24 protein-coding genes are annotated in these 40,864 nt (G+C 67.1%); 19 read left to right on the top strand and 5 right to left on the bottom strand.

The window, feature by feature from the left end:
* Positions 1-285: 285 nt before the first annotated feature.
* Complete coding sequence (locus AC1RSI_RS16100) at positions 286-1,386, bottom strand: glycoside hydrolase family 5 protein (protein ID WP_154725650.1); 1,101 nt, start codon at positions 1,384-1,386, stop codon at positions 286-288.
* A gap of 259 nt (positions 1,387-1,645) precedes the next feature.
* Between AC1RSI_RS16100 and AC1RSI_RS16095 the strand changes: the two genes are divergently transcribed.
* Both AC1RSI_RS16095 and AC1RSI_RS16090 read left to right on the top strand, forming a co-directional pair.
* A complete protein-coding gene (locus AC1RSI_RS16095) occupies positions 1,646-2,704 on the top strand; it encodes a LacI family DNA-binding transcriptional regulator (protein WP_154725651.1) in 1,059 nt (352 codons plus the stop codon).
* A gap of 249 nt (positions 2,705-2,953) precedes the next feature.
* Positions 2,954-5,461: a glycoside hydrolase family 3 protein gene (locus AC1RSI_RS16090; RefSeq protein ID WP_154725652.1), complete on the top strand. Its 2,508-nt coding sequence runs from the start codon at positions 2,954-2,956 to the stop codon at positions 5,459-5,461.
* Position 5,462: 1 nt separating this feature from the next.
* Here AC1RSI_RS16090 and AC1RSI_RS16085 read toward each other — a convergent pair whose 3' ends face one another.
* Positions 5,463-6,989, bottom strand: a complete 1,527-nt coding sequence (locus AC1RSI_RS16085) for a tryptophan halogenase family protein (RefSeq protein ID WP_154725653.1) — start codon at positions 6,987-6,989, stop codon at positions 5,463-5,465.
* Positions 6,990-7,118: 129 nt separating this feature from the next.
* On the opposite strand from AC1RSI_RS16085, the gene AC1RSI_RS16080 reads away from it, so the two are divergent.
* Positions 7,119-10,184, top strand: coding sequence for a TonB-dependent receptor (locus tag AC1RSI_RS16080; RefSeq protein ID WP_447941189.1), 3,066 nt, complete (start codon positions 7,119-7,121; stop codon positions 10,182-10,184).
* Positions 10,185-10,251: 67 nt separating this feature from the next.
* On the opposite strand, the gene AC1RSI_RS16075 is transcribed toward AC1RSI_RS16080, so the two are convergent.
* Positions 10,252-12,108 (bottom strand): glycoside hydrolase family 9 protein, encoded by a 1,857-nt coding sequence (locus AC1RSI_RS16075; protein WP_154725654.1) that lies wholly within the window; start codon positions 12,106-12,108, stop codon positions 10,252-10,254.
* A 159-nt stretch (positions 12,109-12,267) separates the two neighbouring features.
* Here AC1RSI_RS16075 and AC1RSI_RS16070 point away from each other — a divergent pair, with 159 nt between their 5' ends.
* From AC1RSI_RS16070 to AC1RSI_RS16055, 4 genes are all read left to right on the top strand, one after another.
* Complete coding sequence (locus tag AC1RSI_RS16070) at positions 12,268-13,794, top strand: tryptophan halogenase family protein (RefSeq protein WP_154725655.1); 1,527 nt, start codon at positions 12,268-12,270, stop codon at positions 13,792-13,794.
* Positions 13,795-13,952: 158 nt separating this feature from the next.
* Positions 13,953-17,183, top strand: coding sequence for a TonB-dependent receptor domain-containing protein (locus tag AC1RSI_RS16065; RefSeq protein WP_230307550.1), 3,231 nt, complete (start codon positions 13,953-13,955; stop codon positions 17,181-17,183).
* A 126-nt stretch (positions 17,184-17,309) separates the two neighbouring features.
* Positions 17,310-17,984: a response regulator transcription factor gene (locus tag AC1RSI_RS16060; protein WP_008262845.1), complete on the top strand. Its 675-nt coding sequence runs from the start codon at positions 17,310-17,312 to the stop codon at positions 17,982-17,984.
* A gap of 86 nt (positions 17,985-18,070) precedes the next feature.
* A complete protein-coding gene (locus AC1RSI_RS16055; protein WP_035306791.1) occupies positions 18,071-19,087 on the top strand; it encodes an AAA family ATPase in 1,017 nt (338 codons plus the stop codon).
* Between the two features lie 89 nt (positions 19,088-19,176).
* On the opposite strand, the gene AC1RSI_RS16050 is transcribed toward AC1RSI_RS16055, so the two are convergent.
* A complete protein-coding gene (locus AC1RSI_RS16050) occupies positions 19,177-21,927 on the bottom strand; it encodes a M16 family metallopeptidase (RefSeq protein WP_154725656.1) in 2,751 nt (916 codons plus the stop codon).
* Between the two features lie 187 nt (positions 21,928-22,114).
* Here AC1RSI_RS16050 and AC1RSI_RS16045 point away from each other — a divergent pair, with 187 nt between their 5' ends.
* The 12 genes from AC1RSI_RS16045 to arsH all read left to right on the top strand — a co-directional run bounded on the left by AC1RSI_RS16045 (position 22,115) and on the right by arsH (position 40,055).
* Positions 22,115-23,581 carry a hypothetical protein gene (locus AC1RSI_RS16045; protein WP_154725657.1) on the top strand — a complete coding sequence of 489 codons (1,467 nt, stop codon included), beginning with the start codon at positions 22,115-22,117 and terminating at the stop codon, positions 23,579-23,581.
* Positions 23,578-24,543, top strand: a complete 966-nt coding sequence (locus AC1RSI_RS16040) for a DUF58 domain-containing protein (protein WP_154725658.1) — start codon at positions 23,578-23,580, stop codon at positions 24,541-24,543. Before AC1RSI_RS16045 ends, AC1RSI_RS16040 begins: the two co-directional genes overlap by 4 nt.
* Complete coding sequence (locus tag AC1RSI_RS16035) at positions 24,540-26,249, top strand: hypothetical protein (protein ID WP_154725659.1); 1,710 nt, start codon at positions 24,540-24,542, stop codon at positions 26,247-26,249. The genes AC1RSI_RS16040 and AC1RSI_RS16035 overlap by 4 nt, the downstream gene beginning before the upstream one ends.
* 10 nt (positions 26,250-26,259) lie before the next feature.
* Positions 26,260-28,734: a VWA domain-containing protein gene (locus AC1RSI_RS16030; RefSeq protein WP_154725660.1), complete on the top strand. Its 2,475-nt coding sequence runs from the start codon at positions 26,260-26,262 to the stop codon at positions 28,732-28,734.
* Between the two features lie 10 nt (positions 28,735-28,744).
* Positions 28,745-34,261, top strand: coding sequence for a hypothetical protein (locus AC1RSI_RS16025; RefSeq protein ID WP_291756104.1), 5,517 nt, complete (start codon positions 28,745-28,747; stop codon positions 34,259-34,261).
* Positions 34,262-34,384: 123 nt separating this feature from the next.
* A complete protein-coding gene (locus tag AC1RSI_RS16020; RefSeq protein WP_008262230.1) occupies positions 34,385-35,773 on the top strand; it encodes a sensor histidine kinase in 1,389 nt (462 codons plus the stop codon).
* Positions 35,774-35,881: 108 nt separating this feature from the next.
* The gene (locus tag AC1RSI_RS16015; protein ID WP_154726926.1) at positions 35,882-36,814 is read left to right on the top strand and encodes an aspartyl protease family protein; all 933 of its coding nucleotides are present in this window, start codon (positions 35,882-35,884) and stop codon (positions 36,812-36,814) included.
* 216 nt (positions 36,815-37,030) lie between these two features.
* Positions 37,031-37,366 carry an ArsR/SmtB family transcription factor gene (locus tag AC1RSI_RS16010; RefSeq protein ID WP_008263976.1) on the top strand — a complete coding sequence of 112 codons (336 nt, stop codon included), beginning with the start codon at positions 37,031-37,033 and terminating at the stop codon, positions 37,364-37,366.
* 7 nt (positions 37,367-37,373) lie between these two features.
* Positions 37,374-37,796: an arsenate reductase (glutaredoxin) gene (gene arsC, locus AC1RSI_RS16005; RefSeq protein ID WP_154726925.1), complete on the top strand. Its 423-nt coding sequence runs from the start codon at positions 37,374-37,376 to the stop codon at positions 37,794-37,796.
* Entirely contained in the window at positions 37,796-38,887 is a 1,092-nt protein-coding gene (gene arsB / locus AC1RSI_RS16000) for an ACR3 family arsenite efflux transporter (RefSeq protein ID WP_154726924.1), read from the top strand. Before arsC ends, arsB begins: the two co-directional genes overlap by 1 nt.
* Positions 38,887-39,306, top strand: a complete 420-nt coding sequence (gene arsN2 / locus AC1RSI_RS15995; protein WP_154726923.1) for an arsenic resistance N-acetyltransferase ArsN2 — start codon at positions 38,887-38,889, stop codon at positions 39,304-39,306. The genes arsB and arsN2 overlap by 1 nt, the downstream gene beginning before the upstream one ends.
* On the top strand, positions 39,303-40,055 hold the full coding sequence (gene arsH, locus AC1RSI_RS15990; protein WP_008262206.1) for an arsenical resistance protein ArsH: 753 nt from the start codon (positions 39,303-39,305) through the stop codon (positions 40,053-40,055). The genes arsN2 and arsH overlap by 4 nt, the downstream gene beginning before the upstream one ends.
* Positions 40,056-40,221: 166 nt before the next feature.
* Here arsH and AC1RSI_RS15985 read toward each other — a convergent pair whose 3' ends face one another.
* On the bottom strand, positions 40,222-40,629 hold the full coding sequence (locus tag AC1RSI_RS15985; RefSeq protein ID WP_154726922.1) for a response regulator: 408 nt from the start codon (positions 40,627-40,629) through the stop codon (positions 40,222-40,224).
* Positions 40,630-40,864 lie beyond the last annotated feature (235 nt).

The following is a 40,864-nucleotide window of genomic DNA, read 5'->3' as shown; positions in this document are numbered from 1 at the left end:
GACGTCCATCCCGAACCTCAAAAGGGGGTCCCTATTGCACGCCGATAGGGGGTCCCTTTTAGACGCCGATTGACAGTTTTTCGACGGTTTGGCCTCTTAACGACCTCTCACTGCACTCTATTTGCACCCGAAAAATGGCTTCGATCCGCAAATAGAAGTCCTTCGGCGGCGCGTTCACGTCGGTGCAAAGGTGAGTTCATCGCCCTTCACATCGACGATGAATCCGTTGGGAAGGCGCCGCGCCGCTCAACGGTCGCGCCGCTGGACGCTCTAGGCGCCTAGGGATCATGCGCAATCCGCGTTGAAACGGTCGGATCCCGTCCAGCGACACTGGCCGTCGATGCAGTCGATGAGATTGCTGCTGAAGGCCTCCTTCTCGTGGTCGTAGAGCTGGAACCAGCCTCCATCGTCCCACACCGCGGTAGGCATGCCGAGCGGGGCCGCGTGGTGCGCGTTGAACCGGGCGTACCACAGCCGGATGTTGTTGCAGTCCATGGCGGCCAATCGGCTGTGCCAGCCGACGCCCCATTCGCCGATGAACACGGGCATGCCTTGTCCGGTCGAACCTGCCCATTCGGCCATGACCTGCATCGGTCCGTGAATGTCGGCTTCGGTCCAGGGATCGGCGTAGTCGCCCTGATTGTCACCGTTGAAGGTCCAGGGATTATAGTGATGGAAGGTCGCCATCAGGTAGGGGTCTCGCCCTCCGCCGACCTCCTCGAGATCGGGCCAGGTCTTGGCCATTTCGTCGGCGCCGAACCACTGATTTCCACCGATGAGGATCACACGTTCGGGGTCGTTCGCCCGGATTCGCCTGTAGGCGCGCCCGGTCATTTCCCTCAGACGGTCCGCAGGCATCGCGTCGTGATTGCTGAAGTGGGGCTCGTTGAGGATTTCGAAGACCAGCCTGTGGTCCCGGTCGCGGTACAGGCTGGCGATATCCGACCAGAGTCGCTCGAGGACGTCGGCGCGCATGCCGTCCTTCAGCCGGGTTTCGTGGTGAGCGTTGATCACGACGTAGAGGCCGGGTTTGGCGAGCGCGTAGTCGATGACCGCTGTCAGCGCCGCAAGTCGTTCGGCGTCCCGATCAATGGCGCCGGTGTCCGGGTCCGCCAGGGTCCCGCCATCGACGACTTCCGTCCAGGTCACGGGGATCCGGACGACGCGGAAGCCGCGGTCATAGTAGGCGTCGATCTTGCCCCGGGCGGCCTCCAGCGTCGGCGGGTGTTGGCCGGCGTCGAACATCTGGCCCAGATTGAATCCCTTGCCCATCTCATCCGCCGCTCGGCGAGCGGTAGGCGCCTGCGACGCGGACGCGAGCGCCGGACCACTGATCGCAAGAATGACGAGGCAGCACGCCATCACGGCCGCGATGAAACAGATCATCTGTAAAGCAGGACTTGGGCGGGACATCGGTATCCATTCGCGAAAGATCGTCGATACGTATCAAACAGCTTTGACAGCGCTGTCGTCAACAATTTGGACTCCGCCCCCTAAATCGTCGGCCACGGGAGCGATCCGGCGATGCGATTGCGGCGGACGCCCGAGAGCGGTTGCGAAAGGGGCCGTCTCGGGATTAGGGATGCGGTGACGCCCGAGCGCAGTGATCTGTCTGGTCAGGGAGGCTCGCGCGATGGGGAGCGGCATGGCGAGAGCCACCATCTATGACGTGGCGGCCGCAGCGGGCGCCTCGATCAAGTCCGTGTCTCGGGTGCTGAACGGCGAGGCCAACGTCACCCCCGGTCTGCGCGATCGTGTGATGGCTGCGGTCGAGAGCCTGGGTTATCGGCGCAGTCTGTCGGCCCGCAGCCTCGCGGGCGCCTCCTCATCGATCATCGCGGCGCTGGTGGACGCCGAGCTGACGATCGAGCATTGGCGGAGCGGCCGGGGCAATGATTACCTCAGCCGGCTCGAAATGGGCGCCCTTATGGAGGTGCGACGCACAGACCATCACCTGATGATCGAACTGGTGGATTATGCGTCCGAAAGCCTGGGCAGGGATCTTTCGGCCCTGCTGACCTCCATCCGACCTCAAGGGGTCATCCTGACGCCGCCGAACTCGGATCACCCCGTTGTGCTGGATGTGCTCGACGAAGCCGGCGTCGCCTATGCGCGCATCGGACCCGAGCGTGACCTCCAGCGGGGGGTCTGCATCGCCATGGATGAACGGCAGGCGGCCTACGACATGACGGCGCACCTTATCGCCTTGGGCCACCGTCGGATCGGTTTCGTCACCGGCCCCGTCGCCTATGTCGCCAGCCGGCGTCGTCTCGACGGCTTTCTGTCCGCGATGGCGGACAACGGCCTGTCCGTCGCGGACGGCGCAGTCGCGTACGGCGATTTCACCTTCCAGTCCGGCGTCTCGGCGATCAACGCCTTCCTGGGCGCCGGCCTCGGGCTGACAGCGATCTTCGCCAGCAACGACGACACCGCGCTCGGCGTGCTGCAAGGCGCTGCGGCGCGTGGCGTTCGGGCGCCTGAGGATATCTCCGTGGCCGGGTTCGACGATACGCCGGCCGCCATGTTCGGTACGACGGCGCTGACCACCATCCGCCAGCCCGTTTCCGAGATGGCCGCAATCGCGGCGCGGCATTTGATGCCGGTGATCTCGGGTGTCCAGGACGAGACGCTGAAGCAGTCCCTGGAGGGATGCCTGATCGTTCCCTACGAACTTATCGTGCGGAGATCGACGGGCGCGGTCTAGGCCGGGAAGATTCCGGCGCGAGCGGAGCGCCACATATCCATCCCGTCTTGACAGCGCTGTCAAATCCATGGACCCTTTCTTCGAGACGGACGAGAGCGCCGGGGAGACCTCTGGATTCAGCCGACCTCCCTCAAGCGGTGGTGCGTATGATCCGCGCCGATCGATGTCTCGACCGAAAACCTTGAAGCCTGTTGCGCGGCAATCCTGTTGGGCTCGCGGCGGGCGCTCTCTTCCTCTGTGGGCCTCACCATGCGCAACGCCGCCTCCCTGATCACGCTTGTCCTTGCGGTTCCTATGCTCGCCTGCAGCCCACTGGCGGCCTTGGCTCAGGAAAAGAATGCAGTCGCCCTTGAGGCGCACGCCGATCCCGCGCTCTGGCCGCACGCGGCGTCGCCCGCCGCCATGACCGACGCGGCGACTGAGGCCTTTGTCGCCGATCTGCTGGGGCGGATGACGGTCGAGGAGAAGGTCGGGCAGATGATTCAGGCCGACATTGCTTCGATCAAGCCGGAGGACCTGCTGATCTATCCGCTGGGGTCGATCCTGGCGGGAGGGAACTCTTCCCCGGGGGGCGACGAGCGCGCCTCGGCCGGGAAATGGGTCGACCTGGCGCAGGCGTTCCGGGCGGCCAACGCCCAACGCAAGGGCACGGTCGTACCCTTGATTTACGGCATCGACGCCGTTCATGGGCATAACAATGTCGTCGGCGCCACCATCTTTCCGCACAATATCGGCCTGGGCGCGGCGCGGGATCCGGACCTGATCCGCCGGATCGGCCAGGCCACGGCGCTGGAAGTCGCCGTGACCGGCGCGGACTGGACCTTCGGGCCGACCCTGGCCGTGCCGCGCGATGATCGCTGGGGGCGGGCCTATGAGGGCTATGCAGAAAATCCGGAAATTCAGCGCGCCTATGCGGCGCCGATGACGCTGGGTCTGCAGGGCGATCTTTCCGCAGACAGCCCCCTGGCTGCGGGCCATATCGCCGGATCGGCCAAGCATTTCCTGGCCGACGGCGGCACCTTCGAGGGCAAGGACCAAGGCGATTTCCAGGGGCATGAGCGGGAGATGATCGACGTCCATCTCGGCGGCTATCCCCAGGCCATCGACGCCGGCGTCCTGTCGATCATGGCCAGCTTCTCCAGCTGGAACGGCGTCAAACACTCCGGCAACGAGACGATCCTGACCGACGTCCTGCGCGGGCCGCTGGGCTTTGACGGCTTCGTCGTGTCCGACTGGAACGCTCATGGGCAACTGCCCGGCTGTTCGAACGAGAGCTGCGCCCTGGCCGTCAACGCCGGCATCGACATGCTTATGGCGCCGGATAGCTGGAAGCCTCTGTATCAGAACACCCTGGCCCAGGTGCGGTCCGGCGAGATTCCGACGGCGCGTCTGGACGAGGCCGTGCGGCGCATTCTTCGGGTCAAGGTCAAGACCGGCCTGTTCAGCGACGAACGCCCTGTGGAAGGCCGTTTGAACGAGCTCGGCTCCCCGGCCCACCGCGCCATCGCCCGCGAGGCGGTGCGCAAGTCGCTGGTGCTGCTGAAGAACGAAGGCGCCGTCCTGCCGATCCGCTCGGGTGCGCGGGTCCTGGTCGCCGGCCATGCCGACGACATCGGCCAGGCTTCGGGCGGCTGGACCCTGACCTGGCAGGGGACCGGGAACACCAACGCCGACTTCCCCAACGGTCAGTCGATCTGGGGCGGTATCCAGGAGGCGGTCGCCGCGGGCGGCGGTCAGGCGACGCTCAGCCCTGACGGCGGCTTCACCCAAAAGCCAGACGTGGCGATCATCGTCTTCGGCGAGACCCCCTATGCCGAGTTCCAGGGCGACGTCGACACGCTGGACTTCCTGCCGACCGAACCGCTGGAGACGCTGAAGCGCCTGCACGCAGCGGGGATTCCCACCGTCTCGGTCTTCCTGTCCGGGCGTCCCATGTGGACCAATCCCGAGATCAACGCCTCGGACGCCTTTGTGGCCGCCTGGCTGCCGGGGACGGAAGGCGGGGGCGTAGCCGACGTCCTGATCGGCGATGCCGCGGGCAAGCCGCGCACCGACTTCAACGGCAAGCTGTCGTTCAGCTGGCCCAAGGACGCGAGGGGCGAACCCCTGAACGTCGGCCAGCCCGGCTATGATCCTCAGTTCGCCTATGGCTACGGCCTGACCTATGCGCAGGGCGGTCGGGTCGGCGTCCTGTCGGAAGAGAGCGGCGTCGTGGGCGAGATCGGCAGTGTCGATCGCTACTTCGTCGACGGCCGCTATGTCGCGCCCTGGGCCTTGATGCTTGCGGACGCCGGCGGTCAGAACAAGCCTGGTTCTGTACAGGCGGCGACCAGCCCGCGAGACGCTGTTTCGGTCCGCCCCGTCGATGACCTGGCGCAGGAGAGCGGCCAGCAGTTCGCCTTTTCCGGCGCCGGCGCGGGCAGCGCCAAGATTTGGGGCACGCCGATCGATGTCAGCCGTCAGGCCAACGGCGAGATGGCCCTGTCCTTCCGCTACCGGGTGGACGCCGCACCTGCTTCTTCGGTCGCGCTGTCTGTCGGCCAGGGGCGCGTGGACATGTCCGCAATCCTCGGCGCTGCGCCCCTGGGCGAATGGCGCAGCCTCAAGGTTCGCCTGAGTTGCTTCCGTGACGCCGGCGCGGATCTGACCGCCGTCGATACCCCGTTCCAGATCGAGACCGCCGGCGCCCTGACCCTGTCGGTGTCCGAAATCCGTCTGGCGGCCAATGAAGGCGACGCGATCTGCCCGGCCGGCTAGATCAGGCGGGGGGCTGACAACAGCGTGCGATGAAGGTCTCGTGGGTCGGCATCGCCTCGGCCGTCTTTCGGATAATGCCGCGCAGGCCTGCGAGCTTGCGGGCCATGGCGGCGTAGGGAACGCCGTCGGCGAGCGGGTCGTGATCTTGCGGCAGGATATGCTGGCCGGTGAAGACCGCGACCCAGCTCGCCTCGCTGAAGAGTTCGTCGCCGTCACGCATGAAGCGTCCGCCGGCCCTGAAAAGCGCGATGCGGCGCTCGAGGGACTCGGGCGCGTCCATGGCGGCGACGTGCCGCCAGAAGTCCGTGTCGTCTCGCTGGGTCGCCTTGTAATGCAGGATGATGAAGTCCCGCACTTGCTCGAACTGGGTCTGGGACAGGCGGTTGAATTGGTCGATCAGGACGGGATCGAACCGCCGGGTCGGGAACAGGGCCATCAGCCTGGATATCCCGCTCTGGATCAGATGGATGCTGGTGGATTCCAGCGGCTCGAGAAAGCCCGATGACAGGCCCAGGGAGACGCAGTTCCTGACCCACTGGCGACGGCGGCGTCCTGTCGTGAAACGCAGGGGGCGCGGCTCTGCGAGCGGCTCGCCCTCCAGCCCGGCGAGCAGCGACGCCCGGGCGTCCTCGTCGGTCGTAAATGCGCTGGCGTAGACATGACCGTTGCCGGTGCGCTGCTGGAGCGGGATGCGCCAGCGCCAGCCGGCGCGATCCGCAGTGGCGCGGGTGAAGGGGGTAAGCGGGCCCGTATTGGCTGAAGGAACGGCGAGGGCGCGATCACAGGGCAGCCAATGGCTCCAGTCCTCGTATCCGGCGGCGAGCGCCTCCTCGATCAGGAGGCCCCGGAAGCCGCTGCAGTCGATGAACAGGTCCGCGTCCAGTCGCCGGCCGTCCGCAAGGCGGACCGACTCGATGAAGCCGTCGGAATCCCGAAGACTGACGCCGACGACCTTGCCTTCGACACGCTCCACGCCGCGCGCTTCGGAGAAGCGACGCAGGAAGCCGGCGTAAAGGGCCGCGTCGAAATGATAGGCGTGCCGCAGGCTGGCCAGCACCGTCCGGGGATCGCTGCTGGCGGGCGTGAAGCGTCCCAGGCGTGCGGCGACGGCCGAAAGGCAATAGTCCTCAATGGGGGTCGGGTCGCCGCCCTGCGCCTGTCGCAGCCAGTGTTGGTGGAACTTCACCCCCTCCATATCCATCCCGACCTCGCCGAACGGATGCATGTAGCGATCGCCCTGTCGGCCCCAATCGACGAATTCGATGCCGAGCTTGAACGTGCCCTGGGTCGCCTTGATGAAGCTCGCTTCGTCGATGCCGAGCATGGCGTTGAAGGTGACAAGGGGAGGAATGGTGGCTTCCCCGACGCCGACCGATCCGATCTCCTCGGACTCGATCAGACGAACACGTATCCCGGCCGGCAGACGCGTCATTGCGGCTGCGGTCATCCATCCCGCCGTGCCGCCGCCGACGATCAGAACCTCACGTATTGCGTCCGGATGGAGCGGCGCGGAGGCGAGCAGTGTCATGGGCGTCTTTCGGTTTTGGGCAGGTCAGGACGTGTTGATTACATTGACGATACAGAGGGCTCATGCTAGTCGCTTTCGTTGACAGCGCTGTCAGCGCGTCCAAAAAACATGTCTCTTAGGGGGAGTTCAATGATCCAGACCACCACGGCGACGCCTGTCGTCCTGCATTCTCGTCGGCTGATGCATGGCGCCTCGGCGCTCGCTTTCGGCGCGCTGCTGCTGGCCGGGCCGGCCATGGCCCAGACCGCCGCTCCTGCCGCTGACGCCAGCGCGGACCAGGACGTCACGGTGTCCGACGAAACGGCCCAGGAAGTCGAAGAGGTCGTCGTCACGGGGATACGCGCCAGCTTGCGCAGCGCGCAGCGCATCAAGGAAAGCTCGGACGTCTTCGTCGACGCCGTGACGGCCGATGACATCGGCGCCCTTCCGGACCGCTCGGTGACCGAAGCCCTGCAACGGGTGCCCGGGGTTTCGATCAACCGTTTCGCGGGGGCGAACGACCCGGACCACTTCTCGGTCGAAGGATCGGGCGTGGTGATCCGCGGCCTCAACTTCGTGCGATCGGAACTGAACGGACGCGACACCTTCTCGGCCAACAACGGCCGGGACCTTTCGTTCGCCGACGTGCCCTCCGAGCTTCTGGGCAGCGTCGAGGTCTTCAAGAACACGTCCGCCGAGATGATTGAGGGCGGCATCGGCGGCACCGTCAATCTCAACACAAGAAAGCCCTTTGACGCGCCCGGCAGCATGGTGGCCTTCACCACCGAGGTCAGCTGGGGCGACATGCGCAACAATCTGGCGCCGACCGTTTCGCTGCTCGCCAGCGATCGCTGGGAAACGCCGATGGGCGAGTTCGGCCTGCTGCTGAGCGGGGTTCATTCGGAACTCGATTCCCGCGCCGAGGGCCTGCAATCCCTCAACTATCGTCTGTCGACCGTGGACGGCGAGGACCGCTGGACGCCGTCGGGCCTGGCGTTCCGCACCCAGGAGTTCGACCGCCGTCGCGACGGCATCGCCGCAGCCGGCCAATGGCGCTCCAATGATCGCAAGATGATCGCCACGCTCCAGTATCTGCGCTCGGATTCACAGCAGGCCTGGCTCGAGAGCGCCATCGAGTCCGTCGTTGACGATTCCGGCAACCGCCGGCCCTTCGCCGGAACCAACTGGACCTACAACGAGGATGGGATATTCACCGGCGGCGCGATCACTTCGATCGCCGACTGGCGTTCGGCCGATCCCTCCGTGCCGCTGAATGGGATTCAGCACCTGTTCGTGAAACGGGGCGTGGTCCAGGATTATGTGACGAGCGACTACGGCTTCAACTTCAAGTGGACGCCGACGGACCGCCTGCGCTTCAACTTCGACGCCCAGTATGTCGACTCGACCGTGGACGCGGTCGATTTCCAGCTGACGAACTCCTTCTTCGCCGTCGATGTTCTCGATCTGACGGGCGACCTTCCGTCGCTCAGCCTGCTGGCGCCCGACGGCAGCCCGATCGATCCTTACCTGGCGGATCCGGCCAACTACTTCTGGCGCAACGCCATGGATCACATCGAGCAAAGCGAAGGGGACGAATACGCCCTCAAGGCAGATGCCGAATATGATCTGGACGCGGGCTGGCTTGAATCGGTCAAGGTCGGCGGCCGGTTCGCCGAACGCGACCAGACCACCCGCAACTCCGCCTATAACTGGGGGGTGACGTCGGAGATCTGGAACGGCGCGACCGGTCCGGTCTGGCTCGATCAGGGCGGTGTCGCGACGCCGCGCTTCACCGGCGGCCTCGACCATGCTTCGCCCTACAGCTTCGCCGGCATGGGCGTTCCCGTGACCGCCTTCGGCTATGCGGGCAACCCGGCCCGCTCCTATGCCGAGACCACTGCGTTCGTCCAGTCGATGAACGCCATCTGGGGCGGCAACGGCTGGGTTCCTCTGGCGGCCCGATCCAATGTCGTGCCCGGCACGCCGTTCACGCCCGGCGAGATCAACTCGACCAACGAGCAAACCGCCGCCGCCTATCTGATGGTCAAGTTCAACAACGGCGCCGAGCCGGTGTGGGGACAGAGCGTCGCGATCACCGGCAACCTGGGTGTCCGCTATGTGGAGACCAAGATTTCGGCGGAAGGCGCGCTGAGTTTCCCCACGGCGAACCAGGTCTTCAGCGGGACCTGCGCTGCGCCGGTCGGCGGCGGCGAACTGCCGGCCTTCTGCAAGCTGACGCCGGAACAGCAGGCCGCCGCCCTGGCCTTCGCCACCGGCGCCTCGATCCCCGAGACGGCGGAACACAGCTACGGCAACTGGCTTCCCAGCCTGAACGTCAAGTTCGGCCTGACGCCGGAGTTCCTGATGCGCTTCGGCTATTCGGAAGCGATCCGCCGGTCCGACCTGGGCTTGACCCGCGATCAGGTGCCGATCCTGCCGCGCGTCGTGGACAATGATTTCCTCGGCTTTGAAGCGCAGGCGGGCAATACCTTCCTTGACCCGATCAAGTCGCGACAGTTCGACCTGTCGGGCGAATGGTATTTCGCGCCGACCGGATCCCTGACCCTGTCGCTGTTCCACAAGACCCTGGAAGACGTGATCACCAACGGCTTCTACGAGCGCTCGGTGACCAACAACGGCCAGACCTTCGACGTCTATGTCCGGGGGCCGATGAACAGCTCGGACGAAGGGACCGTCCAGGGTCTGGAGCTGGCCTACCAGCAGTTCTACGACTTCCTGCCTGGCTGGCTGTCGGGCTTCGGCATACAGGCCAACTACACCTATATCGACAGCTCGGGGGTCCCGCAGGAGAACCTTGACGCGGGTAAAGCCAATCCCGGCGGCAGCGAGACGGCGATCGACACCAGCCAACTCTCTCTGGAAGGCTTGTCGCAGCACAACGCCAACTTCACGGCCATCTACGAGAACGCCAAGATCTCGGCGCGCCTGGCCTACAGCTGGCGCTCGGAGTTCCTGCTGACGACGCGCGACGAGATCGTTCCCTTCTCGCCGATCATGTCCGATGCGACCGGCCAGCTGGACGGCTCGCTGTTCTATTCGATCAACGATCGGATCAAGGTCGGCGTCCAGGCGGTGAACCTGACGAACGAAACGACCAAGACCCTTCAGGTGCTGGACAACAGCCTGCAGGAGGCGCCGCGGTCGTGGTTCCGCAATGACCGTCGCTTCTCCTTCGTCGTCCGCGGGACTTTCTAAAGCCTCTCCCCGATCGCTTCCTGAGCGAACCTGGCGCGCCGTCTCCGGACGGCGCGCCTTTTTTTGCTCAGTGGTCGTTGAGGAAGGCGGTGGTCCAGACCAGAGGCGCGTTCCAGTTGATTGCGACTTCGTTCAGGGCGTAGGCGCGGATGTCGTCGACCCAGCAGGTCTGGGCCCGGCAACGTCCGATGAGGGTCTTGGCGACCTCGTCCGTCATGGACTGGTTGTTAGGGCCGCCTGACAGGGCGCCCGCAGGCGGCGCCGGATAGGCGGGATCGGCCGCATGCGCCCAGAACCTGTGATGCGGGTTCTGCAGCGGCCGGGCTCCGTACCCGCTGACATAGGATTGATCGAGGGGGTTGCGCCCCAGGACATAGTCGAGCGCCTGGATGACGCCGTTGCGGTAGTTCCAGTCGCCGGTGAAGTCGAAGGCGAGGCCCAGGACGACGGCGCGGCTCAGGATGGCGCCGTTGGAACCCCAGGGATAATCGGCCCCGCCGAAAGGCACGCCATAGCCTGACTGCCAGCCTTCCTCGACATAGGCCCGCGCGCTCGCCGCCAGATTGGCTCGAACCCTGACGCGGTCCTCCTCGGGCAGGGGGGAGGGGACCAGGGCCAGGGTCATGGATCCCAGGCTGGCGACGGAAGACCAGCTGGGATCGCCCGTGGCGGTCGAGCCAGACCGGGGAGCGCCCAGGTAATAGGGCGAGGTCTTCAGGGCGGTGAGATAGGCGGCGGCGCCGGTCGAGGCGTAAAGTTCCGCCGTGGCCCAGTAGAACTCGTCCGATACATCCTCGTCGCCATAGCCGCCGCCGCCCGGGAAGCGATCCTGCGCGAAGATCGACCTGTTGCGCAGCGCGGCCCGATAGGCGCGCTGCGACGCGGTCGCGCAGCGTCGAGCGAACTCAAGATCGATCGAGCGCCAGATCCGGGCGCACTGCGCGCTGACCGCCGCGAGATTGAGGGTGGCGGCCGTGCTGGGCGGATAGAGGAGGCGGCGTTGCCGGTCGTCGGCCGGCGCGGTCGGCAGCGCCGTCCAGGACGCGTCGTGGACCTTGTGATGGGCCATGCCCCCGGCGTCGATCTCGGTCAGCTGGAGCGGATGATCGCGCCGTTGCGGGCCGACAGGGACCATCGCCTTGGTTCCTTCCGGTATCTGCATCCTCAGCAGGAACTCGATCTCGTAACGCGCCTCGTCGAGCAGATCGTCGACGCCGTTGCCTGCTTCCGGAATATTCGCCTTTCCGTCCGCGAAGGCGACCGCGCCCTGGCCGCCCTTGACCTGCGCTCTCTCATAGGCGTTCAGCAGCATCCACACGGCTATGCCGCCGTTCACCACATATTTTCCGTGATCCCCGGCGTCGTACCAACCGCCTTTGACGTCGAGGCTGTAGTCGCACCCGGGCCACGCCGTGCCCAACTGGTCTGTTCCGGAAAAGCAGGTGGCGGTCTCCGTCTCATGTCCGGCCGGCCGAGCGAGATCGGGGCGGGCGACATGCTTGACGTCGATCGGGACGCCGGCGCGGTTCTGATAGAAATAGGAGAAGGCGTCGTATTGCAGCGACCGGTACGGATGATCGGAGATCGCGAACGGCCGGCTTTCGTGATCGCCTACGACAAGTCGGTAGGCGGATCCGGGCGTGCGGATGTCGGAAAAGAGGACGGTGTGGACGTGCTCGCCGGATGCGGCGTCCTCTCCGAAGACACTGGTCCGGCCTTCGGCGACCTGTCGGCCGGCTTCGTCCAGCACACGCCAGTCAAGCGGCTGGCGCGAAGGATTCGGCACGGTCGCCGTCTTGGGGCCGTGGGTTTCGAAGCCCGCCTGATTCAATCGAATGACGTTGAGATTATGAGCCGTCGCAGTCGCGGGGGGCAAGCAGGCAAGCGCGGCGGCCGCCGCCAACAGGCGCGTTTTGGGTGTCATGGTTTCCTCCGAGGCGAGCGGCTCGATCCGCTCCGCATTAGAGCGGCGAGTCTATCACTTGACAGCGCTGTCACAACGGGGGTGTTGTCGCGGCCTTCCGGTCGGGCCATCGTGCCGGACCTCAAGATGCGGCGCGTTTGCGCCTGAAACGAGCGGGCGATGACGACTGCAATCCCATCCGCAACAGCCGTACGACGGGTCGTGATCGTTGGCGGCGGAACAGCCGGTTGGATGACGGCGGCGGCGCTCGCGCGGCTTGTGGCGCCTTCGGGCGTCCAGATCACCCTGGTGGAGTCCGAGGCGATCGGGACGGTCGGCGTCGGGGAGTCCACCCTGCCCCACATCCGCGCCTTTAACGAACGCCTAGGCATCGACGAAGCGGCGTTCATGAAGGCCACGAGGGCGACGTTCAAACTGGGCATCCAGTTCGAGAATTGGGGCCAGATAGGGGGCAGCTACATCCACCCCTTCGGCGACTATGGCGCGCCGGGCGGGGAGGCGCCTTTTCATCACTACTGGCTGCGGGGACGCGAGCTGGGGGACGTCGGACCGATCGACGACTATTCGCTGCCGGTCGTGGCGGCGCGGGAGGGTCGGTTCGCCCCGCCGTCCGATGATCCCCGCTCGCTGTTGTCGACGTACCGCTACGCCTATCAGTTCGACGCCACCCTGTACGCCCGTTTCCTGCGGGGCATGGCCGAGACGGAGGGCGTGCGCCGGATCGAGGGGCGCATCCAGAATGTGGCGCAGGACGGCGAGAGCGGGGCGATCACCAAGGTGACGCTGGATGATGGGCGTCAGATCGAGGGCGACCTGTTCGTCGACTGTTCCGGATTCCGGGCGCTGCTGATCGAACAGACATTGAAGGCCGGTTTTACTGACTGGTCGCACTGGCTGCCGTGCGATCGGGCGGTGGCCCTGCCGTGCGAGAGTGATCAGCCGACCGTCCCCTATACCCGCGCCACGGCGCTGGAAGCGGGCTGGCAGTTCCGCATTCCGCTGCAGCACCGGGTCGGCAACGGCTATGTATATTCGAGCGCCTTCATCGACGATGCTGCGGCGCTGGATCGACTGGTCGGGCGCCTTGAGGGCAAGCCGCTTAAGGCGCCGAACGTCCTGAAGTTCACGGCGGGTCAGAGGACGCGGAATTGGGCGGCCAACTGCGTCTCCGTGGGACTATCCTCGGGTTTTATCGAACCGCTGGAATCGACCAGCATCTATCTGATCCAGATCGCCATCACCAAGCTGATCGAACTCTGGCCAACCGCCGTGATCGACCCGGCGACGGAGGCGGAGTTCAATCGCCAGATGGATCTCGAATACGTCCGGATCCGCGATTTCATCATCCTGCACTATTGCGCGACCGCCCGGAACGACACGCCCTTCTGGGATTATGTCCGCACCATGCCGCTGCCGGATACGCTCTCGGAGAAGATCGAGCTATTCCGCGCGCGCGGGATCGTTCAAGATTATCGAGAAGGTCTGTTCCTGCATCCGAGCTGGGTCGCGGTCTATCTGGGGCAGGACATCCTGCCTCGACGCCATCACCCGCTCGTCGACGCAGTGAGCGCGACCCAACTGATGTCGAGCCTGGAGCGGCTGCGAAGGATGGTGCGCGAAGCGTCGTACAAGCTTCCCTCTCAGGATGACTATATTGCCCGATATTGCGCGCACCTGCCCCTCTAGATCGGTCTCCCGTCCGCGGGGGGCGTCCCGGATGACTTGAGGGGCGGGCCCCGCTGAAGACCCGTCGCCGCCACCAAAGGACACAGCGCCTCCGTCGGAACGGGCGTAGGAAATCCGCCCGCCCGTGGTGTTTCCATTGCCCTGTCTGAAGGAAGGGATTGCCGGTATGGGCCGATCCTGTGCTCGATCATGCACGGGCTGTGTCTCCGTCGTCACTCCGGGCAATATTATTGCTTGCGGGTGTTGAAATCGGCGAATTCAGCAGAACGCCGTTGGTGCTGCCAGTTTGGTGCAAGCTTGGCGACGTAACCATGACGGTGTTGCAACGTGCTGCGGAATTTCTGCCGGTCACTGAACACCGCGTCATTCCTTTCACCGTGCAACGGAGGTGGAAATTGCGCCGGCATAGCCGGCAGGGGGAGAGACTTATGACAAGGACGATGAGCACTTCGATGTTGGCTTTGATGCTCTGTGCATCGGCTGGCGGCGCCTGGGCGCAATCGGCGGCGCCGCAAAAGACGGAGGAGGAACGCGCGCGCGCCGAGCAGGCCGCCATCGACACCGCCGGCGAGGCCGCCGTCGTGGACTCGGTCGAGGTGACGGGCAGCCGACTGGGGAGCGGGGATCCGACCTCGCGCGTCATCGTCATCTCCAAGGAGGAGATTCAGGCGCGCGGCGTGACCAGCGTCGAGCAGTTGATCCGGACCCTGCCGCAGAACGTCGCCACCATCGGCGCGATCACCAATGAGCGGGCGCGGGGTCCGCTGTCCAATCGCGACAAGGTCAGTGTCTCCCAGATCGGCTCGCTCGGCGTGTCGGCGGCGAACCTTGGCGGCATGGGTGCGGGCAACACCCTGATCCTGGTCAATGGCCGACGGGTCGCGGGCGCCGCCGGCATCGAGGACGGGTTCGCCAATCTGAACGGGATTCCGCTCAGCGCCGTCGAGCGCGTGGAAATCTCGTTCGGCGGGGCCTCGGCTGTCTACGGCGCTGACGCCATCGGCGGCGTCATCAACTTCATCCTGCGCAAGGACTTCGTCGGATCGACGCTGACGGTCCAGCACGAGGTGTCGAGCAATGACGCCGACAACAGCCGCATCAGCCTGTTCTCCGGCTATTCCTGGGGATCGGGAAACATCTCGGGAACGCTGGACTTCAGTCGCCGCAAACCGGTCAACAACCACAAGAGCGGATTCGTCACCGAAAACTACTCCAGCTATTATGGCGGAGATACCGCCTTCGATACGCGGTCCTTCAGTCGGGGACTGCAGCCCGGCGTTATTGACCGCGGTTACTATGCGTTCGAACCCCCCACCTACGACGCCCGCTATGTCGCCCAGGGCCTCACCGTGCGACCCGGCTTCGTCGGCCGCCCGAGTCTGACCGACCTCATCACTGTCGGCGCGGAAGCCTTGCCTGATTTCGTGCCCGAGTTCGCCGGACCGGAGTCGGAAAGCACCAGCGCTACGCTGAACTTCGAGCAGAAGATCACGGACAAGCTGACGTTCTTCGGGGATGCGCTCTACACGCGTTCCGAGAGCGAACAGGACATTCGCTATTCGGAGGGGCTGAGAGTTCAACTGGCGCCGGGGCAGGCCTATAATCCATTCCCCGCCTATCCGTTCGACAGGTTCACCCCGGGGCCGATCGTCGCCTACAATCCTCAGGCGGAGGTCGAGGCTGGACAACTGCCGTCCGGGCGGATTTCGAACACCGCGACCCAGTGGAACATCAATGCTGGCCTGAGCTACCAGTTCAACGCGGACACCAAGATCGAGCTTCTCTATTCGCGTTCCGAGGCCGACACCTCCGGTCAGAGCCCGAACCTGGAGTCGGTCGTGGATTTCCAAGCGGATGCGACCTCGCCGAGCGGGGTGAAGTGCTACAATCGCAATCTGGCGGAAAATCGCGTCACCGGCGCCGACCGCGACTATCTTCAAGGCGTGTTTGATCGCCAGTGCCTGGCCCTGACCAGCAGCGATCCGACCCTCGCCTTCAATCCTTGGAAGTCCACCGCCGACGGCGGCGGGTCCAGCGCCGCTGACTTTTATTATATCCCGGTGAGGGAGGCGCGCGCGTCTGGCACCCAGAACTGGGAAGCACGTATGAACGGCGTCCTGTGGACGCTGCCGGCCGGCAAGCTGTTCTATGCGATCGGCGCCGAGATGACGGCCGACGACACCGACAGCCAGGAAGTGCGGATTCGCACCGTCAATCCGGTCACCCGAGATCGACATGCCTATTTCGCGGAGTTGAGGGTTCCGATCTTCGGCGAGAACTTCAATTACACCGGTATGCGATCGCTTCTGCTCAGCCTCGCCGCCCGTCGTGACAGCTATACGACAGAAGGACCGATCGGGACGGTGAACAACGTGCCGTATTCGCTGGGCGGAGAACTGCTCTACGATTCCAGCACCTTCGCCAACACCACGCCGGCCGTCGGCCTGCGGTGGGAGCCTTTCGAGGGCTTGGCCCTGCGCGCGCGCTGGACGGAAGGTTTCCAGGCGCCGCCCTATACCCAGCTGTTCAATCCGGTCGCGACACGCAACACGACGACCATCTCCAACGACCCGCTGTACAAGTGCACGACGGACTGTTCGCGCCCTGGAAGCTATGTGGTGCCGCTGGTCGTTGCGTCGAACCCGGACCTTGAGCCTCAGAAATCCACCCAGGTGAGCTATGGCCTGACGTGGCGTCCGCAGGGGATGCTGGACGGATTGATGTTCGATGTTGCGTATAATTCGACCAAGATCGACAGCGAATATGCGAACCCGAGGGACCTCCAGACCTTCCTGCGTCAGGATGAAATCCTTCGCCTGACGCAATTCTATCCGCGCGACGCCAACGGAAAGATCATCGAGGCGCGCCAGATGACATTCAACATCGTCGGGTCGGAGTATGAGTCGATCAACTACGAACTGAGTTATCTGTGGAACACGAAATGGGGGACGTTCGAACCCAAGATCAATGTGCTCGACAACATCAAGGCGGAACGTCAGGCCTTCACCGAACGCGAGCCGCTGTCCGCCTTGGGCCTTCTGCAGGGAACGGACGACTACAAGGTGGTGGGGTCGCTCGGCTGGTATTATCACGACTTCAACGCGTCTCTCTGGGCCTATTACACGCCTGAATACACCAACGACTACGACATCTTCCGCGCGGCTGGCGTCAACCAGGAGGAAGACCGTCTGATCCCGGTCGATGACATGCTGATCATGGATCTGACGGCGGCCTGGCGGATCAACAACGACATTCGTCTGAACTTCGCCGGCCGGAATATTCTGGACGAAGCTCCGCCGTTCGTCGTGGTTCAGGGTCGTCCATACGATACGGCGCGCTACAATGCGGCGGGTCGAACCTTCTCCCTCGAACTTCAGTATTCGTTCTGAAGGGGTCGGGGCGCGTCACGACGCGACGCGCCCCGACGCTGGCGCCCATGCCGTCAGGTTCGCTAAAGGAGAAGCGTGCGGCATTGCCGACGGGGTCGACGCCTTCGATCCAGCGAGGTGTTTCTGATGCGTCTGTTGTTGGTCGAAGACGATGCGGATGTCGCCGAGACCCTCGTCATCTACCTGGAACGCCAGGGGTTCGTCGTCGATGTCGCGCCGTCCCTGGCCATTGCGCGCAGCGCCGTGGACGCCAATGAATTCGATCTGGTCTTGCTGGATCGGGGACTGCCGGATGGCGACGGCGTCTCGCTGATCGCCTATTCCGCCCATCGCAACCGGCGTCAGCGCTACATCATCCTCACGGCCATGGCGACGCCGGACCATCGGGTCGAAGGTCTGGAGTCCGGCGCCGACGACTATATCGCCAAGCCGTTCGAGCCCCGCGAGCTTCTGGCCCGAATCCGCATCGCCCTGCGCCGCTCTCTCGAGGTTCGGCGCGAGACCCGTCAGTTCGGACCGCTGCTGTATGATCTCGAGAGCGGCGTCTTCTTCATCGACGAGGCTCCGCTGACGTTGCGCCGGACGGAGGCCCTGGTGCTCGAGGCGCTCATGGCCCGACCCGGCGCGGTGATCCAGCGCGAGACGCTGGAGGCGCGGGTCTACGGCTACGACAAGGTCGTCAACGCCAACTCGCTCGAGTCTCAGATTTCAAGGCTGCGCACCAATCTGGCGCGGCGCACGGACCGGGTGCGTATCCGTGCGGTGAGGGGGCTGGGCTATTGTCTGGCCGACGAAGGCTGACGCCGCGTCATTCGAAAGCCTGCCAGACTGGTGCAAGCCTTATGTGTCATACCCTGTCTGACTGAATCTAAGTGTGCGGATTTTCAATGGTTTCGACTGACGACGTAGAACTGGCCCGCCAGAGCGCGGCCGCGTTCAAGGAAACCTTCATCAAGATCCGCGCCGAGGTCGGGCGGATGATCGTGGGGCAGGCCGACGTCGTCGACGGCGTGCTGACGGCGCTGATGGCCGGCGGCCACGTCCTGCTCGAAGGCGTGCCGGGATTGGGCAAGACCATGCTGGTCTCCTCGATCAGTCGGGCCATCGACCTGCCGTTCTCGCGTATCCAGTTCACGCCCGACATGATGCCCGCCGACATCGTCGGCACCACCGTTCTGACCGAAGCCGAGGGCGGCGGCCATGAACTGACCTTCCAGCAGGGGCCGATCGTCTCGAACCTGGTCCTGGCCGACGAGATCAACCGCGCGACGCCCAAGACCCAGTCCGCGCTTCTGGAGGTGATGCAGGAACGACAGGTGACGGTGGGCCGCCGCACCATCAAGATGCCCGAACCGTTCTGCGTCATGGCGACCCAGAACCCGGTGGACCAGGAAGGCACCTATCCGCTGCCGGAGGCCCAGCTGGACCGTTTCCTGTTCAAGCTGGTGGTCGGCTATCCTTCAGAGGCCGATTATCACGCCATCATCGACCGCACGACGAGCGGCCACGACGTGGTGCTGAACGCCGTCACCAACGCCGAGACCCTGCAGCACATGCGCGCGGTCGTGCGGCAGGTCCCGGTGACCGAAGCGGCCAAGGCCTACGCCATTCGTCTGGTCATGGGGACCCAGCCGGGCAGCGACTATGCGCCGGACAGCATCAACCGCAGCGTGGCGCTGGGCGCCTCGCCGCGCGGCGTGCAAAGCCTGATGCTGGCCGCCAAGGTCCAGGCCCTGCTGGACGACCGTTTCGCGGTCTCGACCAATGATGTGGCGGCTGTGGTCATGCCGGTGCTGCGCCACCGCCTGGTGCTGAACTACCACGCCCAGGCCAACGCCCTTTCGGCCGACGATCTCCTGGGAGACGTGCTGGCCCATGTGAAGCGGCCCTACGCGACGGACTAGTCCCCAATCTGGGCCGTTTGCGAGGGGGCTTGAGGGCGCCGCGGGATCCTGCATGGCCCGCGGCGCCTTTTTCTGTTTCCGGCGCGCGCTTAGCGGACCTTGTGGCCGTAGATGTCCCAGACCTCGACAGGGCCGAAGTTCAGCGCGCGGACGGGGGCTTCGATCCTGGAGAGATCGCCCACCACCACCCAGGTCAGGCGCGTCGGATCGTAGGTCGTGCGCGACACGGCCTGAACCTGATCCAGCGACACCGCCGCCAACCGCGCGCCGGACGTGGCCGCGCGGTCGTAGGGCTGGCCATAGGCGGCGGCGCCTGTGATCGCCGAGAGGAAGGCGGCGTTGCCGGCGAAGGCCGAGGGCAGGGCCCGCATGCGCGCGGTGCGGGCCCGCTCCAGCTCCTCGAGGGTAGCGGGCCGGTCGGCGACATAGTCGGCGATCTCTCTGCGGACCTCCCTCATGGCGTCGGCGGTGCGGTCAGTCTCGACCGTGCCTGACGCCGTGAAGGTGCGCGGGCCGACCGGCGTGTCCGCGACGCCGCCGGTGAAGCCATAGGTCCAGCCCTTCTCTTCTCGCAGATTCATGTTCAGGCGGCTGTTGAAGGCTGCGCCCAGGATTCCATCCGCAAGATCGCCGGCGGCCGCCTGGTCCGCGTCGAACGCGGTCGTGAGCTCGCCGACCGTCAGACTGGTCTGGGCCGCGCCGGGGGCGTCCACCAGAATGATGCGGCCCGGCGTCGCGGTCGCCGCCCCTCGCTCTTTCACAGGCGTCGGCGTGACGCGGCGCCAGTCGCCGAAGTGGGCCTGGGCCAGGGCCTTGGCCTGGTCGATCGTGATGTCGCCGACCAGATAGAGGGTGGCGTTGTTCGGCCCGATCTCGCGATCATGGAAGGCCTGGATCTCGTCGCGCGATATGGCGTTGGCGTCCTCGCGCGTGCCGATCCGCCCCAGAGGATGGTCCTCGCCCCAGATCGCCCGCCCATAGACGGGGCCGGCCGACTGCAGGGGATTGCGTTCATAGGCGTCGAACTGCGGCCCGACCCGCTCCAGCGCCTTGTCGATCTCCGCCTGGGGATAGGTGGGATGGCGCACCACCTCCGAGGCGAAGCTGAAACCGTCGTCGAGACGGCTGCTCAGCATGGTCCACATCACAGCGCTTTCACGCGCCTGGGCGGCGGCGGCGATGTTGACGCCGGCCCTCGTCGCCTGGCGCTTGAGCTGTTCGGCGTCGTAGCGGCGCGTGCCGCTGGTCAGCATGGCGAAGGCGCGGCTCGCCGTGCCTCGTCCATAGGCGTCCTCCGCCAGAGAGCCGGTCGAGAACTGCAGGCTGGCGCTGACGATGGGCAGATTGGGACGATGGGCGACGACGATCTTCAAGCCGTTGGCGAGAACCGCTTCCGAGACGCTGGGGAAGGCGATCGCCGCGTCCGCGGGGCTGGGATCGGGCATGCGGGTCGGGTCCGCCAGGCCCGTCGGCGCCGCGGCCGGAACGGGCGTGGGAAGCTGGACGAGTTCATAATAGGGGCGCGACAGGGCGGCCTGGATCAACTGCGTCACGGCCTTGGCGTCGACGTCGCCGATCCATTCCCGCTGCTTCAGGAAATAGACCGGGTCGTCGTGGGTGACAGCGCCGCTGGCCAGCCAGGCGCCGATCGCGGCGCTGCTTTCCATCGTCTGCAACAGCGAGATGTCGCTCGCCGTGACGATCTCTTCCAGGCGGTCCCTGTCAGGGCCGGTCTGGAAAAACTTCGCCAGTTCGCGATCGATGGCCGCATTGGCGGCCTCGGGCGTCACGCCCGGCTTCAGGGCGACCGAGAGATTGAAGGCGCTGGTCAGCTGGCTCTCGCTGACGCCGGCCGACACGCCGTCGGCGATCTTGAGATTCTCGACCAGCGCGTCATGGAGCGGCGTGCCTCGACCCCGCGCCATCGCCTTGGCGGCGAGTTGAAGCATCGTGTTGTCGCGTGGCGATCCGTTGTTCAACGGCCAGGTGCGGGAGATTACGGCGGCCGGGAGGTTCTCGTAGACGATGTCGCGTCGGATGTCCGCAAACGAGGGCGTCCAGCGGTCGGGGCGGCTGATCGGCTCGCCCTGGCGGACGCCGCCGAAATAGAAGGCCGTCTTCTCACGCGCCGTCTGGACATCGATGTCGCCGGACAGGACGAGCACCGCGTTCGATGCGCCGTAGTGGGCGTCGAACCAGGCCTTGACGTCCTCCAGGGTCGCGGCGTCGATGTCCTCCATGGAGCCGATGGTCGTGTGGCCATAGGGATGGCCGGCCGGATAATAGCCCTTCAGGAACTGGGCTTCCGCCGAACGGCCGGGGCCGAGTTCATTCTGGCGCTTCTCGTTCTTGACCACGGCCCGCTGTTCGTCGAGCAGGGCCTGGGTCATGCCGTCCGTCAGGTGGCCCATGCGATCGGCTTCCATCCAGAGCGCCCGGTCGAGGGCGTTGGCAGGCACCGTCTGGAAGTAGTTGGTGTAGTCGGCGGTGGTGCTGCCGTTGATGCCGGTGGCGCCGACGGCCTCCAGCGGGGGGAAGTATTCCGTCGGCCGATTGACCGTCGGCTGGAACATCAGGTGTTCGAACAGATGGGCGAAGCCCGTCTTGCCGACAGGCTCGTCCTTGGACCCGACCTTGTACCAGACGCCGACGAAGATCGTGGGAACGGTGTGGTCGGTATAGACCAGGGTCGTCAGGCCGTTGGGCAGGGTGAAGGTTTCGTAGGGGATGCGGACCTGGCCCAATTCCGGCCTTGCCTGCGCCAAAGCGAGGTTCGAGGCGCCGCAGGACAGAAGGACAGCCAGAACGGCGCCGACGATAGGTTTTCCGAAGGTCGTCAAGGTCGGTCCTCACAAGCCGATGTCGCTTGTCGCCCACCAATCACATGAAGCTTGCCCCAGCCTGACGCGCTCAGCTTCTCTATTGGAACGCAAGGCGAAATAGCGGGGCAATGAAACGAGGACACTGTAAGGTTGGTGCAAGCCACCGGTCCTATGTGACAGTTCTGATGAGTTTGCGCGGGTCGAAATGGAACGGATGATCCAGGGCGTCGATGATGGGTTGCGTCGTCGCCTCGATCGCCTCGAGACGCGCGGACGGCATGCCCTTTTGACGACGACGCGCCGACGTGCGGTGCGGCGGGCCCTGGCCTGGGCGGCTCCCGCCTCGGCGGCCGGTCCGCTCCTTCTCGCCCTGTCCGCGCCGTTCGTCGCCCCGACTGTCGCGGGCGTCCTCATCGCCGCAGTCGGCGCGCCCCTCGCGGCAGGGGTGTTCGGCTATATGCGGGCTCGCCAAGCGACCAGCCGCACCCGGACCGCCGCTCTTGCGCTGCTCGATCATCGGTTGCGCCTGAACGACCGGTTGCAGACGTCCGACGAGTTCGAACGACTGGATCGCCGAACGGCCTTCCACGACGCCGCCTTGCAGGAGGCTGCGCCCTGGGTGGCGCGGGCGCAGGACAGCGACGTGGGCGTCGACGACGGCGCGCTGAGGTTGGGCCGCTCGCGGCTGTGGCTATGGCCGGCTGCGGGGGTTCTGTGCCTGGCGGCGGCCTTCGCCGTTCCTCAGTTCTGGCCCGAAGCGGCCGCACCGGCGAACCCGGCGGCGGCTGCGATATCGCCGCGATCGGCGGCCGTCGCCGCGCCAGAGGCGCGTTCCGAAAACGCGACGCCGATCGCAGGCGCTGCGTCCCCGACCGCGCCGGGTCGTGATGTCGAGGGGACGACGCGCCCGGGCCTGGACAAGCCCGGCGCCGGATTGGCCGCCGCCTTCCAAAGGTTGATGGCGCGCCTTTCGCCGTCGCGCAGCGCCGCGGCCTCCGCGCAGGACGCCGCCGCCCGCGCGGGCGCGCCGTCCCAATCTGCTGCGGGCCAGGGAGAGGGCCGGGGGCGTGGCGGTCAGGGCGCGGCCGGAAACAGCGCCTCGTCCAGCGGGGCGGGTCAGGATCGCGAGGCCAGACAGCCGCAGGATGACGAGCAGACGCCCGGCGAGGCGATGGCTCAGGACGAGACCGACGCCCCTGCGTCCCAGGCGCCCGGCGGTCAGTCCTCCGGCGCCCGGCAGAACGCCCCGTCCGCCGCCCGGCCCCAGCCTCAGGACTCCGGCTCCGGCCAATCCCAGAGCGGGGAGGGCCAGCAGCCGGGGCGCAGTCGTCGCGGAGACCAGAACCAGTCCGGCCGCGAGCAGGGCGGAGGCCAGGGCGAGAACGGCGGTCAGAGCGGCCCCGAGACGGGGCTGAAGAAGGGGCGTGGCGTATCCAGCCTGATGCTGGCGACCCCGATGCAGGACCGTCTTGGCGGGATGGCCAGCCCGGGCCGCATCCGCACGACCACGCGGGACGGGGCGCCGCAGCCTCTGCCGGCGAGCGGCGTCCGGGCGCAGGATCGTGGCATGGCGAGAGGCGAGGCGGCGCGGACGGCGCCCCTGGCCGCCAGCGCTCAGGAACAGCGTGCGACCCGCGACTATTTCAACGCGCGGAACGGGGGCGGTCGATGATGCTGTTTCGTCGCCGTCCGCGCGTCGCCGCCGCCCCTGCCGCCGTTTCCGGTCTGGCCGATCCGTTGACGTTCGAGGCCCTGTTCGATCCGACCTTCCTGGCGGCGCTGCGACCCTTTTCGCTGCGGATTTCGCGCGCCCAAAAGGGCGGCCGCCTGGCCGAGCAGAGGACGAACGCGCGCGGCCAGGGCGCGGAGTTCGCCGATTTCAAACCCTATGTGGCGGGCGACGACCTGCGCGCCATCGACTGGAATGTCTATCGCCGTCTCGGCCGCCTGTTCGTGCGGGTGTTCGAGGAAAGCCAGGACATGCCGGTCTATTTCCTGGTCGACCGGTCGCGCAGCCTGTTCGTCGAACGGCCGCCCCGCATCCATGCCGCACAGGAAGCGACCCTGGCCCTGGCGGCCGTGGCCTTGGACCAGCACGACTCCGTGGGTCTGTTTCCGTTTTCCGACACGCTCGAAATCGAGTTCCGCGCGGTCTCGGGCAAGGGCAACCTGGCGCGTGTGGCGCACAGCCTGGCGGGATATTCGGCGCTGCAGGGCACCGGGCTGGCGGCGGCTCTGGCTCACCTGGCCGGCCTTCGCCTGCGCCAGGGTCTGGTGATCGTGGTGTCGGACTTCTTCGACGAGGCCGGCATAGAATCCGTGGTGCGAGGGCTGGAGCAACTGCCGCATCGGCTTCTTCTGGTGCAGATCGTCAAGGCCTACGACGCGGACCCCGAACGCCATCCCGATCTCAGCGGGGACATCCTGCTGGAAGACGGCGAACACGCCCAACCGACTTCGGTCACGATCACGCCCGACCTCATGGCGCGCTACAAGGCCGCCTACCGCCGCTTCACCGACGCCCTGTCGGATTTCGCGCGGACCCGCGGCGCGGGCCTCGTGCAGATCGACGCCGACAAGCCGGTGCGTGACCAACTGTCGGCGCTGTTCGGCGATGGCGCGGTCAAGCTGTGAGTTTCCTGTCGTTTCCGCTCTGGGCCGTCATCGCCGGCGCCGTTTGCCTCGCCGCCCTCCTGTTCGGGCTTCAGGTTCTGAAGGCGCGTCAGAAGCATGTGCGGATCGCCGCGGCCGGTCTCTGGGCGCAGGCCGCCAGGGTCACGCCCTTGCGCGTCTTCCGCCAGCGGTTCCAGCGCTGGTTGGCCTATCTGCTGATCCTGGCGATCGGCCTGCTGCTCTGGGCGGCCGGCGCGCGACCTGAAATCACGCCGGGCCGGGACGCCGTCGATCACATCTTTTATCTGGACGCCTCCGCCGGCCTGACGGGACGCGACGACCTGGCCCAGGCGCGCCGCGCCTTGATGGCCGATGTCCGAAACACCGATCCCGCCCGTCGCACCGTCTATCTGGACGGCCCCGTCGCCGCGCCCCTCCTGCAGCCGGGTGAAAATCCGGCCTTGCTGAGCCGGCGCCTGGACGGGGTTCGCGCCCGTCTTGCGCCCTCGAGCTTCGCGCACGCCGTCGCCAATCAAGAGCTGACGGGCGCGTCGGCGTCGGGGCGGCCCACGGTCGTCCACTATTACGGCGCATGGTCGGGCGCCCGGGACGTGACGTCCACCGCCGGTCAGCGTCTTGTCTATGGGTACCTGGCCAGGCCGACGCTCGACAATCGCGGCGTGGTCGCCCTGGGCGCCTCGCCTGCGGCCTCGGGCGACGCCGGGCGTGCGGATATTCTCGTAGAGGCGATCGGCGCCGACGGCCGGCCCGTGCCGACCGACGCTCTGCGCTTCAGCCGAGACGGACGCGATGTCGTGGTTGATATCCTGGCCCGTCCCGACGGGAAACTGATCGTGCGGGACGCAGTCGCGGACGGCGGCTTGTTCGCCGTGCGGCTGGCGCGATCCGACGCCTTTCCCGCCGACGATCAGGCCAGCCTGCGACTGCCGGACCGGCGTCCTGTGCGCGTGGCCCTGTCGTCCGGCGCGCCGGACGCCGTCGCCCGCGCCGTTCGGCTCAACCCCGCCTTCGCCGTCACCGCGCCGAAGGACGCCCAGGTCGTGGTTCGGCGGGCCGGCGAGCGGTTCGGTGAGGACCGGCCGGCCCTGGTCGTGACCCAGGCCGGCGAGCAGAGCGCCTTCGTGTTCACCTATGGCGCCGACGAGGCCGAGCCGGACCTGTCTGCGGCCCTTGCCTCCCTCGGGATATCGGCGGTGGAGACCCAGACCCTGGCCCGCACCACCCGGCGCGAGGTGTCTGCGGAAACCCGTCCGGGCCAGCAGCGCGGCGTGGCCGTCTGGTCGGCCCTGTTCGACGAGAGAGGCGGGTTCCCGGCGGCTTCGGGATTCCCCGTCTTTGTGTCGCGCACCCTGTCCTGGTTGGCGGATACGGCGCCCTGGATTCCGTATGCCCAGGCCGGGACCGATCTGACCGACCAGTCGGACCTCTATGGTCTGGCGGCCGACCGCCGGATCGCCGACCGCGCATTGAACGGCGACCTGTTCCTGGATCAGGCGGGCGAGACCCGGATCGGCGACCTGCGTGTGGCCGTCTCCCTGACCGATCGCACCCTGACCCTGGACGCCGCCCGGGCCGTGCCGGCCGACGTCAGCGTGACCCCGGTGCAAGGCCCGACCGTCGACCTTCTTTTCATCCTGCTCGTCGTGATCGCCGGCCTGCTGTTGCTGCTCGAATGGCGGCTGCAGCAGCGCGGGGCGATGGCTTGAGGACCGCGTCGTGCACCTGACCTTTCTTCATCCCGAAGCCGGCTGGCTCCTGCTCCTGATCCCCGGCTTCCTGTGGTGGGCGCGCAAGGCCGCCAGGGTGCGGGTCGCGCTTCGCACCGCCGTCTTCCTGGCGCTCGTGGCGGCCCTGGCGCAACCCAGTCTGGTCGTGCGTCGGGGCGGCCCGACGTCGGTGATCATCGTGGATCAGGGCGATGCTCTGTCGCCTGTCTCGCGCGCCCAGGCCGCCTCGGCCGCAAAGGCGGTCCTGACGCGTGCGGAGCGGAACGGTCCCGTGGTGGTCATCCAACGCGGCGGCGTCCCCCTGGCTCTGAAGGCGACGCGGCGAATCACCCTGCCGGACGCCGGTCAGGCCGCCGCCATGCCTCACGCCCTCGATCTGGCGCTGGCCGCCTTTCCGTTGGGGGCGGAGGGACGAGTCACCGTGATCGGAGACGGCCTGGGCGCTGACCGGGCCTGGGGGCGGGCGGTCGACGCCTTGGTGGCGCGTGGCGTCGTCATCGACGCCGTCCCGATCCGCGCCGGACGGAACGAGGCCTTCGTCGCCGACGTCTCGCTACCGACGGCCCGCGCCGGCGAGCATGTCTCGGCGCGAATAGGGCTGGACGGGGTCGGACAGGATCTGTCGCTGGCCGTGTTCAGCGGTGATCGGCGCATCGGCGGCGCGGGTCCCCTCGATCTGGACGGTCCGGCCGCCGTGGCGGTCGAGATCCCGGTCGATCGTCCTGGCTATATGCCCATCCGTGTCGAACTGGCGCGAGGCGGCTCCGTCGTCAGCCGGTTTGACACGGCGGCGGCCGTGCAGGATCCGCTGGCCGTCCTCTATGTGAACGGGCGTCAGGCCGGAGGGGCGAGCGTGCTTCAGCGGCTGGCGGGTCAAGGCCTGCGCATCGACGGCCGGGCGCCGGCGGACCTGGCCGGCGTCGATCTGTCGGCCTATCGCGCCGTCCTGCTGGACGACGTGCCGGCCTCGGCGCTGGCGGCCCCGACGCAGCGGCGATTGATGGAGGCGGTTCGTTCGAACGGATTGGGTCTGATGGTGTCCGGCGGAGAGAGCGCCTTTGCGGCCGGAGGCTACGCCGGATCGCCGCTCGCCGCCGGTCTGCCGGTGACCCTTCGTCAGGAAGAGCAGACCGAGGATCCCAGCGTGGCGCTGGCCATCGTCATCGACACCTCGGGCTCGATGCTGGGCGCGCCGCTTGATCTGGGCAAACAGGTCGCGCGCCTGGCCGTGCGCAAGCTGACGCCGGCCGACAGCGTGGGCGTGGTCGAGTTCTACGGCGGGCGGCAATGGGTCACGCCGATGCAGCCGGCGCGGGACATTCCGGAGGTCGAGCGCGCCATCGGTCGCGTTCAGGCCCAGGGCGGCAGCGAACATCTCTTCGGCGCCCTGCAAGAGGCCTATTACGGGCTGCAGAACACCCAGGCCCGCTATCGCCATATCCTGGTGATCTCGGACGCCGGGGTGGAGGCGGATCGCTATCCTCAGCTGATCCGCCATATCGCCGACGACCAGGTGACGGTTTCCACGGTTCTGGTCGGCGGCAGCACCGAGGGCGAGGCCCGCATGGCGCAGTGGGCCCGGCTCGGTCGCGGGCGCTTCTATGTCGTCGGCGACGAGTTCAGCCTGGTGGAGATCAATCTCAAACAGCCCCAGCAGAAGCCCCAGCCCGGGATCAAGCGCGGCGGCTTCGCCCTGGCCCCGTCGGCGTCGTCCTTCGGATGGGGCGATCTGGCGGCGGCGCCGCCCCGGCGGCTGGACGGTTATGCCCAGGCGGGCGTCAAGCCGCTCGCCGAGACCCTGATCCGCACCGCGACGGGCGAGCCGGTTCTGGCCTCCTGGCAATGGGGCGCCGGTCGGGTGACGGCGCTGATGACAGAGCCGGTCGGCGAGGGAACCGCAAACTGGCGCAACTGGGCCGGTTACGGGGATTGGATGCAGCGGCTGGTCGCCCGCACGGCCGATCCGCGCCCCGAGTGGGACGTGCGCCTCGGCCGCGTCGGCGGCCGGGTCAAGGTCGTGGCCCAGCGCATTCGCGGGGCCGCCGGCGGTCCGCCGCAAATCCGGGTGCTGAACGCCGCCGGCCAGGCCGGGCCCGCCCTGACGGCGGTCGAACGGGCGCCGGGTCTGTTCACGGCCGAAGGCGCGGCGCCGATGGACGCGCCTGTGCGGGTCGAGGTTCGCGACGGTCGCGGCGTGACCCGCGCGGCCCTGCCGGCGCTCGGGGGCGGGCAAGCGGACCGTCCGGTCTCTCAGGCTGACGGACTCCCCCTGGATCAACTGGCCCGCCTGACGGGCGGGGTGGTGATCGAGACTCCCTCCCGCGCCGGCGCCGCCCCCCTTCCGCAGGGACGATCTCCGGCGACGGCTCTGGACCTGTGGGGCTGGCTCTGCTGGCTGGCCCTGGTCCTTTACGTCGCCGACATCGTCTATCGTCGCTGGCCGCCCCGGCGGCTGGCCGTTTGAGATCGAGATCATGACTTTGCGATCACGCTCCCTGTTTCTGGCGCTCGGCCTCAGCCTCGGCGTGTCGGTCGCCCCGTCCGTGACGGCGCAGGCGGCGTCGCCTGCCGGCGAGGTCTCGAACACGCCGACACGGACCGACGCCAGCGCACGCGCCTTGATCGACGCCGTCCTGTCCGGTGCCCGTCTCGACTTTGCTGCGGCGGATCGGCTGTACGCCCAGGCCGTGCTCGCCGACGACCTGAGCGGCGTCTATGGCCGGCTGGATCAACTGTCGGCCGGAGCCGATCCCGATCGCGCCTGCCGAGTCGCCGTTTTGAAAGCCGTGCTGGAATGGCGCGACGGCGATGTCGATGCGGCGACCGACACGGTTTCCGCCGCCCTCGACCGCTGCCGAACGACGGACGCCATGCTGCTGCGCGGGCGGCTGCTCGACATCCAGAATCAGGCCGGGGCGGCGTCCGTCTGGTACGAACGCGCGCGGGCGCAGTCGGACGATGCGCAAGAGCGCGCCCTGCTGGACCGTCGCCTGGCGATCATCGGCGTGACGGGACGAAGGCCCGACGCCCTGTCTCAACTGGCCGGCTCGGGTGATGCGGCTGTGGCGAACCGGGCGGCGGCCGTGCTCGGTCTTCTGGGGAGACCGGGGGACGCCGCCGCCCTGTATCGTCCTCGAAACGACGCCGCCGTGCGCTATAGCGACGCCGTGCGGCTGGCGGACTGGGCTATCGGCCAGGGTTCGCCGGACGCGGCTGCATCCTCCGCCTGGCGCGCGGTCGAGGCCGCCGCGACGACGGAAGATCGGCTCTACGCCCTCGCCCTGGTCGTGGAGGCCTATCGGACGGCCGATCAGCTGGCGGGCGCGGAGGCTTTCCTGGCGCATAAGCCGCGTGGGCCGGAGGTGGATCAGGCGCGGCTGGACGTGCTGCTGGAGTTGCGGCGTTACGACAACGCCGTGGCCATGGTTCAACAGGCCGGGGACGCCGCGCTGCGCGAGCGACTGCTGGGCGTGCTTCGCGCCGCCGGTCGAACGACGGAAGTCGAGGCCGAATATCGGCGCCTGATCCGTGCCCAGCCGGCCGATCCGCGCTGGGCCGATGGTCTGGCGGCCCTCTATCTCGAGCAGGGCAGGTCGGATGAGGCGGTGGCGGTCTATCGCAGCCTGGCCGTCGCCAACCGCGCAAGGCCGGACGTGCAGATCGAGACGGCGCGCAAGATGATCGCCATGGTGATGGGCGACCAGGCCTCCCGGATATTGGGCGATGCAGCCTCGACGCCCGCCGTCGCTGTCGCGATTCGGCGTTTCGAGGTCGAAACCGCCATCGACCAGGGCCGGGAGGCGGACGCAGAGGCGGGCCTGCGCGCTCTTTCGGCGGCGGCGCAGGGCGACACGGCGACCCTGGTCACCGTCGCCGAAAACTACGAACGTCTGGGCCGGCAGGATCTGGCCCTCGAAACCCTGCTGGACGTCCAGGCGCGCGGCGGGGTTCTGGACGACGACCAGCAGGCCCATATCGCAGATCTCGCCTTCGCTGCGGGTCAGCCGGCGGAGGCGTTGACCCGTTGGCGGGCTCTTTGGGCGGGAACTCGGCTTCCGGCGCGCAAGGCCTTCCTGCAACGGCAGATCATTCGCGCCGCGCAACAGACGGGTCAGATGGAGCCTATCGCCGCTGAACTGGAGGCGCGGATCGCTTCGGGCGCGGCGGATCAGGGCGAAGTCAGTCTTCTGGTCGAAATCCGTATCGCGCAGCAGGACGGCGCCGGCGCTGAACGCGCGGTGCGCCGCTATGCCGAGCGTTCACGTTCGGGCGAGGTGCGAACCCTGGAGCAACTGGCGGCCGTCCAGGCCCGGCTCAGGAACTACGCCGGTCTTAACGCGAGCCTGGCCCGGTTGGCCCAGGTCGACCCGGCCAACGCCGACGCCTATCTGCGCCGCCTGATCATCAATGTGCTTCGCTTCCCCGATCCGGCCGAAAGCGATGCGGATCGCAATCGCCGGGTCGACGCCCTGATGGCGCAGATGCGGGCGGCCGGAAAACTCGACGATGTCGAGGCCGCGCGTTTCGCGGCCTCCATCTATGCGTCCGGCTATCGAAACGCCGAAGCGCTTGTCCAGCATCGCCGCGCTCTGGCCCTGGCCCCGATGGATGTCGATGCGCTGCTGGAATATGCCGGAGGGCTGAAAGCGGAAGGGCGGGTCGCGGAGGCCGCCAGTCTGTTGCAGTTCAAGGCCGAGACGGCGCCGAGCGGCGCGGCCTTTGTCGCCGCCTTGAACGGGCTTCTGGACGTGCTGGCCGCCGGAGACGCCAACAGCGTGGGGGTTCCGGCCGATCTGTCCCAGGCGAGGCTGGGCTGGGCCAGGCGCGCCGTCCTGGAGCGTATTCTGCAGGACGGGGATGATGTGCGGCTGTCGTCCCTGGTCGGCGACATCGGCCAGGATCGCGGGGATCCGGAGCTGCAGCTGCGCGCGCTCCAGGCGTCGCTCGCGGTGGCGGGCGACCAGAAGCCGGCGGTTCTGCGCCAACTGATCAGCCTGACCTCCGCCAGCGAAACCGGCGCGGGCGATCCCGTCCGAAAGGCGATCTACGGCCGCCGGCTGGTGGCGATGCGCAAACCCTATCCGCCGGAAGTCTATGCGGATATCGCCCAGACCTTGCTGAAGGCGGGCGATGTCGCCGGCGCCGAGCGGGCCTTCGCGCTGATGGGCGACATCGGGGGACTGGTGAACGTCGACGCCTTGCGGGGCCAGGCCTACGCCGAGGCCGGAATGACGCGAGAGGCCTTGGCCCGTTACCGCGTGGCCCTGCTGCAGGATCAGGACGATCTTGATCTGATCGCGCACACGGCTGTTCTGATGGAACAGTCGGGGCAGGCGTCCGAGGCCGCCGCCCTCTATTGGAAGGGCCTAAACAGCCTTGTGCAGCGCCAGCCCACGCAACAGGCCAGCGACGCCCTGAAGGCGCTCGATGCGGCGCAGTACGCCCCCACCCTGATCGAGGGCGCCTTGTTGACCTGGCCCGAAGGCGAGACCCAGGCGCGGATCGCGCTCTGGCGTCAAACGGCGCAGTCCGCGGCGCAGAGGTCGCAGACCGTCGGGGCCGCCCCGGCGACCAGGCTGGCGGACTTTCCGCGCCTGGCCCTTGTGGTCGCCATCAATCAGCGGCTTGCGACCTTCCTGAACGACGATGAGTTGGAAACGACGCAAGACGCCCTTCTGGCGCCTTTCCGCGACGACCCCGAGGCCCGACGCGCTTTGGCCGACGTGCATGCGCCTGCCGCCGGCCTGACGACGGCGGCGGGCCAGGATTGGCCGATCGTGGATCTGGGCCGTCAAGCCGCGACAAACGCCGACTTCGATCTCGCGCTCGCCCTGGCCTTCGAGACCGGCGACCGCGCGCGTATTCGCGCCCTGGCCGACCAGGCCATTGCGGCGGATGCTCCGTGGCGGGCCGGACGCGAAAAGGGCGTGACCCAGAATCAACCGCCCATGCTGGTGTCCTTGTTGCTCAAGGCGGCGGACCTGGGGCGTCCCGAGGTCGTTCGTGAGGACATACTCGCGCCTCTGGCCGACACCTCGTTCGACGCCCTGGCGCTGTATGACGTCTATCGCGTCGATCCTGCACGGTTTGCGAAGCTGGAGGCCGCCGCCGGCCGTCGTCTGTTGTCCGATGACGTCCTGATCCCGCTGCTCGTCTCGCGCGGCAATGACCCGCTCCCGGTGGCGGGGGCGGCGGGGCGGGCGCGAGGCGGACCGACGCCGCTGCAGTTGCTGACCCAAAGGTTCGATCCCGATCGCCTCGTGGACCTGTACGAAGCTCTGGTCGAGCGGATGGAGCGGACCGGATCAGCCTCGGGCCTGCAGGAGGCCATCGCCGCTCATCTGCTGGATTCACCTCTGAGCGACGCGCAACGTGATCGTCTCCAGGCCGTGCTGATCCGTGACATCGGGGCCGAACGTTCGCAGTCGGACAACAGCGGCGGCGTTTTCGCATCCCTGCTGTTACGGTTCGACGCACCCGCAGCGAACCGTGAAGTCCTGCTGGCCGCGTCACGGGTCCTGGCCGCTCGGTATGCAGACAGCGCACGAACGCCTGAGGTGCTGACGGCCTGGTTCGCCGACGACCGCGCAGGCGCCTTCGAGGCGCTGAGCGCAATGACCGAAGCGATGGCGCAGCCGCCGCTGAGCCTCGGCACGTTGCTGGCTCAGCGCTTTGGGGCTGAGCGCGAGGCCGCGTTCGACGCGTTCCTGGCGACCTCCCGGCCGAACCGGGAGGAGACGGCCCGTTTCGAGAGACGCTTTCTGCGCGGCGAAGCGACCAAGGCGTCGGTCGATCCCAGGATCGTCGCGGCCTACGCCAAGCTTGTCTCCGTCGAACCCGACAACGTCGCCTATGTCGCGGCTCTGTTGCTGATCCAGGCCAGGGCGGGCGATTTTTCCGCCTTCGTCGCGACCGCCGCCCCGTTCGCGACGACCCGGGCTGACGATCAGGTGCTGGGGACCCTGCTCGGTCTGGCCTATCGACTGACGGGCGATCCGGACGCTGCGGCGCGGACGGCCGAAGCCGCGAGCGTGGATCTGGACGACCCCGAGTGGATCCGCCAGCTCACAAGCCGAGCGATGGCGACGCGGGCCGGCGAGGTCGACATGCCGAGCGCGTTCGCACCGACATGGTCCGCCTACCAAAAACGGTTTCCCCAGGCGCCGGCCGTGCTGGCTCTGGCTGTACAGGACCCGGAGTTTACGCCGGTGACGGTCGCGAGGCCCCTGGATCGCCTGGCCGCCGACGACACGCCGGGCGTCGCTCGAGGCGATATTCTCCGGGGTCTATGGCGTGCGACCGTTCCGCAAGGCCGTCAGGACGGCGACGCCAGCAACCGTCAAATGCTGATCGACAGCCTCGCGGATCCGGCGGCGGCCGGTTACGGCGCGCCTGTCGTCGCAATGGTCACGCGCGACCCGGCCGTCATCAAGGAGCTTGAAGACGAGCTTTCGAGTCTCTCCGGGGCGATGCAGGGCCGACAGATGCGGCTCTATGACCGGGTTGCCGAGGCGCAGTGGGGCCAGGGGGGCGGACAAGCGCGCCTGGACGCCCTGTCCGCCGATCTTGGCGGTCCGCCCGTCAGGCTGCACGACCTGGCCCTCTTCCTCGCCCTGGAGCAGGGCGCGCCTGTCGCGCTCGATGCACAGCAGTTGGCCGGTCTGACGCGGCAGCTTCGTTTCGTCATGTCGCCGTCAGCGGGGATGAGGCTGGCCGCCGCACGCGCCTATGGGAGGGCGGGCGAAAGCGCCACTGCCGGCGCCTTGCTTCAGGCCGCCCTGCTGCAAAGCCTTTATCCGACCCGCCGCGACTATGCCGATCCCGGGGATCCGGCTCCTGACGCCGCCGCGTTCCTGACCGTTTTGGCGGCCTTCCCGGATCAGGGGGCAGCGCGACGGATACGCGGCGATCTGGCGCGCCTGGCCCAACGGCAGGCCGCCAGCCCTGCCGTGATGGCTCCTTTCGCAGCATTGGCCTCCGCCGCCGACTGACCTTGCGGACCAAGGCCCGATGTGCGGCTTCGACGCGGCGCGCGCATCGGCTAGGGTGGGGCAGGGACGCCTTGGGGCGAGGAGGATGGATTGGGCCTGAAGCTAAGAAGCCTGCACCGATCCATGTTCGCGCAACTGGCGATCATCACCATCCTGTTCGTCGGCTTCGGCGTCTATTTCTTCACCCTGCGTCCTTTGCTGTCGGTCGAGCCGACCGGCGTCGCTGATCCTCTGGAGGTCACCGCAGCCAGCGCATCCGAGGTCTTAAGCCGCTTCGCCTTCGCTGAACGCGAGCAGGCGGGAGCCGGCGGCGACCTGGAAGCCGATCCGGTCTTGCGGGACATCAAGGCGCACAATCCCAAGTTCCGCTATTTTGTTCGGGTGCAGGGGCGGGAGTTCCGCTCCGGAGAGGGAACGCCCTTCTTCATCCGCCTGGCGTTCGACCGGCTGCAGAGCCAGAATCTGACGAAGGTCTATCCAGGCCTCTGCCTCACCAACACCAACAGCGATCCCGGCGGCCCAGGTCGCAGTTTCCTCGCCTATTCGGACTGCGGCGGACAGGCGAGCTATTATGAATACGCCGGGATCGAACACGCCACGACCAATGCCGCCGCAGGCTCGGCCCGGCTCTATGGCAAGTTCATATGGAGCTACGGCGGGATATTCCTGTTTACCGTAGGGGCGGCCTTCGTCGTCTTCACCATAATCCTGTTGGCGAACGTGTTGCGGATCCGGCGGGTCGCCGCCATGGCGCGCGATCTCGATCCCGACAATCTGAGCGAGCTGTTTCCGGAAAAGGGTCTGCCGCTGGAAGTGGCGCCGCTCGTGTCGGCGCTGAACCAGATGATCGTGCGCGTCGACGAGGCCCAGAAGCGTCAGCGCTTTTTCCTGTCCGCCGCTGCGCATGAAATGCGCACGCCTCTGACGGTGCTCAGAACGCGGCTGGAAATCATGGACGACGGGCAGTTGAAGGACAAGCTGATCTCCGACGTTCGGCGCCTGACGAATCTCGCCAATCAGCTGCTCAAACTGATGACCATCGGCGAGGCTCCGGAGCCCCTGAAGGAATCGGATCTCGTGACCTTGACCGGCAGGGCGGTGGGCGAGCGGGAGGTCGTCGCGGCCCGTCGCGGTCTCGATCTCGTCTTCGAGCGGGAGGTGACCCGCTATGGGCTCTGGGCCGATCCCAGCCTCGTCGAGACCGCGATCGGCAACGTCATCGACAACGCCCTGTCGTTTTCGGCGCAGGGCCAGCGTGTCGTCGTTCGACTGGACAAGGACGGCTGGGTTCGGGTTTGCGACCAGGGGCCGGGCATACCCAGTGAACAGATCAAGACGCTGTTTGAGCCCTTCACCCGGTTCTCCACCGGACGCAGCGGCTATGGGCTGGGTCTGGCCATCGTCAAGGCGGTGGTTGATCGCCACGAGGGCGCGGTGGTGATCGGCGAGGTCGCCGGCGGTGGGGCGGAGGTGGCGCTGCGTTTCGATCCGAACATTCCGGCCCGGCCCTGAGGCTCGGCCCTGGGGAAGGGTCACGCAACGCATCCGGTCCTGGGCAGACGGCGCCAGCTTCCGATCAGCTTGGTCCGGTACAGAGGTCGATCTGTCCTGGAGCCCTTCATGCACGCGTTGATCCTGATCGCCAGTCTGGCCCTGAGCACGCAGGCCCCCGCCGGGGAGCCGCAGCTGCCGCCCGCGCAGGCCGAAGCGGCGCCCGCCGTGTCGAGGGTCGCGGTCCTGACCCGCGACACGCGCGGTCGGCCGACCCTAGACGCCGAGATCAACGGCAAGGGGCCGTTCCGCATGGTGGTCGACACCGCCGCCCAGACCAGTCTCGTCACCCTGCCCCTGGTCGACGAACTGAAACTGCTCGCCATAGGCGAGATGAATATCGGCGGCGTCGCAGGCCAGCAGCAAGCCGGCCTGTACGGTGTTGATCGCTTCAAGACCCCCCTGTTCGACGTCGAGAGCGTCGGGATGCTCGCCCTTCCGAACGCCGGCGTCACCGAGGCGCGCGGCATTATCGGCATGGAGAGGTTCACTGGAGATCGTCTTCTGTTTGATCACGCCGCCAACCGCCTGAGCCTCGAACGCTCCGGTGCGGCGGCCGACGGCTTCGTGGCCGTGGCGGGCCGTCTGGATGACAGCGGCCTCCTGACGGTGCCGGTCGAGATCGACGGGGTGACCTTCACCGCCCTCGTCGATACCGGCGCGGCCGTCTCCGTGGCGTCGGGCGGAGCCCTTCGTGCGCTGGGCTGGGCGGAAACCGATCCGCGGCTCACGCCGGCGGGTGAGATCCGGGGTGCGACGCAGCATGGGACGGTCGTCCTGGAAGGGGTCGTCGGCCGCATCAGATTGGGTCCGGTGAATTTCCGCGAGGCGCCCTTGATATTCATCGCGGGCGAGGCGGACGACGCTGGGGCGGAAGGCGGTCCCAGCCTGATCCTCGGCGCCGATCTTCTGAACAACCTCGACGCCTACGCCCTCGACTTCCCACGCAGCGAACTGCAGATCCGTATCCCGCGGCAGCCAAACGGTCCTGATCCCCGCTGAGCCGGCCGCCCGGGGGCTAAATCCGTCTGCGGAGCTTTCAACGTCATCTGCTGCGCACGCATCCGCCTCTGTTCGCGGGTGGGCTGGAATCACCGCCGTCGGGTTCGGAGGGCCCGGCGTCAGCATGGCCGGAACGAGCAGGACGACCACGCCGATCGGCGACATCGCCAGGCCTCGGTCGCTTGTCCGTCCTAATATTTCCATTATAGTAGAAGTATGGAATCAGAGATCGCCATTTTCGCCCTGGCCGCGCTCGCCCAGAACACGCGTCTGGAGACGTTCCGGCTTCTGGTGCGGCATGAGCCGGAGGGACTGGCCGCCGGCGACATCGCCAATCGGCTGGCGATCCCGGCCAACACCATGTCGGCCCATCTGGGCGTGCTGTCGCGGGCCGGACTGATCACGGCCGAGCGGCGCAGCCGGTCCATCATCTATCGCGCCGATCTGAGCCGACTGCGCGACCTGACCGTCTTCCTGCTGGAGGACTGCTGCCAGGGGCGCGCCGATCTTTGCGAGCCCAGGCTCGCCGAACTCGCGCCCTGCCGCGACTGAGGACCTCATGGACGTCATCATCTATCACAACCCCGCCTGCGGGACGTCGCGCAACACCCTGGCGCTGATCCGGCACGTGGGGATCGAGCCGCATGTGATCGAATATCTGAAGACGCCGCCCAGCCGCGCCCTGATCCAGGACCTGGCCGCGCGGACGGGCGCGCCGCTGCGCGATCTCCTGCGCGAGAAGGGCACGCCCTTCGCCGAGCTGGGTCTGGGCGATCCGGCCGTCAGCAACGACCAGTTGCTGGACGCCATCGAGGCCCATCCGGTGCTGCTGAACCGTCCCATCGTGGTGACGCCGCGCGGCGTGCGCCTGTGCCGGCCGTCCGAGGCCGTGCTGGATCTGCTGCCCGAGGACGGGCTCAAACCCTTCGTCAAGGAAGACGGCGAAGTGGTGATCGACGCCGAGGGGCGGAGGGTTCGCTGATGGTCGATACGCCCGTCGCCCCAGCCTCTGCGGCCGCGCCCCGGCGGCTGTCCTTCCTCGACCGTTGGCTGACCTTGTGGATCTTCGTCGCCATGGGGCTGGGTGTGGCGCTGGGCGCCTTCGTTCCCGGCCTGCCGGCCTGGCTGGACGGGCTGTCGGTCGGCACGACCAATATCCCCATCGCCATTGGCCTGATCCTGATGATGTATCCGCCCCTGGCCAAGGTGCGCTACGAGGCCCTGCCGCAGGTGTTTGCGGACAGGCGGGTGCTGCTGCTGTCCCTGTTCCAGAACTGGGTGCTGGGGCCGGTGCTGATGTTCGCCCTGGCGGTGATCTTCCTCAGGGATCAGCCGGAATATATGACCGGGGTCATCCTGATCGGCCTGGCCCGCTGCATCGCCATGGTCCTGGTCTGGAACCAGCTGGCGCGCGGCGACAACCAGTATGTGGCCGGCCTGGTCGCCTTCAACTCCATCTTCCAGATCCTGTTCTTCAGCCTGTACGCCTGGTTCTTCCTGTCGGTCCTGCCGCCGCTGTTCGGGCTGGAGGGCAGCGTGGTCGCGATCCGTTTCTGGACCATAGCGGGGGCGGTGCTGATCTATCTGGGCGTGCCGTTCCTGGCGGGTTTCCTGACCCGCCTGGTCCTGATCCGGCGCAAGGGCGAAACCTGGTACGAGACCCGGTTCCTGCCGCGCATCGGACCGATGACCCTGGTCGCCCTGCTGTTCACCATCGTCGCCATGTTCAGCCTGAAGGGCGGCGAGGTGGTGGCCCTGCCGCTGGATGCGCTGCGCATCGCCGTGCCGCTGACCATCTATTTCCTGGTGATGTTCGTGGTCAGCTTCCTGATGGGCAGGCTGATCGAGGCGGATTATCCGCGCACCACGGCCCTGGCCTTCACCGCCGCCTCGAACAATTTCGAACTGGCCATCGCCGTGGCCATCGCCGCCTTCGGCCTGACGTCGCCTGTCGCCTTCGCTGCGGTGATCGGCCCCCTGGTCGAAGTGCCGGTGCTGATCCTGCTGGTGTCGGTCGCCCTGTGGATGGGGCGGCGCTGGTTCGCCGACACGGCCCCGCCGGCGGACGCCTGATGGTCGCCCTGCGTGTGGTTGACGCCAGCGATCACGGCCTGATCGCAGCCCTGGCTGAGGCCGGCCTGCCCGAGCCTGGCGCCGGCCGCTATTTCGGCGCGACCCAATACGGCGCCCTGGTCGGCTACGCTGGGCTGGAAGGCAAGGGCCGGCATCTGCTGTTGCGGTCGCTGGTCGTTCTTCCCGATCATCGGGCGCGGGGCGCAGGCGCGCGCCTCCTGACCGCCGCAGAAGACGTGGCCAGGGATCTGGGGGCGGAGACCCTGCACCTGCTGACGACTACGGCGGAGGCCTTCTTCGCTCGACGAGGATTTGTGCGCGGCGCGCGTGAGACGGCCCCCGAGGCCATCCTTCGGACGCGCGAGTTCGCGGCGCTCTGCCCGGCGTCCGCCGCCTATATGACCAAGGCCATTTCATGAGTTTCGACCGTCTGCGGCCCCTGCCGGACCCCGATCATCTGCCCGCCCTGGACCCGGCCTATCTGGCGCGCGATCCGGCGGCGGGGCTGGGGCCGAACGACCCGCCGCCCCGGATCCTGCTGCTCTATGGGTCGCTCCGGGACCGGTCCTATTCGCGCCTGTGCGTCGAGGAGGCGGCGCGGCTGTTGCAGTGGATGGGGTGCGAAACCCGGATCTTCGATCCGCGCGATCTGCCGCTGACGGACCAGCATGTCGCGGACGACCATCCGGCGGTTCATGAACTGCGCGAACACGCCCTTTGGAGCGAGGGCATGGTCTGGTGCAGCCCGGAGCGGCACGGTCAGGTCTCGGGGATCATGAAGCTGCAGATCGACCATCTGCCGCTCAGCCTGGGCGGGATGCGGCCGACCCAGGGCCGCACCCTGGCGGTGATGCAGGTCTCGGGCGGGTCGCAGAGCTTCAACGCCGTCAACACCCTGCGCCTGCTGGGGCGATGGATGCGGATGTTCACCATCCCCAACCAGTCCAGCGTGGCCATGGCCTTCAACGAGTTCGACGACGACGGCCGGATGAAGCCCTCCAGCTATTACGACCGGATCGTCGATGTGATGGAGGAACTGGTGCGCTTCACGATCCTGCTGCGCCCCCACGCGGCCCAGCTGGTCGACCGCTATTCCGAGCGCAAGGCTGCGGGCGTCCCTCTGGACCCCCAGACCGATCTTTCCGCCATCGCCATTAAGCCGCAGTGATTCCGCCCAGGGTCCGCACGGAGGGTGTCGCACGGACGCGCCGTCCAGGCGCACGGCCTCGATCCGGGCGGACAGGGCCGACCTCGGTCGGCGGGGCATGCAGGGACTATCGTCGCGAGAAGGCCAGAGCCGTCGCCGAGGCTGAATGCGCCAGAAGGCCGATCTGCTAGGCGGCGGCTGCCAGGGCCGTCCTCATCGCGACGACCAGAACGTCAAGGTCGCAGGGCTTCGGCAGGAAACCGGCGGCGCCGCCCGCATAGGCGGTCTCGGGCTCGAGGTGGCCGGAGGACACGAGCACGGGAATCCTCGGCTGACCAAGTTGTGCGTAGGCCAGAAGCCCGAGCCCGTCGATCGACCCCGGCATGCGTACGTCCGTGAAGATCAGGTCGATACAAGCGCCCGACTTCAGAATCGCGACCGCCTCGTCGGCGTTGAAGGCCTCGATGACGACGAAGCCCACATCACGAAGGTGATCTGAGACCAGCATTCGGATCAGAAACTCGTCTTCAACGACGAGAACATGCGGCGCGTCGGCCGCAGCCTCAGGGGGCGCAGGCATGGAGTTCGACAGCATTGAGGCCCCGCTTCGGATCAAGAACGATCTGAAAGGAGTCCGGTTCCAGCGCCGCGCGGGCGGGCGCCCCTGCGGCAAGCGCGGCTGTTCGCCGATCGGGAGTTGGCGAGAATCTTCGCGGGAATGTCAGAATCCTGTTGCAGACGAAATGGCCCCTACGTATAGAGCCGCCTCGCTCGGAAACGGGCCGGCCCTGAGGGCTTCGGAGCTTCGGTTTCGGAGGTTTTGAGGGGAA

The sequence above is a fragment of the Brevundimonas sp. GW821-FHT10E09 genome (genome assembly GCF_058809375.1).
Note: the sequence above shows the minus strand (reverse complement) of the source record. Positions and strands in the feature narration are given on the sequence as shown.

Coding starts and splice junctions, on each gene's coding strand:
- AC1RSI_RS16100 (WP_154725650.1), bottom strand. CDS start 1,386: ATGATCTGTTTCATCGCGGCCGTGATGGCGTGCTGCCTCGTCATTCTT.
- AC1RSI_RS16095 (WP_154725651.1), top strand. CDS start 1,646: ATGGCGAGAGCCACCATCTATGACGTGGCGGCCGCAGCGGGCGCCTCG.
- AC1RSI_RS16090 (WP_154725652.1), top strand. CDS start 2,954: ATGCGCAACGCCGCCTCCCTGATCACGCTTGTCCTTGCGGTTCCTATG.
- AC1RSI_RS16085 (WP_154725653.1), bottom strand. CDS start 6,989: ATGACACTGCTCGCCTCCGCGCCGCTCCATCCGGACGCAATACGTGAG.
- AC1RSI_RS16080 (WP_447941189.1), top strand. CDS start 7,119: ATGATCCAGACCACCACGGCGACGCCTGTCGTCCTGCATTCTCGTCGG.
- AC1RSI_RS16075 (WP_154725654.1), bottom strand. CDS start 12,108: ATGACACCCAAAACGCGCCTGTTGGCGGCGGCCGCCGCGCTTGCCTGC.
- AC1RSI_RS16070 (WP_154725655.1), top strand. CDS start 12,268: ATGACGACTGCAATCCCATCCGCAACAGCCGTACGACGGGTCGTGATC.
- AC1RSI_RS16060 (WP_008262845.1), top strand. CDS start 17,310: ATGCGTCTGTTGTTGGTCGAAGACGATGCGGATGTCGCCGAGACCCTC.
- AC1RSI_RS16055 (WP_035306791.1), top strand. CDS start 18,071: ATGGTTTCGACTGACGACGTAGAACTGGCCCGCCAGAGCGCGGCCGCG.
- AC1RSI_RS16045 (WP_154725657.1), top strand. CDS start 22,115: ATGGAACGGATGATCCAGGGCGTCGATGATGGGTTGCGTCGTCGCCTC.
- AC1RSI_RS16040 (WP_154725658.1), top strand. CDS start 23,578: ATGATGCTGTTTCGTCGCCGTCCGCGCGTCGCCGCCGCCCCTGCCGCC.
- AC1RSI_RS16025 (WP_291756104.1), top strand. CDS start 28,745: ATGACTTTGCGATCACGCTCCCTGTTTCTGGCGCTCGGCCTCAGCCTC.
- AC1RSI_RS16020 (WP_008262230.1), top strand. CDS start 34,385: ATGTTCGCGCAACTGGCGATCATCACCATCCTGTTCGTCGGCTTCGGC.
- AC1RSI_RS16015 (WP_154726926.1), top strand. CDS start 35,882: ATGCACGCGTTGATCCTGATCGCCAGTCTGGCCCTGAGCACGCAGGCC.
- AC1RSI_RS16010 (WP_008263976.1), top strand. CDS start 37,031: ATGGAATCAGAGATCGCCATTTTCGCCCTGGCCGCGCTCGCCCAGAAC.
- arsC (WP_154726925.1), top strand. CDS start 37,374: ATGGACGTCATCATCTATCACAACCCCGCCTGCGGGACGTCGCGCAAC.
- arsB (WP_154726924.1), top strand. CDS start 37,796: ATGGTCGATACGCCCGTCGCCCCAGCCTCTGCGGCCGCGCCCCGGCGG.
- arsN2 (WP_154726923.1), top strand. CDS start 38,887: ATGGTCGCCCTGCGTGTGGTTGACGCCAGCGATCACGGCCTGATCGCA.
- arsH (WP_008262206.1), top strand. CDS start 39,303: ATGAGTTTCGACCGTCTGCGGCCCCTGCCGGACCCCGATCATCTGCCC.
- AC1RSI_RS15985 (WP_154726922.1), bottom strand. CDS start 40,629: ATGCTGTCGAACTCCATGCCTGCGCCCCCTGAGGCTGCGGCCGACGCG.